Source organism: Pseudolactococcus reticulitermitis, assembly GCF_002260845.1.
In the GTDB taxonomy this organism is placed as follows: domain Bacteria; phylum Bacillota; class Bacilli; order Lactobacillales; family Streptococcaceae; genus Pseudolactococcus; species Pseudolactococcus reticulitermitis.
Genome location: NZ_BEDT01000006.1, coordinates 1 through 56,242 on the forward strand (window position 1 = coordinate 1; position 56,242 = coordinate 56,242).

Sequence of the window (56,242 nt, forward strand, 5' to 3'; positions counted from 1 at the left end):
AGACCTAATGGGAGTTGAGGGGTTCGAACCCCCGACCCTCTGCTTGTAAGGCAGATGCTCTCCCAGCTGAGCTAAACTCCCAAGGGATAGGAGTTCAGCCCAACTGCCCTGTTTCTACGGTTGCGATGCAATCCTCGAAACAAATGCTGACGCATTAGCTGAGCTAAACTCCCAATAAAAGCGGCTTTGCAGTCGCTTCTCTTCGCTTGGCACCGACCATATCTCACAGGGGGCAACCCCCAACTACTTCCGGCGTAATGAGACTTAACTACTGTGTTCGACATGGGAACAGGTGTATCTCTCATGCAATTAGCACCAAACTGGTTTGAATATCTTATCTTGCGATTAGAACACTCAAAACTGAATAACTTTTCTCTAAAATAACTCCTTAAACCAAAACGCTCTTACTTTAATTTTGAACTTCAGACTAACTTCCTAGGAAAAAAGATAAATTGTCCGCACAAGCTACGCTTGCTTACGGCAATTTCCTATTTTTCTACGAAGTTTGGCTACGCCAACGTCTTCAGTATCACTACTTAGGTAAAGTCCTCGAGCTATTAGTACTAGTCCGCTCCAAACATCACTGTCCTTCCACTTCTAGCCTATCTACCTGATCATCTCTCAGGGCTCTTAATTCATAAAGAATGGGAAATCTCATCTTGAGGTTGGTTTCACACTTAGATGCTTTCAGCGTTTATCCTCTCCCTACATAGCTACCCAGCGATGCCTTTGGCAAGACAACTGGTACACCAGCGGTAAGTCCACCCCGGTCCTCTCGTACTAAGGGCAGATCCTCTCAAATTTCCTACGCCCGCGACGGATAGGGACCGAACTGTCTCACGACGTTCTGAACCCAGCTCGCGTGCCGCTTTAATGGGCGAACAGCCCAACCCTTGGGACCGACTACAGCCCCAGGATGCGACGAGCCGACATCGAGGTGCCAAACCTCCCCGTCGATGTGAACTCTTGGGGGAGATAAGCCTGTTATCCCCAGGGTAGCTTTTATCCGTTGAGCGATGGCCCTTCCATGCGGTACCACCGGATCACTAAGTCCTACTTTCGTACCTGCTCGACTTGTATGTCTCGCAGTCAATCTCCCTTATACCTTTACACTCTACGCATGATTTCCAACCATGCTGAGGGAAACTTTGAGCGCCTCCGTTACGCTTTAGGAGGCGACCGCCCCAGTCAAACTGCCCAGCAGACACTGTCTCCCACGCCGATCAGGCGTGCGGGTTAGAGTAGCCATGACACAAGGGTAGTATCCCAACAACGCCTCACTGAAAACTAGCGTCCTCAGTTCAATGGCTCCTACCTATCCTGTACATGTGCAACAGATACTCAATATCAACTTGCAGTAAAGCTCCATGGGGTCTTTCCGTCCTGTCGCGGGTAACCTGCATCTTCACAGGTACTAAAATTTCACCGAGTCTCTCGTTGAGACAGTGCCCAAATCGTTACGCCTTTCGTGCGGGTCGGAACTTACCCGACAAGGAATTTCGCTACCTTAGGACCGTTATAGTTACGGCCGCCGTTTACTGGGGCTTCAATTCATACCTTCGCTTACGCTAAGCACTCCTCTTAACCTTCCAGCACCGGGCAGGCGTCACCCCCTATACATCATCTTACGATTTAGCAGAGAGCTGTGTTTTTGATAAACAGTCGCTTGGGCCTATTCACTGCGGCTCTACAAATGTAGAGCACCCCTTCTCCCGAAGTTACGGGGTCATTTTGCCGAGTTCCTTAACGAGAGTTCTCTCGCTCACCTGAGGCTACTCGCCTCGACTACCTGTGTCGGTTTGCGGTACGGGTAGGTTATATTTAAACGCTAGAAGATTTTCTTGGCAGTGTGACATCAGATACTTCGCACTCGAAAGTGCTTCCCCATCACAGCTCAATCTTAAAGGTACAAGCATTTAACTCATACCAAACCTCACTGCTTAGACCAGAATCCATTAACTGGCACATCTTAGCCTACTGCGTCCCTCCAATCACTATATAACCTAGTACAGGAATATCAACCTGTTGTCCATCGGATACGCCATTCGGCCTCTCCTTAGGTCCCGACTAACCCAGGGCGGACGAGCCTTCCCCTGGAAACCTTAGTCTTACGGTGGACAGGATTCTCACCTGTCTTGCGCTACTCATACCGGCATTCTCACTTCTTATCGCTCCAGCACTCCTCACGGTATACCTTCATCGCTGATAAGAACGCTCTCCTACCAATTAAATAAATTTAATTCCATAGCTTCGGTAATATGTTTTAGCCCCGGTACATTTTCGGCGCAGGATCACTCGACTAGTGAGCTATTACGCACTCTTTAAATGATAGCTGCTTCTGAGCTAACATCCTAGTTGTCTGTGCAATCCCACATCCTTTTCCACTTAACATATATTTTGGGACCTTAGCTGATGGTCTGGGCTGTTTCCCTTTCGACTATGGATCTTAGCACTCACAGTCTGACTGCCCAACGCATGTCAATGGCATTCGGAGTTTATCTGAGATTGGTAATCCGGGATGGACCCCTCACCCAAACAGTGCTCTACCTCCATGACATTCAAGTTGGACGCTAGCCCTAAAGCTATTTCGGAGAGAACCAGCTATCTCCAAGTTCGTTTGGAATTTCTCCGCTATCCACAAGTCATCCAAACACTTTTCAACGTGTCCTGGTTCGGGCCTCCAGTGCGTCTTACCGCACCTTCACCCTGCTCATGGATAGGTCACATGGTTTCGGGTCTAAATCATGATACTATGGCGCCCTATTAAGACTCGCTTTCGCTACGGCTCCGACTCTTCATCTTAACCTCGCATCATAACTTAACTCGCCGGTTCATTCTACAAAAGGCACGCTCTCACCCATTAACGGGCTCGAACTTGTTGTAGGCACACGGTTTCAGGTGCTATTTCACTCCCCTCCCGGGGTTCTTTTCACCTTTCCCTCACGGTACTTGTTCACTATCGGTCACTAGAGAGTATTTAGGGTTGGGAGATGGTCCTCCCAGATTCCGACGAGATTTCTCGTGTCTCGCCGTACTCAGGATACTGCTAGGTATATATTCTATTTCAACTACGAGGCTATTACTCTCTTTAGCTTACCTTCCCAAGTAATTCGTCTATAAAATATAAGTCCACTGCGCAGTCCTACAACCCCAAGAGATAAATCTCTTGGTTTGCCCTTCTTCCGTTTCGCTCGCCGCTACTAAGGAAATCGCGTTTGCTTTCTCTTCCTGTTGCTACTTAGATGTTTCAGTTCACAACGTCTTGCCCTGTAAGTGCTATGTATTCACACAAACAGTAGTAGCCATTAGCTACTGGGTTCCCCCATTCGGACACCTAGGGATCAATGCTTACTTACAGCTCCACCTAGAATTTCGTAGTTAGTCACGTCCTTCATCGCCTTCTAGTGCCAAGGCATCCACCGTGCGCCCTTATTAACTTAACCTTTAAATCGATACATTTAAGTATCTGGTAATAAGTATTGAGTTTTTCAACTCACGCTTTTTTTGAGGTGACATATCTCTATGCCACTTCTCGGTTTATTTCTTGTTATTTTAGAAATTGTTATTCAGTTTTCAATGATCAAATCACCTATTTTTATGTCTTCGTTGACAATAAGATAACTGAACTTCAGGCTAACTTCCTAGGAAAATAGATGATTTGTCCGCACAAGCTATGCTTGCTTACGGCAAATCCCTAATTTTCTACGGAAGTTTGCGTTTCGCGCACCGCCTTCAGTATCTTAATGGAGCCTAGCGGGATCGAACCGCTGACCTCCTGCGTGCAAAGCAGGCGCTCTCCCAGCTGAGCTAAGGCCCCTATCTTCAATTAGAGAAGATTATTATACAGTTTTAGGTATAAACCTCTCAAAACTAAATAAAACAGAAATTTCTACCAAACACAGTTATCCATGATTTGCCTAAGCAACCATTTTTCCTTAGAAAGGAGGTGATCCAGCCGCACCTTCCGATACGGCTACCTTGTTACGACTTCACCCCAATCATCTATCCTACCTTAGACGGCTGCCTCCTAAAAGGTTAGCTCACCGGCTTTGGGTATTACAAACTCTCGTGGTGTGACGGGCGGTGTGTACAAGGCCCGGGAACGTATTCACCGCGGCGTGCTGATCCGCGATTACTAGCGATTCCGACTTCATGTAGGCGAGTTGCAGCCTACAATCCGAACTGAGATTGGCTTTAAGAGATTAGCTTGCTGTCACCAGCTTGCGACTCGTTGTACCAACCATTGTAGCACGTGTGTAGCCCAGGTCATAAGGGGCATGATGATTTGACGTCATCCCCACCTTCCTCCGGTTTATTACCGGCAGTCTCGCTAGAGTGCCCAACTCAATGATGGCAACTAACAATAAGGGTTGCGCTCGTTGCGGGACTTAACCCAACATCTCACGACACGAGCTGACGACAACCATGCACCACCTGTATCCAGTGTACCGAAGTAACTTCCTATCTCTAGGAATAGCACTGGTATGTCAAGACCTGGTAAGGTTCTTCGCGTTGCTTCGAATTAAACCACATGCTCCACCGCTTGTGCGGGCCCCCGTCAATTCCTTTGAGTTTCAACCTTGCGGTCGTACTCCCCAGGCGGAGTGCTTAATGCGTTTGCTGCGTCACTTAGGGCTGGATAGCCCCAAACAACTAGCACTCATCGTTTACGGCGTGGACTACCAGGGTATCTAATCCTGTTTGCTACCCACGCTTTCGAGCCTCAGTGTCAGTGACAGTCCAGAGAGCCGCTTTCGCCACCGGTGTTCCTCCATATATCTACGCATTTCACCGCTACACATGGAATTCCACTCTCCTCTACTGCACTCAAGTCTAACAGTTTCCAATGCACACAATGGTTGAGCCACTGCCTTTTACATCAGACTTATTAAACCACCTGCGCTCGCTTTACGCCCAATAAATCCGGACAACGCTCGGGACCTACGTATTACCGCGGCTGCTGGCACGTAGTTAGCCGTCCCTTTCTGGTTAGATACCGTCACTTGCATAACTTTCCACTCTATGCAACGTTCTTCTCTAACAACAGAGTTTTACGATCCGAAAACCTTCTTCACTCACGCGGCGTTGCTCGGTCAGACTTCCGTCCATTGCCGAAGATTCCCTACTGCTGCCTCCCGTAGGAGTTTGGGCCGTGTCTCAGTCCCAATGTGGCCGATCACCCTCTCAGGTCGGCTATGTATCATCGCCTTGGTAGTCCATTACACTACCAACTAGCTAATACAACGCGGGTCCATCTCTCAGTGTAACAATTGTTACTTTCAAATAGAAATTATGCAATTCCCATTGTTATGCGGTATTAGCTATCGTTTCCAATAGTTATCCCCCGCTGATAGGTAGGTTACCCACGCGTTACTCACCCGTTCGCTACTCTTGATTTCCGATGAAGCAAGCTTCGGTGGAAATCAAGCGTTCAACTTGCATGTATTAGGCACGCCGCCAGCGTTCGTCCTGAGCCAGGATCAAACTCTCATTTAAATGAGAACATATCAATATGCTCTAGCTTTTGTTTTGTCCGTTCGATTTCTCAAACGATTTATTGTCGAATTGACAGTTTGTTATCTATTGCTAGACAACGTCTGTACTTGGTTTGTTTTCTGTTTTATTCAGTTTTCAAAGGTCTATTTCAGATCTCCCGCTTCTTGCGAGACAACTATTTAATTCTACCAAAACTTCATTGCTTTGTCAACGCTTTTTCGAAAAGTTTTTTTATTTTCTTTTCTATCATTCGTGACCTCGTTTTGAGTACTTTATTATCTTATCAAATCTATACCCCCGTGTCAACTCTTTTTTTGATTTTATTTCACAACAAACACATGAAGCTATTTTTGAAATTCGGGAGTTTAGGGGTATAATAGTCAATAGAGATACAAAAAAACAAGGAGCGTTACATGAAAGCAACGATTCAAGGAAAATGGGGCGAGCTATTAAAGACCGAGCTCCAGAATGACTATATGCGAAAGCTAAGTAAATTCATTGCCCTAGAAAGTCAGACAAAACATATTTTTCCACCAAAGCCGTTAATTTTCAATGCCTTAAATCTGACAGATTACCATGATGTAAAAGTTGTGTTGTTAGGGCAAGATCCTTATCACGGAAAGGGGCAGGCAATGGGATTGAGTTTTTCTGTGCCTGAAAATTTCCCGCTGCCGCCATCCTTACGCAATATTTACAAGGAAATTGGTGAGGAATTTGCGACGCCGATGCAAGCAAATGGTGATTTAACCTCTTGGGCTAAACAGGGCGTGCTACTTTTGAATACGGCGCTCACAGTCGAAGAGAGCAAAGCGAATTCCCACGCTCAAAAAGGATGGGAGATTTTCACAGATAAAATCATTTCTCTCTTAAATGAGCGGGAACAGCCAGTCGTCTTTCTGCTATTAGGTCGGCCTGCGCAATCAAAAACGAAGCTCATTACAAATCAACAGCATAAAATCGTCACGGCACCTCACCCCTCACCGCTTTCTGCCTATCGTGGTTTCTTCGGAAGCAATGTGTTTATCAAGGTCAATCAAGCACTCGAATCATTTGATGAAACGCCGATTGATTGGTTAAGCGTCATACGCTAACCTAAAAAACAAGCCCTCCGCTTTTATTGTATTAAGCGGAGGGCTTTATTTTCAATGCTTCAATTTATTTACGCTCATTCATAGATATTGCCTAGCGCAACCTCAATGCTCCGATTTTCAACATTGATGTCATCAATTTTCAAAATAGACTTATAGTCAGAAATCAGGCGTTCGCCCTTAAATGGCCCTTCTGCAAAGACAGCAACCCCCGCAAGGAGACAGTCGAACTCATGCACCAGAGACTTCATGCCATTTAGCGTACCGCCACCTTTCATGAAATCATCGACGATCAGCACGCGTTGCCCCGGCGCAAGAGAGCGCTTAGACAGGGTCATATTCTCGACCTTAGAGCTTGAACCAGACATATAGTTGACATTGAGGGTTGCCCCTTCCGTAACCTTAGGGTCGCGTCTGACGATGACAAAGGGCACATCTAGGATACTACTGACCGCTTGGGCAATGGGAATGCCCTTTGTGGCAATGGTCATAATCGCATCAATTTGCGTGCCGACATATTCGTGGGCAATGATTTTGCCGATTTTATCCAGGTTTTTAGGGCTGCCCAAGATGTCTGAGAGGTAAATATAGCCCCCAGGCAAAATGCGGTTACTTTCCGTCATGAGGTCAGCAATTTCCGAAGCAATCTCACGAGAATTAGCATCTGAAATCGCTGGCGTGAAGATGACCCCACCAGAAACACCCGCAAAAGTTTCAACTATGCCGACTTCTGTTTCCTCAAAAATGCGCTTGATAATCACTAAATCTTCAGAAATGGATGACTTGGCTGCGTCATATCGCGCGCTAAAAAAAGATAGCGTCGTGAGTTTTCTGGGATGATTTAACAAATAGTTGGTAAAATCCACCAATCGTTCACTTCTTTTCATAGGATAACCTCTTTCACTAGACGTATTATATCGCTTCATCTTCCATTATATCAAAAAAACACGAACAATTAAAATTGTTCGTGTTTTCTGGTTCAGATTAACCTTGATTTTTCTTGATGATTGCTTCTTGAACTGATTTAGGCACATCTTCATAGTGGTCAAATACCATCATGAACGTACCGCGTCCTTGTGTAGATGAACGCAATGTTGTGGCATAACCAAACATTTCAGCAAGTGGGACAAAGGCATGAACGATTTGGCTGTTACCATGCGCTTCCATCCCCTCAACACGCCCACGACGAGCTGTCACGTGACCCATGATATCCCCAAGGTTTTCTTCAGGAACCGTTACGGTTACTTTCATCATTGGTTCAAGGATAACTGGGTTGGCTTTTGGTGCAGCTGCTTTCAAAGCGTATGATGCTGCCACACGGAAGGCCGTTTCATTTGAATCGACATCATGGTATGATCCATCGTAAAGTTTTGCTTTCACATCTACAAGTGGGTAGCCAGCAAGGACACCGTTTTGCATCGCTTCTTCCAAACCTTTTTCAACGGCTGGAATGTATTCACGTGGCACGACACCACCGACGATGGCGTTTTCAAACTCGAAGCCTTTACCTTCTTCGTTTGGTGTGAATTCAACCCAAACGTGACCGTATTGACCTTTACCACCTGATTGACGGACGAATTTACCTTCGGCTTGTGTCACAGGGGCACGGAATGTTTCACGGTATGAGACTTGTGGTGCACCAACATTGGCATCAACGTTGAACTCACGACGCATCCGGTCAACAAGGATATCCAAGTGAAGCTCACCCATACCAGCGATGAGGGTTTCACCCGTTTCGATGTTTGTCTCAACGCGGAATGACGGATCTTCTTCAGCCAATTTTTGAAGGGCAACACCCATTTTATCTTGGTCAGCTTTCGATTTAGGCTCAACCATGACTTGGATAACAGGTTCTGGGAATTCGATAGACTCAAGAATCACTGGGTTCTTTTCGTCTGTCAATGAGTCACCAGTCGTTGTGTCTTTCAAACCAACAGCGGCAGCGATGTCACCTGAGTAAACATCGTTGATTTCGTTACGTGTGTTGGCGTGCATTTGCAGGATCCGTCCGATACGTTCGCGTTTGCCTTTTGAGGCATTCAAAACGTATGAACCCGCTGACAAGACACCTGAGTAAACACGGAAGAATGTCAAACGACCTACGAATGGGTCAGTCATTACTTTAAAGGCAAGGGCTGCAAATGGTGCAGAATCGTCAGCTGGACGTTCTGTTTCTTCACCGTCAGGTGTGACACCTTTGATGGCTGGTACGTCAACTGGGCTTGGCAAGTAGTCAACAACCGCATCAAGCATCATTTGAACACCTTTGTTCTTGAAGGCAGAACCTGCAAGCATTGGGTAGAATTCAACGTTGATTGTTGCTTTACGGATAGCAGCTTTAAGCTCAGCTTCGCCGATTTCTTCACCCTCAAGATATTTCATCATGATGTCTTCATCAGTATCCGCAACGGCTTCAATCAATTTAGCACGCCATTCTTCAGCTTGCTCACGGTATTCTTCTGGAATTTCTTCGTCAAGAATATCTGTACCAAGGTCATTTGTATAAACTTCGGCACGCATTGTAACCAAGTCGATGATCCCTTCGAAGTCTTCTTCAGCTCCGATTGGAATTTGGATTGGGTGAGCGTTTGCGTTCAAACGGTCATGAAGTGTCGACAATGAGTAGAAGAAGTCTGCACCGATTTTATCCATTTTGTTAGCAAATACGATACGTGGAACGCCGTATTCAGTTGCTTGACGCCAAACTGTTTCAGTTTGGGGCTCAACACCTGATTGGGCATCCAATACCGTTACCGCACCGTCGAGTACACGGAGTGAACGTTGCACTTCGATTGTGAAGTCCACGTGACCTGGTGTGTCAATGATGTTGATACGTGTGTCATGCCATGCAGCTGTTGTCGCAGCTGATGTGATGGTAATCCCACGTTCTTGTTCTTGGGCCATCCAGTCCATTTGTGAAGCCCCTTCGTGGGTTTCACCAATTTTGTGGATTTTACCAGTATAGTAAAGTACACGCTCAGTCGTTGTTGTTTTACCAGCGTCGACGTGAGCCATGATACCGATGTTACGAGTGTTTTCGAGTGAAAATTCGCGTGCCATTGTATAGGTCTCCTAATATATATGTTTGAGTGAAAAATACTAGGAAGGCAGGTCGCCCACCTAGTATTTTTCTTGAGTTACTTTGTTTAATTTATCCCGTTTGGGTGCTCACAATGATGTCATGGTTAGATGATGTTATGTGAGCGCATTGATTTTGCTGGTGCGCCTTGGCTGTTCTACGAACAGATCGCTATGCGACGTTTGCTTACGCAAATTCAAGACTTACCGCGGGGCAAATGCTGTGACATTTTCTTACCAACGGAAGTGAGCGAAGGCACGGTTAGCCTCTGCCATTTTGTGTGTGTCTTCACGTTTTTTAACTGCAGCACCCGTGTTGTTAGCTGCGTCCATGATTTCTTTAGCTAAACGGTCTTGCATCGTATGTTCACCACGTTTGCGGGCGATTGTCACCAACCAACGCAAACCAAGGGTGACACGACGTTCTGGACGTACTTCAACTGGGACTTGGTAGTTTGACCCACCAACACGGCGAGCGCGAACTTCAAGAACTGGCATGATGTTTTCCATTGCTTGTTCAAATACTTCGATAGCTTCTGTGCCAGTCGCTTCTTTGATTTGTTCGAAAGCGCCGTAAACGATGCTCGCTGAAGTCCCACGTTTACCATCAAGCATCACGCGGTTGATAAGGCGAGTCACGACGACTGAGTTATAAAGTGGATCTGCCAAAACTTCACGTTTTGGTGCACGATTTTTACGCATTTATCTTATCTCCTTTCAGATTATGCTTTTGGTTTTTTAGTACCGTATTTAGAACGGCCTTGTTTACGATCTGTTACACCTGCAGTATCAAGTGCACCACGAACGATATGGTAACGTACCCCTGGCAGGTCTTTTACACGTCCACCACGTAGTAACACCACGCTGTGTTCTTGTAAGTTATGGCCGATACCTGGGATATAAGCTGTTACTTCGATCAGGTTTGACAAACGCACACGTGCGAATTTACGCAAAGCTGAGTTGGGTTTTTTCGGTGTCATTGTGCCAACACGAGTCGCAACCCCACGTTTTTGTGGTGAGTTTGTTTTCGTTTGCACTTTTTTACGGCTGTTGAAGCCAACGTTCAAGGCTGGTGCTGTTGATTTAACAACTTTTGATTGACGCGGTTTGCGAACCAATTGGTTAATAGTAGGCATTTCTTGCTTGCTTTCAAAGGTTTATTTTGACTGACGTCAACAAGCGATAATAAACTTGAAAGCATTCCTTTCGTTTTTTCGTTTTGGGTGTGTCGGTATATGGTCGCTTATCCCAAGTTCCGACAAGAAGTTTGGATACTACATGAAATTGAGCGCGCTCAACTTCATGCTCCTTTTGTTTGACCAAATGAAAAAGTACCGTCTATCAGTTTAGCATACGTTTGCGAGGATGTCAATGGTTTTGATACAATATCTTCTTTGTCGGGCTGTCGGTATGTCATCCTGTTCGTCAGCATTGAAAAAACACGACTTTTGTCATGTTTTTGCTGTCTTATTTGTAGATGTTTTCAATTGCTTGATGGTCTGCTTCGGTATCTGTCCATAGGAAAGCAATCCGAATTTGACCACCTTGTTGTTGACTACCACCTCGGCCTGTTGTTAGGGCAAAGCCAGCTGGTCTACCAATAATATCTTTCCAGTGGTCCGTCAAGTTTAAGGCATATTTTCCGTTGAGTGACCCAGCAAGCCAAGAGCTACCACCTGAACCACTACCATAATTTCCTCCTGAAGTACCTTTAGCCCCACCAATACCGGATGTTTTTCCGCCACCGCCACCACCACCAGCATGATAATCTGCTGGAAACGCAGTGCCACTCTGACCATTTTTATTTGTCCCATTTCGGTTACCCAGACCATCCGTACCTGCCACCTCACGATCGAGACCCGTATTATCAGAACCCACACCAGCGCCGCCAATCCCACCTTGTCTAGGTGTTTGTGCTGCAGCTACTGCACCATATTGTTGGCCACCACCAGCGCCGCCACCACCGCCGCCGGCAATCATGATATCAGTTCCTGTCGAGCTGCCTAGGCGAACAATGGAAGCGCCGCCACCACCGCCACCTTGGCGAGATGATGCGTTACTTCCTATAAGTCCAGAATCCCCACCTGTACCACCTGCGCTATAGTCAGAGGCACCTGACGTTCGGTTATCCGAATTCGCTTGGTAGTAACCACCTCGGCCACCAAGCGAGTACCAGACTGTCTGGCCTTTTTCTAAGTAATAAACTTCTTCAACAACGCCACCTTTACCACCGGTTCCGCCGTTATTGGTCCCGCCATCACCGCCTTTGAGTTGAATGGCGTAGTATCCCGTCTTTTTTACCGTATATGAACCTTGACTTGCCGTGTTTTTGACATCTGGATTTACACCCTCACGCATGGCAACATCCGCTTCATTCGTCACATCCATCTCAATCGTCGCGTTGCGGACGTATTTAGACTGTGTCAAGCCGCCGAGAGCGAGGAGTGACAACAAGCCTAGAGTTAATGCTACTTTTGTTTTTGTTTTCATAAGTTCCTCCTCTCTATTCCATGACTTGGGTTGCTGTGAAAATGAGATTTTTATCTGCTAACCCATAGGTTGACGAGATGTTAAAGGTATAACTTCCCGTTTCGCCTTGTTTGATAACCGTGAATGGCTCTAGCTCCGTTACTCTGGCGGTTGCACCGCCACTCATCGCTGGTTTGACCCAGACCTTACTGTTATTGGTAAAGGTGACGGTCATTTCTTGCGTTGCTTCAGTATTTTTGATTTCAAATTTAAACCTGCCTGTATTATCACCCGTATCTGTCGCTACATTTTCAGTCATATTTTTATCGCCAGTTGTTTCTAACTTCGCTGTCACATTAAACCCTGCGACTTTTGCTGATTCTCTTGCTGAGCCGACTTGGCTGACGTATTTGGCATAGGTCGCGCCTGTGCCGACGGCTCCCAAGATGGCTAGGTAGACTAGCACTCGGTAAACTTTCTTATGATGTGTCATATTTTCACCTACTTTTTATCTTTTTCCCGTGATGCGGTCAACCATTTGTCGCCCTCCCAGATGGCGATTAAGCCTGCCGCTAAGACCACTAAGCCTAGTGGTTCTTGCAACCAACGCAGGAGGTAGCCGAGTTTAGGAATGGTCAGGACGACTTTGCCGTAAATATCGCTGGTCTTGATTGGCTGGTCGGCACCGTCATTGGCGTCGCCTTTGGTGATGACGGTATCGCCATCTATCGACTGTATCCGATGGGTAACGGGATAGCTGGGCGATTTGTAGGTAACGATGTCGCCTTTTTTGTAAGTTGCCTGTGGCACCTGATGGACGATGACGATGTCGTTCACTTGAATCGCTGGCGCCATGCTCCCACTGACGACGATGGCTTTGCCAACTCCCAAAAACATGGGAAAGGCTGTTTGACCGGTCTTGCGTTGCACGAGTTCATAAACATTGCCGATCAAGATGAGACCTAGCAGGGTCGCTACGACCACACTGATTGTTTTTTTGATCATAGCTCCCCCTTTGCTACGTTTAATCGATTTGCACTGCCTGATAGGCAAGTCTGACAACTAGGCGTAAATCAACACCGCTATCAACCAAATCAGCGAACGCTGTATCCTGTGTATCATTCCCGACGTAAGGCCATTCCCATGTCACGATAACTTTGTCTCTTGCTGGAACAGTCAAGGTTTTAAGCTTTGTCTCAAAGTCCACTAAAGTACCCGTTACTTTCTGGTTTGTACCTTTAACGGTTGCTGTAAAATTGATGGCACTTTTTACGTTTGCTAATTCCGAAGTGAAGCCATTGCCATCTGCGCCGCCATAGGTGCCACTTGTGACATAGTTTGTAATCCCATCTGTTCCCGGGACGATGTCGACAAACTTAATCTGATAGGCAACTTCTGTGTTGCTATCAGGGTCAAGCCCTGAAAAATCAACTACCGTGCTACCTTTAGCACCTGGTGCCAGCAAGTTATCGCTGTCAAAGCCAATAGGATTTGCTGTTACTGCTTGACTTGAGCCTAAATCTCCGCCAGAAGCATCGTCATTCTCCCCTGCCGGCGTATTCGTATAACTACCCGAAAACAAATCTAGGCTACCTGACAAGGCTGTCGGATTGACCGTCCATTTGGCGAGGCGAGCTGTCTGTTCTGATGGAATTTCGCGTCTATATTTGGCGTAGCTGTAACCTATCGAGCCAGCAGATAAGGCAGCGACACCAATGACTAGAAGGACTAGTCGTCTAGTTTTCTTCATCTGCTTTTCTCCTTTTCCATAGTATTAGCCCGATAATCAGGATGACCATGCCACCTAAGGCGCTTGCCAAAACGGGATTTTTTTCGCCAAATTTCCCGAGTGTTGTTGGTAAACTTCCGAGTGTTGTCGGCAAGGTTTGACCGATGGCTTGGGTATTGCCGTTTGAGGTTGTCGGTAGATGGGTTTCTTTTTTCGCATCGTCTTTTTCAAAGTAGAAATTAACCGATGTGACTTTGTCCTTGTCCATCGCTGCTAAGCCGTGTGCGGTGTCTTCTGCATCTGTCAGAGACGCATCGTTCCAATCTAAGTGAAAATGGTAGCTATAGGTTGTACCTGCTGGAATTTTCAAAACGTCACTTTCGATGGTTTCCTCAACCACATTATTTTTCGTTTGATGGTTAAAGAGCACCTCTTGGTCACGACTGACTTTGATGTTCAAGGGCACGCCGGATTGGTCGTCTAAGTCAAATACCATCTTGTAGTCAATTTCATGTGAATTGGTATTTTTGATGGTAAACCAGTAGTCTTCCTTGTAGCCTGGGTAAAAGACTGAATTTGAGAAAATGGGTACTTTGTTATCAGCCGTCCAAGCGATACCATTGTGATCCGACACGGTCACTGTCGCACCCGATGTCGCATCTGCGGCATTTACCTTTTCAACACTCCCAGATAAGCACACCGACAAAGCAAGGAGACCCATGAGTAATATTTTTTTCATTTGCTTGCTCCTATCGCTTTTAATTGGCTTGTGTCAAGACTGCTGCTGCAGAGAGCGTTAAAGTATAACCACCTGTTGGGTCATCTGCATATTGCTCACGTGCCAAAGCCGTCTCAACATCATCTTTACCATTTTCCAAAGCCCATGAAACTGTGACTGGAACTGTGACGACATCGCCGATGGTATGGGCGGGGACGTCTTTGATTTTGGCAAAAGATAAGCCACCATGACTTAAGTCATAGACCGTGCCAGTGTAGACAATCCCTGTAGATGTATCGCCAATGACAACTTTTAAGTCTTCTTGGATGTCGTCTGGTAGATTGGTTTCAACTTTTGTTCTGTTATCAAATCCCAATGTCGCTTTGACTTCAGATGTCACATCAAACGTTAAGGTGCCTGTTGCTTCAAAGTTGGGCGCAATGAGGTTGTCTATAGTCGTTGCAATGTCTGCACCAGCTTCGCCGTCACCATTATCATAAGTGTTGGCAAAGAGGTCTAAGTCGGATGCACCTAGGTAAAACTTAGCGACGCGCGCCGAGTCATCCTTTGTGTCGACTTGCAAAACATATTTTGCAAAGGTGCCACCAAAGACGCCAGCTGTTAGAAAGGCTGCAATCGCTGCTGTGGTGACAACGCGTTTTCTTGTCATCTTCATATCGTGTTCTCCTTCGTATATCTTGACCTTTCATCTCGCGCTATCTTTGGCAAGTGTCTCAGTACTAGCTTGCTTAGTCGATTTGTGTGTTGATACCTACGAATGTGAGAGTCACTTCTTGATTTGCTGTTTTACTAGCTTCTCTTGTATCATCTTCATCGTAAGTGGCATCAGCTCCTTCCTCAAAGACATACGTCCAAGTCACAGGGACTTCGATTGTATTTGTTGCATTTGCCTCCCTTGTCGTCGTATCGCCAATCTGAACCGTCTTATCCGCTTCAAGTGCTGCTTTAATGTCTGCAAGTGTCGCAGGAGTTGAGTCAGCGCTGTCAATCTTAACATTATTAATTTTAATCCGGCTCAACAAGTGCTCTGTCGCAGTAACGCCTGTCAACTGCACAACGGTTTCTGTTTTCACTTCTGAATCTGATACAAATTTGATGCTGGCTTCATTGGTCGTGCCAGGTGCAATCACTTTAGCACCATCACTTGCCAGAACCGTACCGTCATAGCTGTCTGCAAATAAATCTAATTCATTTGTTTTATTAAACGAATATTTTGCCAAACGTGCCGTATTAGGTAGCGTTTCTACTGATTTCGTGTACTTGGCAAATGTGCCTGCCCCGCCTGCTACGACGCCGATGGTGATGAGTGCGATTGCACTAACTACTTTTTTATTTAATTTAATCATGATATGTCTCCTTTTAATGTTGTGACCCTCAGATGCTCTGACGGTTTAAGTTCGATGTGTGCCATGTTGTTTGTTTTAATCAGTAATCGAATTTGTCACCACCCCACTTTCATGTTTAGATGCTTTAGGCTTAAAGGCCTGCATGATGTGATCGCTCCCAAATAAAAGGATGAGTGGTAACACGATAAACAAGAGCATGCCTTTCGGCGATTGCAAGAACATCAGTTTTGAACCGAAGCCCTTGAGATGCGTCTGATACACCCCGACGATTTGCGATGGGTTAATCACACCCTTGTCGCTGGTGTTATTGGCATCGCCTTTCGTCTCATAAACGTGATCCTCGCCATGCGTCACCACGCGGTTAATCCGGTGGGTAACCAAGGCTTTGCTTTCCGAATGGGGATCGACGAAAGTGATGATGGTGCCTTTTTTAAGATTTAACGTTTTTTTCGTTTTGTGAATAATCACTAAATCTCCTGCATTAAAATCATCCGCCTTGTCGCCCGCCATCGAGCCTGTGTTCACAATCAAGGGGCTATACCCCAAAATGCTAGGTGCTTTTGACTGCTGAACGGTTGACTGGAACATCATCCAGAGGTTACCGATTAACACAACCGCAAAGCCGATTGTCAGCACCCACATCACGATATTCCCAACATGTCGTGCCAATTTCTTCATCCACATCCCCCTTACTTTCTATCTTAATCCATAAAACCGAGTGCCATGTTCAATAATCAGTTTTTTACATCTTTTTCATGATTTACTAATTATCTATACTCCGATTCTAACAAAAAGAAAACAAATAAACAAACGATATGTGAACTTTTTATAAGAATTTTATTTTAAAACGCTGCTTTTTCGCTTCTGATAAACTCGACGATGTTATTCCTAATTCTGTTAAATACCAATGGTCTAGACCTATTTCAGCCATTAAAAAACGAGCTAACCAACGCTCGTTCAAACACGTTACCCAGTCAATCAACGCTGTCACCATTCTCTCATCTTGTTATTAACCAATAAAATTTAATCCCTTAGTCGCTACTAACATTTTTTGATCTTGCTTTTCTTTTGGCTACGCGTTATCTCATTTTTGGGCATTTAAATTTTTTATGTCCAGATTTTTTTATCACATCTCCACTAAAATCACAAGATAAGTAGCCGATCATTGTCGACTTGAGTTGAGAATATCTGAAATTTTGATATAATTTGACTTATGATGAATAGAATAAATAGTATGACTAGAATCAAGCAACTAATATTAGGACTGACGCTCGGTTTAGCCTTTCTCTTGCCTGTGGTGCAGGCAAGGCAAGTCTGGGCTGATAGTGCCTATGACGCCCCTGCAAAGGCTGCCATTGCCATTGATCCCGACAGTGGAAAAATTCTTTATGCTAAGAATGCTGATGAGGCGATGGGCATCGCCTCGACGACGAAACTTCTCACAGCCTACATGACCCTAGATGCCATCAAAAAAGGGACATTGCACTGGGAAGACAAGGTCGAGATGAGTGAATACGCCTATGCCCTGACGCAGGATCCGCAGGCGTCCAACATCGCCGTCATGGATCCGAAAGAGGCGTTTACCATCCGCGATTTGTTCAATGCAGCGATGATTCAGTCGGCCAATTCGGCGGCGATTACACTGGCTGAGAAAATCGGCGGTTCTGAACCGAAATTCGTCGACATGATGAAAACACAGCTGGCTTACTGGGGCATCACAGATGCTAAGCTAGTCAACGCTTCTGGTCTGAATAACAGTGTCCTCGGCAATAACATCTATCCCGGTTCATCCGAAACCGACGAAAATATGCTGTCGGCTAAAGACCTCGCGATTATTTCTCAGCATTTAATCCGTGATTTTCCGGAAGTTTTGGACGTGACTAAGCAGACTATCGCGACTTTCGATAAGGGCGGTGCTTCTGAGCAGACCTTAGCGACCTATAACTACATGCTGATGGGACTGCCCGCCGCGCGTGGTGGCGTGGATGGCTTGAAAACTGGTACGACTGAATTTGCCGGCGCTTGTTTTGTCGGCACAACCGTGCAAAATGACTTTCGGATTATCACCGTCGTCCTCAATGCTGATAATGCCGATACTGACGAGTATGCCCGCTTTACAGCAACGGGTAGTCTGATGAATGAAGTCTACGGCAACTGGCAAGCTCAGAAAATTGCGACCAAGGGGATTAAGATGGACAATGCCGAAGCGCCGACCAAGCTAACGGTGGTTGATGGGCAAAAAACCAGTGTCAACGTCCTACCCGCCGATGATTTTTCAACCGTCGTGCCGATGAGTGATACAGATGCAACGACAAGCATCTCTTTTAATAAGAAACAAGCTGCACCCGTCACGGCTGCCATCAAGAAAAATCAGAAACTGGTCAAAGTGAGCTTCCAAATCAAGGACAAGCTCGGCTACTTGCCAGGCTCTGATGGCAATACGTTCTATCTGACAGCGACTCAACCTGTCCCGCGTAGTAATGCGGTTAAGGTCATGTGGAACCATTTTGTTAAGTTCGTGAATGACAAATTATAAAGAAACCCTCCCTAGATATCGCGAAACATCTGGGGAGGGTTTTGAACTGTTGTCTTATCTATTTTGATAGTAATTTTGAACCCATTTCCGCACAACGGCATCATAGAGCTTGCCAATTTTAGGATTTTTGGAAATCACGTCAACTGCCCGCTCTAAATGATTTCTAAATTCTTGGACTGTGTTTGGCACACTGTAATGTTTGTTGATGTAACCTTCAATATCCTCGATATTTTCCTGTGCTTCTAGCGTTAAAATCATTTCTTTCACTCATCCCAACCCTTCTGCTTTTGATAATCAGAAAAGCTCACTGATTTTTCATCGTTTCCTTCTACTTGCTGATGGGCATCATCAAATGCTTTTTTATAAACTGATGCTTTTTTCACGATAATCATTTAACTCATTGACCAGAGATTCTAAAAATTCTAGCTCAACAACAGCATATTTGCCATAGCCATTCTTAGTTAAAATAACGGCAGAGTCACTTGAAACTTTATTAATCACTTTCGTATAATTGGATAATTCTGAAATAGGCACGATTGATTGCTTCATAGGACACCTCTTTTCTATGAATTTATGATATAATTTATCGATAATTGTGTCAAAAAACCAAAAACTTAGGATAATATGAAATCAAGTGACTATTATCCTAAGTTTTTCTTTAAATATCTCGTTTGCGATAAATCAAGCTACTGAACGCCAGTAAAGCCAGAGCTACGACGCCCATGACAATCACGTAGTGCCAGTCCATCAAATCGACTGGCAACCTTGGCACCCAGTAAAAAGGCGTGACTTGGTGCCAGGTTTTGCCGAGTTTCATCAGGCTACCGAGATAATCGATGATAAAGCTGGCTATCAAATAAACCCAGGCGATGTCTAGTAATTTTCGGTTAATGGCGATTAAAACTGTCGCGAGACTGGCAAAAACGAGGAGAGTGGGGAGATAGGCCGAAGCGGCTGTCAACACGGTGGCGAGCGGTATGGGTTTGCTCATCACGGTAGCCGAAGCCAAGTACAGCCCCAAGCCGCCAAGTTCTGCGATGACTGTGCCCACCAGAACCGCAAGTCCCCATGTGCTCAAAAGGAGTTTGGTGCGTGACGTTTTCAGAAATAACAAGTCCAAGCGTCCTAAGCGTTCGTCCTTGGCAAGGCGACCAACCAGACTGATAACTGGCACGACTGATAAAACGACCAGCACCATTAAAATCGTCCCCATGAATTGCTCTGCTAGATTAAACTTAGGATTTTCGACAAACATGGCTTTAATCGTCGCATTGGTCTTGACAAACTTATCAATGTCACCAAAAATCGAGCCGTAGGTCGCGCCCATGATAAACAGGCCGATGCCCCAAATCATCAGCTGGCCTTGCGCATTTTTGGCAACGAAACCGAGGGTGCTGCTGTAAAGCCAGCTGGCGCGGTGGGGCTTTTCTTTCTCGCTGAAAATGCTACCTGAGATGTCACGATGGTGCTGCAAATACAGCGCCATCAGGCTTAGACACCCTGCCAAAAACAGCGGTGCTAGAAGATAGAGACCATGGTTCCCGACGGAGGAGCTGGTTAGATAGACCCAGGCAAGCGGGTTAAGGCGAGAGAACATGAGCGTTGCGCTGGACAAATCGGTGAAAGCACGGGCGATGTAGAGGGCGCCGAGGAGCCCGAAAGTCACGTTTCGAGCGGTGCTTGCGGTATCGAAAAGTTGTGCGATTAGCAAGGCGAGCGCTGAAAATAGGAGACCGGTCATGCCTAAACCAAAGCCGTATAGCAAGTTTGCGGTCAGGCTAAAGCCATCGGATGCGTGGGTTAAGGCGGTCATGCCAGCTGTGATGAGGAGACCGCTCGCCAGATAAAAGCCTGTCAGCTCCAGTAAAACGGCGCCGGCTTGCGTCAATTTGCCGACGGGAAAACTAAGGATAAGTTCGCTCAAGCCTTCCTCTTCCTCCGCGCGTGTGCGAGATAGGACGTGCAAGATGCCCACGATAATGAAAATCAGCGCTGTAAATAAGGTCATTTCCTGAAAATAGAAACTGGCGAGGGTAACGGTTTGCGCTGTCGCCTCGGTCGGGCCGACCAAGGCAATCATAGCTGGATTTTTCAGCGTCTCAAACATGGCTAAAAGGTCAGCCTTGGTGCTGTAAATATCTTTCATCATCGGTGCATAAAAGACGGCAAAATAAACCAAGCCAACCAAGTTAAGGCTTAATTTTTTCCAATCTTTTTTCACTAAATTTCTGAAAATGAGCGCAAAATTTGTCATAAGGCATCACCGCTTTCAGCGTATTTATCCATGAACAATTCGTCAAGTGTCGGTTTTTGCGTGTCAATTTTGAGAATTTCTTGCCCTGCCAGATAGGTCATGACCGCTGATACACCCGCATCATCTAGTAAAAACGTCGCTGTGTTACCTGAGATTTGAAGCTGGCTCACGCTCGGAAAATCACGTAGCTCCGATAAGTCAGACGCCGTTGTCACCGTCATCTTCGACTGGGTAATCGACTTCAACTCCTGCAAACTGCCCCGCTCGATAATTTCGCCATTTTTGATGATGACAATGGTATCAGCGAGTTTTTCAACTTCTGACAAGATGTGCGAGGAGAGCAAAATCGCCTTGCCGGCTTGTTTCAGGCGTTTGACTTCATTTTGAAAGACATTTTCCATCAGCGGATCAAGCCCGCTCGTCGGTTCATCAAAGATATAGAGGTCAGCCTCAGTCGCCAGTGCTGAAATCAGGGCGATTTTCTGCTTATTACCCTTGGAATAGGCTTTGGCTTTTTTGTTGATGTCAAACTCAAAGGCTTTGATCAGTTCAGCCTGCTTGTCGAGGTTGACATTTTGACGCAGTTTGGCAAAGAGTGCCAAAATATCGCCACCGCGCATGTTAGCCCAGACATTGGTTTCCCCGGGAACATAGGCGATTTTTTCGTGAATACTGTCTGCCGCGGCGAAGACGTCCTGTCCAAAAATGGTGACGGTGCCGCCATCTCTTTTCAGCAGACCCAGCAGCGTTCTGATCGTCGTGGACTTGCCTGCACCGTTCGGCCCCAGAAACCCAACGACTTCACCCGCATTGACGGTAAAAGTCACATCTTTCAAGGCTTGAAACTTGCCAAATGACTTTTTTAGATGTTCTATTTTAATCATTTCTTTCATTTTGAACTCTCCTCTGATATATAGTTCATATTTTACACTTTTAATGGCATTTGTCAACTCGTTTTGTACTCATATTGACAAATCAGTTCAAAAGTTTTATCATAAGACTATGAATGGTTATACCAAAAACAAATTAGAGAAGATGGCGAAAATTGAGCGGGTGACGCTTGATTTGCTGAATCAATTTCCGATTAAAACTATTGCAATGACTGATATTGCACAGGCTGCTGGCGTTTCCAAGGTCACGATTTTCAACTATTATGACAGCAAACAAATGTTGATTAAAAAAGTCATTTTTGACCATTTTCAGATGATTTATGATCAGTACGACAGGATTGTTAGCTCAGATTTATCTTTCGAGGCAGCTTACCGTGCCATCACGCAGTTTCAACTGGCGGCGATGCAGCAAAATACTGCCTGTCTCAACCAAAATATCATGACGCTCTACGCCACTGATCCGACTTTTTACGACCAAGCTGCACGTGACCAGTCTCAGCAACTCATGCTCGCCTTGATTGGAAAAGGGCGGACAGACGGTTTCATCAATCCTCGCTATTCTGATGATACGATTTTGAGTCTTTTTCAAATTTACAGCGAGGGCATGAAAATTTTTGGCGAGACGCCCGACAAACTCCTTGCCATGACCGATGATTTGACTGCGATTTTTTTGAATGGTTTGAGATGACTTATCAACTAAAGCTTTAGCCTGTATGCTAAGGCTTTTTGAGTACCAAAAAAGCCAACCGAGGTCGACTTTTCTATTATATCAATTATTCTTTTTCCCAAGATGTATCCGCACCATTACTTGCGATGACTTGCTTGTACCAGTTGAAAGATTTCTTAGGCGTCCGTTTGAGCGTCCCGTTGCCGTCGTTATCACGGTCAACGTAGATGAACCCGTAGCGTTTTTTCATCTCGCCCGTTCCGGCAGACACCAAATCAATACAACCCCAAGACGTATAGCCAAGCATCTCAACGCCATCAAGCTCAACAGCATCACGCATGGCATCCACATGCTGCGCCATATAGTCAATGCGGTAGTCATCTGCCACATAACCGTTTTCGTCAGGCGTATCGACTGCACCTAGACCATTTTCAACTACAAAAAGCGGTTTTTGATAACGGTCATACAGACTATTCAAGGTTGTCCGGAACCCGAGCGGGTCAATCTGCCAGCCCCATTCGCTTGAGGCGAGATAAGGGTTTTTGACAGAGTCGAAAATGTTAGATGGCGTGAACTCAACCTCATCGTTGTCAGCACCGATAGACACGCGCGTTGCGTAGTAGCTAAAGGACACGAAATCAACCGTATTGGCTTTGAGGAAGTCAAGGTCGCCATCTTCAATCGGCAACTGGATACCTTTACGTTCCAAACGTTTCAAGAAGTAGTTCGGATATTCGCCACGCGCCTGCACATCAATCAAATAATACTCGTCACGCGCATCTTCATAGGCTGCCCAAACATCTCCCGGACGGCATGAGTACGGATAGTAGACCGCGCCCGCCATCATACAGCCGACTTGGTTTTCAGGGTCAATCTCATGGGCGATTTTCGTCGCTTTGGCACTGGCTAGTAATTCATGGTGGGCTGCTGTGTATTTGGCTAGGTCTTTGTCTTCGCCATCTTCAAAAGTCAGACCCGCCCCCATAAATGGGGCATGAAGAATCATATTGATTTCATTAAAGGTCAGCCAATATTTGACCAAACCTTTATAGCGTGTGAAAAGCACACGAACCAAGTTTTCGTAGAAGTCCACGAGCTTGCGGTTTTTCCAACCACCATATTCGGTAATCAAATGAATCGGACAATCAAAATGCGTGATGGTCACTAAAGGCTCAATCCCATATTTATGACATGCTTTGAATAACTCTTCATAGAATTTGAGACCTGCTTCATTTGGCTCTTTTTCATCACCTTTGGGGAAAATGCGGGACCAAGCGATGGATAAACGGTAGGTTTTAAAACCCATTTCGCCGAACAATTTGATGTCTTCTTTGAAGTGATGATACATATCAATCGCTTCTTTTGCTGGGTAGAAATGATCATCGTCAAACGACAGATGTTTCATTTCTCCTGTAATGATTGGAAAACGATCCTTGCCGAGTGGCACGACATCGACATTGGCTAGGCCACGACCATCTACATCATAGCCCCCTTCACATTGGTTAGCGGCAGTCGCGCCACCCCATAAAAATCCTTTTGGAAATCCCATTTTTGTCTCCTTATTTTTTATTTAATCCAGTTTATAACGAGCAACACCTTTTCATTTAAAATAATGATGTTTCTTGAAACTTTCAGCGATACCATCATGTGCCACATCTAGCGTGACTTCATCAGCAGCTGCTTTGAGGTCGTCTGTGCCATTGCCCATGGCGATGTTGTAGCCACAAGCACGGAACATGGCGAGGTCATTGTTCGCATCACCAATTGAGATGGCATCTGCTTTTGTCATCTTGAGTTTGTTGAGGACAAGTTCGATTGCGGTTTGCTTATCGTTGCCTTTGACCGCAATTTCACCACTTTCCTTGCCAAAAAATGGCACGGTCATCTGAAACATTTCGAACTGCTGACCGAATTTATCGGCGATGTCTTGATAGGGCATCTCGCGATTGATAAAGGAAATTTTATTGACATCGGCATAGTCAATCTCACATTCAGCAAAGCTGTCAATCAACTCATAGAACCATTGGCTAGCCGTGACAAGCTGGGCAGTTTTAAGCTCATCTCCCTGACAATAGTCACGAATCGTCTCTTGAATTTTGCTTTTGTAATGGCGACTGCCAAACAAGCCACTATTTGACTCCAGATAATAGCCGATGTCCTGCGCATCGAAAAAAGTAATAATTTCCCGAACAGCTGTTGCTGGCATGGTATGATGATGAAGAATTTCATCACCATAGGAAATGTAGCCACCGCCTGCACCGATAATGCCGTCAAAACCAATCGCCATAATCTCTGGCAATATTTCAGGTTTGGAACGACCCGTGCAGATAAAGGCTAGATTGCCGTCTGCTTGAAAGCGATGAACCGCCTCAATCGTTGCCTGTGTCGGGATACCCGCATCACCAACCAGCGTGCCATCCACATCGAAAAAGGCAATTTTAGTCATTGGTTAAGTCCTCACCATTGCTTGCAATCACTTTTTGATACCACTTAAATGATTTTTTCGGCCGACGCTCGCCTGTGCCTTCGATCTGATCATCTAGGTCAACATGGATAAAGCCATAACGTTTGCTCATCTCGCCAGTTGAGGCTGACACTAAGTCAATACAGCCCCAAGGTGTATAGCCTATGAGGTCAACACCATCTTCAATCGCTGCCCCCATGGCTGTGATATGTTTCGCCAAATAATCAATTCGGTAATCATCATTAATCGACCCATCTGGTTCAACCGTATCATAAGCGCCTAGACCATTTTCAACGATGAAAAGTGGCACTTGGTAACGCCCATAAAGATCATTCAAGGCAAGGCGCAGACCGGTTGGATCAATCTGCCAGCCCCAATCACTTGCTTCAAGGAATGGATTTTTAACGCCACCCAAAATGTTCCCCTCGACTGTTTCGCTATCTTCTGCCGTGACATTTTGCACGCCTGACATGTAGTAGCTAAAGCCGATATAGTCCACGGGATAAGCCTTGAGTAGCGCCAAATCGCCCTCATCCATTTCCAGAGGTTGGACGCCGTTTTCCTTGAGCAACCGATCAGTATAGGCTGGATATTCGCCACGAACCTGCACATCCGCGCAGAAATAGTTAAAGGCTTGATTATACTGCAGCGTCGCCAGCTGGTTAATCGGATTGGCATCAAAACTGTAAGTCGTCGCATAGATAATCATGCAGCCAATTTTCAAGTCGGGATTTAAGTCATGCCCGATTTTAACCGCAAGCGAACTGGCCAGAAACTGATGATGCCAAGCTTGGAAAACATTTTGCTTGTCAGTAGCACCTGTTGCCCCAACCATACCCTGTGACAAGGCTGGCATGGCAAAGGCACTATTGATTTCATTGAAGGTCATCCAGTAGGTCACTTTTTGATGAAAATGCGTCAAAACAGCTTTGGCGAAATTTTCATAAAAGCCAACTAATTTGCGATTTTTCCAGCCACCATAAGCCTTAGCCAGATGCAAGGGCATCTCGTAATGGGAAATCGTAATCACTGGTTCAATGCCATATTTCAGACATTCGTCAATCAAGTTATCATAAAATGCCAAACCTGCTTCATTTGGCTCCAGCTCATCGCCTTGCGGAAAAATGCGCGTCCAAGCAATCGAGAAACGGTAACACTTGAAGCCCATTTTCGCAAACAAGGCTATATCTTCCTTAAACCGATGATAATGGTCAATCCCTTTGTGATTGGGATAGACATATTTTGAGGCATCAATCGACCAATCAAAATCTTCCGAGCTTAGCACGCCCCAGCGAATTTTACCACCCGGCATGGCATCTGCGACAGACAGCCCTTTGCCGTCGACATCGTATGCCCCTTCTAATTGATTAGCAGCCGTTGCGCCGCCCCATAAAAATCCTTTTGGAAATGTCATCTTGTCCCCCTTCATTTGCACTTTAAGCTATTTTCTAGCTTAAAGTTTTTCCCCATTCGTCGCAATCACTGCTTTATACCAGTCAAATGATTTTTTCTTATAGCGTTTGAGGCTGCCCGTGCCATCATTGTTCATATCGACATAGATGAACCCATAACGTTTTGCCATTTCGCCGGTGCCTGCTGATACAAGGTCAATCGGTCCCCACATGGTGTAGCCAATCAGATTGACCCCTTTTTCGATGGCTGAATCCATGGCTTTAATATGATCCCGCATATACTCAATTCGGTAATCATCTACTATCGTCCCGTCTGCTTGCAGCTCGTCCGCAAAGCCTAGACCATTTTCCACGACCATCAGGGGCATGTTATAGCGGTCTTGCAGGTCGAGCAAGGTATATTCCAGGCCAATCGGGTCAACCTGCCAGCCCCACTCGCTGGCTTTGAGATAGGGATTGGCTTTGCCGCCCATGAGGTTGCCGCCTGTTTCGTTGGCGTTTTCGTCGGTCGTGATGCAAATCGTCATGTAGTAAGAAAACGTGTACATGTCAACCGTGCCAGCTTTGAGAATTTCGGCATCGCCTGTCTCAAAAACCGGGAAAATGGCCTTATTTTTCAGGTAGGTCGTCATGTAAGGTGGATAGACCCCACGGGTTTGGACATCGCCGACAAACTTGGCAAATAAAAGGTCAAACTCCTTGCGTTTGAGGACATCCTCAGGTTTTGGCGTCAGCGGATAGCTGGTAATATGGCAAATCATGCAGCCGATCATGAAGTCTGGATTAATCTCATGACCCAGTTTGACAACCTTAGCACTTGCGACCATGGCATTGTGCAGGGCTTGGAAACGGACTTTTTCATTGGTTTTGGCACCGTTTGGATAGAGCGTTTCATCGTTTGGATTCATGCCTAAGACGGTTAGCTCACCATGATCCATCGCGCCGAAGTTCATTTCATTAAAGGTAATCCAGTATTTGACCTTAGATTTGTAGCGCGTCATCACGGTTTCAGCATAGCGGACAAACAAATCAATCACACGCCTATCTGAAAAACCATTATAGTTTTCCACAATGCCCATTGGCAACTCAAAATGCGATAGGGTAATCAGTGGCGTCATCCCATTTTTAATCAGTTCATCAATAACATCATCGTAAAATGCCAGACCTGCTTCATTTGGCTCTAACTCGTCACCATTTGGAAAAATCCGTGACCAAGAAATACTCATGCGGAAAATATTGAAATTCATCTCACCGAAAAGTTTAATGTCTTCTTTGTAGTGATGGTAAAAATCAATCGCCTTGTGGCTTGGATAATAAACCCCTGCTTCAACCGTTGGTGTAAAACGCCGTGCAAGTTTGACCCCGCCGACCGTTTTCAAATCAGGAACGGCAAGACCTTTTCCCCTTTGGTCGTAGCCACCCTCAAATTGATTGGCAGCTGTTGCGCCACCCCATAAAAAATCTTTTGGAAATGTCATGTTTCTCCTATCTTGTGTTTAATTTAATAGATTATTTACACTTACTTGTGCAAATAGTACGCCTAGGCGTACTATTTGATTTGACAGTTTGATCCCCGTTATTCACATGTACAGTCTGACTTAAACAGGCATGAGCAACATATCTTGGTCGCTAACCATTTCCTGATCTGTGACTGTGATTTGCTCATAACTTGGTGTATTCGTCACGATGACTGGTGTTTGCGTACTGTACCCAGCTGCTTCGATGGCGTCAATATCAAAGGTTAATAATTTCTGACCTTTTTTCACGACATCGCCTTGTTTGACAAAGGCCTCAAAATACTGTCCGTCAAGCTGTACCGTATCAATCCCGACATGGATTAAAACTTCCGCACCCCCATCTGTCAGTAAGCCGATGGCGTGTTTCGTTGGGAATAAGGTCATCACGATACCGTCAGCTGGTGCGACGACTTCGCCTTTACTTGGCAAGACAACAACACCCTGTCCCATAATGCCTTCCGCAAAGGCAGCATCTCCTGCTTCGCTAAGTGGTAAAACTTGACCTACTACAGGCGTCGCCAAAATTTCTTTTTCAGGTTGAACCTTTTTTTGACCTGTCGCTGCTTTTTTAGCTTCTTCTTTGGTAAGTGCCACAGTCTCTGCATCATCGTCAAATCCTAAGGCATATGCTAAAGCAAAGCCTGCCACTAAAGCAACGACATCCAAGATGACACTATAAATCACAAATTTCATTGAGCCATCTGGCGCAATCAGTGTTGTATATCTGAAAATACCTAAACCACCATTATTATAAGCTTCAACGCCTAAGCCCATCGCAATGGCACCTGTGACAGCACCAACAATACATGATGCCCAGAATGGTTTTTTCTTAGGTAAGGTAATCCCGTAAATCGCTGGTTCCGTCACCCCAAAGATACCTGAGATAAAGGCTGGGATAGACAATTCTTTTAATTTCATGTTTTTGGTTTTCAGCAAGACGGCAAGCACCGCACCTGTTTGGGCAAACGAAACGCTACCGCTACCCACCAAAAGAGAAGTGGGTTGATGTGCTGCAAGGGCAATGAGCACAAACGGAATCAGCGCCCAGTGCATGCCAAACATGACCAAAATCTGCCAACCGAAACCGATAATCGCACCAAAAATAATTGGGTTAAAGTTTTGAACGGCAAGTAAACCATTCCCTAATAAATCCGCTGCTAAGTTCATCACAGGACCGATGACTAGGAAAGTCAATGGGACAACGATTAAAGCTGTGAAAAATGGCACGAGGAAAAGTTTAACAACATCTGGAATAACTTTCCGAAGTGTTTTTTCTAGAAAAGCTGCGAAAGCAGTTGACCCGATAATCGGCATCACGGTTGAGCCATAACCTGCTTGTGGAATTGAGAATGGAATACCGAAGAAATGCATGCCACCCGTTTCAGCGAAGGTTTTTACTGCCGCTCCATCAATAAAGCCTTTATAGACTAAGGCTGATGCAATCATCATCCCTAAGAAAGGTGACCCGCCAAATTTTTTCATAGCCGTGTAACCAAGAAAGATTGGCAAGAACATGAAGAGACCATCGCCCATGGCATTAAAGACCGCATAAGTCGATTCTTTTGCAAAGCTTGGCCCCATGGCAAAACTCAAAATCGCCGCCATACCCTTTAACATACCTGCTGCTGCTAGTGTTGGCAAAATCGGTTGAAAGATACCCGAAACCATGTCGACAAATCGGTCAAATAGGTTACCTTTTGGCCCATCATCAGCGACGGGTTCTAAGACGCCCAATACCGCATCAACATCTTGACGTACGTCAGGTACGTGGTTGCCGATGACGACCTGATATTGACCGCCCGCCTGCATGACGGTAACAACGCCATCCATGTTTTTCAGCGCTTCTGTATTGGCTTTCGACTCGTCTTTCAATTTAAAACGCAGTCTTGTGATACAGTTGGTTAACGAGTTGACATTTTCCTTGCCACCCACTTCTTTGACGATTTTTTTCGCCAGTTCTTCATATTTACCCATGATTTTCCTCCAAAAATAATTAAATTTTACTGGAGGTTTCGCCAACTTAATGTAACGATCCAAGCGATTTGTGTCTTTCCACGGACACGACAATTTCAGCTCCTTTTGATAATGATATTTTCAAGGGCAAGACGCCCGAATGAACATAGTTAAGTAGTTTGTGGCACAATCCGCGCCAGATGAATCGTGAGATAGGTCTGTTCATCTTTTGAAACCTGATAGCCACGCGTTTTATTTAAGAAACCAACGATTTTAAGCGTTGTTTCATAACTCTCAGGAAATCTTTCAACAATCATCTCAAAGAGACTGTCATCGCTATTAGGCAAGGTCGTCCCATCATCAAGCAAGACGCGTTCGCTGAAAAATTTGAGATGGGTCACAAACCGCTGGAAGAAAATATCTTCTTCATTAATCGCAACTTTTAAGCTATATTTGACAATCGTCAGCATTTCTTCCATCAGTTTCGTCAGTTCTGACGCGCTAGAGTTGCCTCGACCAAGCTCACTATTGACGATATGCATGGCAATGAAACCCGCCTCATCATCCGTATCAAGCAAGTGTGGCAGGTCAAACTTCTTTGCGATGTCAGCGACTGCTTTTTTCCCGATGCTAAATTCCGTCGGAAAGAAACGTTTGATATCCCAAAGCAAGAAATTCTTGATGACAAAACCATCTGACGCACGGAGTTGTGTGGCGTTAATGTGATCCGCTAGGGACAGAAAAAGGGAATCATTGATTTTGCCAGGAATTTTTTCCTTGGCCAAAGTAATGACTTTATCGGTAATCACAAAAATCTCATCAGGAATACCAGCGAGTAGCTCATCAATACGACTACTCTCATCACCTTGCAGTGTATAACATTTTTCAATCTTATCCACCGCGATATCATCACCAATCTTCTTACCAAATGCTAGACCACGCCCCATAGCAACGACTTCTGCTTGATCTTTTTCGGTAATAACAACATTGTTATTCAGAATTTTACTGATTTGCATAACTTAACCCCATCTTTTTAAACAGATAAAAAATAGACCAAAAACGATAGGCATTCCTATCTGTCCTTGGTCTAGCTTAACTTAATAATAACTACCCTCGTTCTGCTTAAATCCATCTTATCACTTTTATGTAAGCGTTGTCAATAGCTAAATAACAAAAAATCTCCTAATTCCCGAAGGACTAGAAGATGTTTAGGCTTAATGCACAGAATAGTTGGGTGCTTCTTTGGTAATTTGAACATCATGCGGATGGCTTTCTTTCAAACCAGCGCCTGACATTTCAATGAACTGCGCATTGTCATGCAAGGCTTCAATGTCGGCAGCACCTGTATAACCCATACCGGCTTTCAGACCACCAATCATTTGGAAAACGATGTCGGTCGCTGAGCCTTTGTAAGCGACGCGCCCTTCAATGCCTTCCGGTACCAGTTTATTGGCTTCATTGACACCGCCTTGGAAATAGCGGTCTGATGAGCCTTTTTTCATCGCTGACAAGCTACCCATGCCACGGTAAGTTTTATATTTACGACCTTGGTAGATTTCAAATTCACCTGGTGATTCGTCGGTTCCGGCCAACATTGAGCCTAGCATGACGGCATCCCCACCGGCTGCGAGGGCTTTGACAATGTCGCCTGAATATTTAATCCCGCCATCAGCGATAATCGTTTTGCCATATTCACGCGCAACAGCCGCCGCATCATAAATGGCTGTAATTTGTGGCACACCAACACCCGCCACGACACGCGTCGTACAGATAGAACCTGGGCCAATCCCAACCTTAACCACGTCAACACCTGCTTCATAAAGGGCACGCGCACCCTCAGCAGTGGCAATGTTACCCGCAATCAAAGTCCGGTCAGGGAAATGGTCGCGAATTTCAGCGATTTTGCGCAGAACGCCCGCTGAATGACCATGGGCTGTGTCAATTACAATCGCATCAGCACCCGCTTCGAACAAGGCCTCTGCCCGTTCAAATGTATCAGAGGTCACACCGACAGCACCCGCGACAATCAAACGACCATGAGCATCTTTCGCCGCATTTGGAAACTCAATCACACGCTCGATGTCTTTAATCGTAATCAAGCCTGACAAGCGACCTTCACCATCGACAAGCGGTAATTTTTCAATTTTATGTTGTTGAAGAAGTGATTCCGCTTCTTTCAAGGTTGTACCAACTTGAGCCGTTACCAAATCTTCGGACGTCATCACATTTTTGATTTCTTGATCGTAATTCTCAACAAAACGCAAATCACGGTTCGTCAAAATCCCGACCAATTTACGGTTGTCAAGCGTTTCAACGATTGGCACACCAGAAATACGGTAGGTTGACATCAAATCTTCTGCTTCCTGAATGGTATGTGTTGGTGTCAGGAAAAATGGATCCGTGATCACACCAGACTCTGAACGTTTGACTTTACGCACTTCGTCAGCCTGCTCAGTCACGCTCATATTTTTGTGAATCACGCCCATCCCACCTTGGCGTGCCATCGAGATGGCCATCGCACTATCTGTGACTGTATCCATGGCCGCTGAAATCACGGGAATATTCAAAATCAAGTTGGGTGCCAGCTGCGTTCTCATGTTGACCTCGTTTGGTAGCACATGACTTTCAGCCGGAATGAGCAATACGTCATCGAATGTGTAGCCTTTTTTCAGAAATTTAGTGTCCCAATTTGACATTGAAATAGTTCCTTCTTTCTTAATTTTGATTAAGCAAATACTTGCTTGTGTTTAGATATTGTTACTATTTTATCACGCTATCTGACTTTGTCAATACATTTGCTTTAACTGATGTTTGAAACATGATGGAACGTTCAAAAATAAGCCTAGCCCCCAATGCACCCTGCTTATTTTCCTATTCAAAACTATCCACTTTTTCCAAATACAGCACCAAATTAAAGCCGAAGATAACAGGCAACAAGGCATAAAGGGCATTTTCATCAAACTGATGGGCTAAAACCGTCGAGATGAAGACACCCAGACAGAAACCTGCGATAATCAGAAAAGTATAACCACCACGCTTTAAAATCTCAGGCTTTCGCTCAACCAATCCCTGCACGATGAAAACCGACATATTTTTCAGATTACCTGTCATCATCGTATTGGTATAAGGCACTCCCCGCATGCGTTTGAAAGATTCCAGCTGAACCGCAGCGATGAAAGAAAGCGACAGCACCGTCCATTCTGAGGCAACAAATTTTGCCATGATAGCAGTGATCAGCACCCCCATAAAAATAATTAACCCAGCTAAGGCATGCCAACGCAAATGTCTGTTTTGCACAGCAAATTGCCGCGCAAAATAAGTAAACACAGCGCCTAACATAAAGGCAAAAATCGGCAGTAAATAATTGCCCGCTACCTTAAAATCGCCCTCTGCCAGACTTTTCATTAAATAAATGAAATTCCCCGTTTGTAAGCCAGCAAACCGTTTCCCCTGCGTCACAAAGGTATAGGCGTCCAGAAAACCACTCATAAAAGTAATCAGAACTGCCACACGCACCCGTTCAAAAATCCGATAGTTTTTAGTCGTCAAGATGCTTACTTCCCTCTCGTATAGCTAATTTTGCCATGTTGGCTTGATTGTCGCTAATAAACGCACGCACCCAATCTGGTGCAACTTTCGAATATTCACGCAAACTCCAACCAATCGCCTTGTTAATGAAAAATTCGTCTGACCCAACATTATTTTTGATGATTGCCGCTAATAAATCAGCATCTGTTTCAAGCTTAAAGCCTAGCTGATGGTCAATCGCAAGTCTGCGAATCCAAAAATTATCGTCTTGTGACCAGTCTAGCATGATTGCCTTGGCTTGTGGAAAACGCTGCACAATACTGCCCACGTCTTCATCCAGAAAATCAATCGAATCCCACCACGATTTTTGGATGGCTAGTGCATAAAGTCTATCCAAATCAGCCAAGGTCAGCCATTTCTGAACTTTTTTCAGATAATCACCAGCCAGATACTGAAATTCACGATAGTCTAAAGCCCATAACTTCTCCACAAGCGCCCAATCAACACACCCTGCTTTGGCTTTTTCCCGCAGAAAATCTTTGGACAACGCCCTACGTTCGGGTGTTTTAATCCCCAGAAATTCAAAGTGATTTTTCATGTAGCGCTTCATGCCTGACGCATTGTCCGAATTTTGATGCGCTAAAAAAGTCTCAATGATGGTCATTTTTCACCTGCTTAAACTGTTTTTCCCTCGAGTTAAATTCATACTGATAGGTTTTATTAGCCCCACCGTTTGTAGTGATAAGCGCATGATCATCGCTTGACCAAATTATCGAGAGCTGAGCCACACCGTCGTTATTATAGGTCGTCCCAATCTTGATTTTAGCCCTAGTCCTTGCTTCTTTTAAGGTAACACTAGAATAGACATCACCACCCCAATACGTCATGTCGCCATAGCGAACCGCCGTCACCCGATAAGTACCATTGGGCGACTTATCAACCCGCAGGACATGCTTTTCAACAAACAACTTATAAACAGGATACCCCACAAATAATGTCAGCAAACTCGCAGCAAGCGCTAAAAAGATGATAAAAGTTAGACCACAGCCCTTAGCACGTTCAGCGGCAACATCCGCTTCAAGTAAGTCTGTCATTTATGGTAAGGGCTCCCTTCGCGAATCATAAACGCACGATAGATTTGTTCGACTAGCACGAGCCGCATCAATTGATGTGGTAAGGTAATCCGACCAAAACTAATCAGGGCATTGGCCCGTTTTTTAACCCGAGGATCCAATCCCAAACTGCCACCAATGATAAAGACAAGTGTTGAAGATTGTTGCATGGCTTGCTCCAGACTGGTAGATAAGTCCTCTGATGAGATGAGCTTCCCCTCAATCGCCAGCGAATAGACAAAATCACGATCTGTGAGTTTTGCCAGAATGCGATCGCCTTCTTTAGCCAAAATCTGGGCATTTTCTTTAGCCGACGCCTTATCAGGCGTTTTTTCATCCGCCAGTTCAACGATTTCGACCTGACCAAAACGCGACAGCCGCTTGACATATTCTGCAATCCCCGCTGTCAGGTACTTTTCTTTCAATTTGCCAACACTAATAATCTTTATTCTCATGAGTTTATTATACCAAAAAACCAAGCGCATTTTTATCCACAGCATAAAAGAAATGTAAGGCTGTGAAAACTTGATTTATCCACATTTTCACAAAAGTTTCCACATATTTGTGGAAAAGTCATGGATTTTTACACACTTGTTCACAAAACAAAGACTTTCTCCACAAAAATGTGCATAACTTTCTAACTATGAGGCAAATCACTTCACTAAATACTTAACAAATGCTTAATTTTAAGGTATGATTAAGTGGTATAAGATAAACTTAACCTATCAACAATAAAAAACAAAGGAAGTGACACATGAAAAATAGTAAAAAAACTGCTGCAAAATTAATCGCTGCTGGCATTATCGGTGGTGCCGTTTCACTAGGTGGTAATATCGCCTACGACCATTTTACAGGTAAGGTGCCAGCACCGAGCAACCAAACTAGTACCAACAAGGTGTCCAATGTCTCCTATAAGGTATCAAGTGGTACAACCAAAGCAATCGCTAAGGTCTCTGACGCAGTTGTCTCAGTGATTAATTATCAAAAAACAACAGCAAGTAGCAGTTCATTAGACGAGCTTTTCGGCAATGATTCATCATCTGCTAGTAAAGATGGTGCTAAAGAGCAACCCGCAGGTGAAGGGTCTGGTGTCATCTACAAAAAGGATGGCGACGACGCCTATGTCGTGACCAACAACCATGTCGTAGACGGCGCAAGTTCGCTCGAAATCTTGCTCTCAAATGGCAATAAGGTCAAAGGTACCCTCGTCGGAAAAGATGTTTACAGCGATTTAGCAGTCATCAAAATCCCAGCAAAAGAAGTCACAAAAGTCGCTGAATTTGGCGATTCTGCTAAACTCACGGTCGGCGAACCTGCGATTGCCATCGGCTCTCCTCTTGGCAGTGAATATGCCAACTCAGCTACTGAGGGCATCATCTCTAGCTTGTCACGCAAGGTCATCATGCAAAACGAAAGCAAGGAAACCGTCAATGTCAATGCCATCCAAACAGATGCGGCGATTAACCCCGGCAACTCAGGCGGTGCCTTGCTCAATGTTGAAGGCCAAGTCATCGGCATCAACTCAAGCAAAATCTCTGCGACCGGCTCATCTTCACAAGATGTCTCTGTTGAAGGCATGGGCTTTGCCATTCCGTCCAATGACGTTGTTGCCATCATCGACAAGCTCGAAAAAGACGGCGAAATCAAACGACCAGCCCTCGGGGTGCAAATGGTTGATCTGACAGGACTCAACTCACGCTATACCGAAGAGCTCAAACTTCCTGACGATGTCACAGCAGGTGTCGTCATCGCCAAAGTTCAAAAAGGCCTCCCAGCCGATACTGCTGGTCTTAAAAAATACGATGTGATCACGAAAATCGGTGATACTAAAGTAGCAACAAGTACAGAACTTCAAAGCGCCCTTTACAAATACAGTATTGGCGACGAGATGAAAGTGACTTACTATCGTGAGGGCAAAGAAAAAACAGCAACTGTGAAACTCGCTGCTTCCTCTGATAAGTTAGATTTTAAAGATACTGAGTCAGCCAAAGCTGAACAAGATAAATAAATCAAAAATCACGCCGTTGCAAGCGTGATTTTTTTGGTTACACTCTCATCTGAAAAAAGTACAAAAAAACTTCCGTCTAGTCTGACGAAAGTTTGGGATAGTCCGTACGGGATTCGAACCCGTGATACCGCCGTGAAAAGGCGGTGTCTTAACCCCTTGACCAACGGACCGAGGTGTTGATTTGTTGCCGTTCTTCCTCAGCAACATAAATCATTATATCGTAAAATTAAAAACAGGTCAAGCCTTTTTTGAAAAAAAAATGATATTTTTTCATGAATATCTGCTTTTCTTGAATTTACGCCATTAGTCTGATGTTTCCTATTGATTTTCTGCTATAATAGACATAAGTTATGAAAATTTTACTCTATTTAGAAGCCGAAAAATTCTTACGTAAATCTGGCATTGGCCGTGCCATCCACCATCAAAAGCGAGCATTAGACATTGCTGGCGTTGACTATACGACAAATCCTCACGAGGATTTTGATATTGCGCATATTAACACTTACGGCATCAAAAGCGTCATGCTGCTTTTTCGTGCGAAGCGCATGGGTAAAAAAGTCATCTACCACGGTCATTCGACAAAAGAAGATTTCAGAAATTCATTTATCGGTTCCAATTTATTCGCACCGATTGTCAAGAAATACCTGACCTTTTTATACCGCCATGCTGATTTGGTGATCACGCCAACTGACTACTCAAAACAGCTCATCACCTCCTATGGAGTGAACGTTCCTGTCGTTGCCATTTCAAACGGCATTGACTTGAATAAATATCGCCACTCTCCTGAAAAAGAGCAGGCTTTTAAAGATCACTTCCACGTCTTGCCCGACCAAAAGATCGTCATGTGTGCAGGGCTGTATTTTAAACGCAAGGGCATCGATGATTTCGTCAAGGTCGCGGAAATGATGCCAGATGTTCGGTTTATCTGGTTTGGCGAGACCAACCTTTGGACGATTCCTGGTTGGGTGCGGCGCTTGGTCAAGAAAAATCACCCCGCAAATGTCGAGTTTCCGGGTTATATCAAGGGCGATATTTATGAGGGCGCGATGACCGCTAGCGACGTTTTCTTCTTCCCATCTCGTGAGGAGACTGAGGGGATTGTCGTTCTAGAGGCGCTCGCGTCTGATCAAAATGTTGTCGCCCGCGATATTCCGGTCTATGGTGGCTGGCTTGACCATCACGCAGCTACCCTTGTTTCAACGAATGATGACTTTGTCTCTGCCCTCAGGGGTGTGCTAGATGGCGAGATAGACAAACGGGAAGCCGGTCGTCGTGTCGCTGAGAGCCGATCGATTGAGAGTATCTCAAGTCAACTCGTCGCAGCTTACCGACAGGTTTTAGACAATTAATTTAAGACAGCTGTTAACGACCCAAGTCGTTTTCAATCTCTAAAGGAGTTTTTATGAGAATTGGTCTTTTTACTGACTCTTACTTACCACAGGTTTCAGGTGTCGCCACGTCAATTGAAACCTTAGCCAACCAGCTCACCCAAATGGGCCATCAGGTCTTTATTTTTACGACAACAGATCCCCACGCTGACCCAAATGATGATCAAGACAACGTCATTCGTTTGCGTAGTATTCCTTTGATTTCCCTAGCTGAGCGTCGGATTGTCCTCAAAGGTGTGGTCGCTGCTTATCAAGTTGCCAAAAGGTATCATCTCGATATTATTCATACCCAAACCGAGTTTGGGGTTGGCATATTAGGAAAACTGGTAGCGAGACAGCTTAAAATTCCTGTGATTCATACCTTGCACACGAAATACGAAGATTATGTCCATTATATTGCCAAGGGCAAAATTCTGCGACCTGGCATGGTCAAATATGTGATCAAAAGCTATCTCTTTGGTGTAGACGGGATTATTGTCCCTAGTGCAATCGTTCTTGACATTGTCAATGGGTATGGTGTCAATCTTGAAAAACGGGTCATTCCGACTGGTATTGAGCTGGATAAGTTTGTCCGTCCTGAAATTACAGCAGACGCTTGTGCTGATTTGCGTTCAAGCCTTGGCATCCAACCTGATGAAACGATGTTATTATCATTATCCCGCATTGCCGAAGAAAAAAATATCCAATCTGTCGTTAAAAGTTTAGTAACCGTTCGCGAGCAAGCCAAGGTTAAACTTGTGATTGTCGGGAGTGGTCCTTATGCCGATAAGCTGAAAAAACTGGTTAAGTCGTTAGACTTAGATGACATCGTGATTTTCACAGGTCTTGTCGATAATGATCAGACGGCTTATTACTATAAGGCGGCGGATTTCTTCATCTCTGCTTCGACGAGTGAGACACAGGGGCTGACTTATATCGAGGCGCTCGCCTCTGGCACACCTGTTTTAGCTACGGACAATGCCTACCTCCAAACTTTGATTACCGAACCTATCTTTGGTCGCCTCTTTGCGACTGATGATGCCATTGCAGCAACGATTTTAGCTGCCATCACAGAAACCCCTGACTTTGACCAAGCCCGCTATGATCAAAAACTTTACGAGATTTCGGCGGAAAACTTCGCCCTGCGTGTCTACGAGTTCTATCTGGATAAAATCATCTCAAATGATCAATATCTGGCGCAAAAAGGCGAGTCTATCCCGCGGCGAACAGCTCGACTGGTGCGTCAAGCACCAGTTAAAACGGCGAGAACCGTTGTTCGAACGCCAAAAAAAGTCGCCTATTTTGCGAAAAAAGCGATCAAACACGCCAAAATTCTCGATAAGTATGGTAAAATAAAGTTAAAATAATAAAACTTAAAACGATTAATAGGTTGTTTTAACATCTTACATAAAGGAATCTGTATAAAATGAAATCTCATCTCTCTGCTATCCTCAACCGATTGGAAAAACTTGTCGCATCAGGCGATCCAAAAGACACTTTCAATTTTGAAAAAGATGAACAAGTTCAAATCACTGTCAGCTTTGACGGCGAAAACCAAGTTTTCATCGTCAAATATCCAAAAATCAAAGAAACATCTGATTTTGATAGCATCGACCTTGTGGCGATGGAAATCTTTGACTTGATTTATTAATAGACGAAAACCAGCCAAATCGTTGTGACTTGGCTGGTTTTTTTGTTTATCTGGATGCGGAGGAAAAATGATTTTATTTAGAAGATAGTATTTCTTTTATTATCTTTTGATATTGTTCAGCTTGAAGTACGACTGTTCTTATTTCATCATTTGTACCTACATAGCCTTTCATCATTTTATCTAAACTTTCAAAGAAAACATTTGAGTTATGCCCGCCACTAATACCATTTCTACCAACTCCCTCCACATTCTTCAAATGATTTCCCGCATTTTCTCCTACTGGAATATTATTAATCTGTTTAGTCCCACTAGCAGTCGTAATCTTATAACTCGCATAAGTAAAGCCCAACATCTGAATAGCTTGACCAACTTCGGTTTCGTTCAACCACGTCGCAACATCTTCTACATGCTGAGATGTTGATATAATGGTACCAAGTGCGCCATTATACTATTGAAGATTATTCAAAAAAGACAAAGCGCAATGACTTCTTACACCTTGCCAATATTACGAACAAATAATTTTATGATTATCTGACTTTATTTTACAAACCTAAAGCTGTTTTCACTTCTGATAAAAGTTGTTCATATTCTACTTTATCGCTAGGGGTTTCGGCAATTCTTTCATTGACGACTTCTACCAAATAGTCATAAAATTCATCAAAATTTAGATAAACATTTTGTAATCATTTTTATCCTTCTTCATGACAAAAAGTAAAAATTAATACTTCTTTCATTATAAATTTTTTATCTCTATACTCACTTGCTCTTTTAAACCTTCATCAATCGCCTTATTTAGTCTATCAATTAAATTATTACCATCACTTGTTATAAAATATTCTGCTAAATTTGTTATATCTGAACTTATATTTCTCCCCCCCATGGTAGTGTTTTTCCTAAATCCTCAGCATCCCAGACAATTTTATCAGGAGAAAGTTTACTAAACTCTTGTTTTATCTCTTCCAATTCATTTTTAGCATCTTTTAGTTTATCTAAAGACAAACTTCCTGAATATAATTCATTCATTATTATCGGAAATTTACTTCCCCACTCTCCCTCTTCTAAATCAATACATATTGTTGAGAAAAATGAATGAAAGAAATCATCCGTTCCAACAGAAAACTATAAAAAATCTACTTTTATACCAACTACCATTTTTCTCACCTCTTAAATATGATCTCTACATCAACTTTAGTTTTTTCTAAAATTCTTTGCCTAATTTCTTTTAAAACATCATTCGTAACATTTTGACCTCTAATATCTACCAAAATAGTTTGATTAGTTCCTAAAGGCAAATTATCAACTCTATTCTTTATTTGCCCACTAACATTATTGACTAAGTTATTCCTTCCAGAGTTAGTCTGAACATCATAGTTTTTAACTTCTATGCTATGTCCATCTTTGTATAATTCTGGACGTGTGCTTCCTTTTGTTCCATAAGGCACTTTCCCCGTCGCTTTTATAGCCTTAGCTGTCGTTACTCCCGCAACAACACCTGCAATGGCACTCTCTGCTGGTCTGAAATAATACTCAAATCTCGCAATTCTGCCCTCAACACCATTCATACTATCCACAGTCATCTTCTCTGCCTGATTATATGAAACAGTCTTGTACTGGTCTTTTTTGAGCTTAACACCCTTCACATTTTAAACAAATTATTCTTTAGGGTGATTTTTATAATAAACATTTATGCTACTAATATTACTACGAGAATCATATTCTGACTCAATCATTCCCCAACTGCATTTTTCTCCTGAAACAATTTGGTAAGATGATAAAATTTTATCATGAATTTTTTTTCGTTCATTTTCTGTTTCTACTGTAAAATCAAAATCAACATTTAAAAGAGATAAATAATAAATTATTCCATCTCTAAAGAATAAACTTACAATGTATTTTTTAGCATCAATTATTTGTGGCTCTGCTAGATAAATAATTTTATCAGGATCTTGATTATTATAAAAAGAAGTTTTCTTAAAATCTAAAAATGTCAGATTAGAGTTAATTTTTAAATCTGGGTAAATCATCATATTGCCTGTTTGTAAATCTATCATATTACTAAAACTCCTTTATTCTAAAGTTATACTTGAAGTTGGTTTTAAACTTCCTGATTTTATCAAGTCGTCAATATCTGGTATAAACAGTTGCGTACTTCCACCATTTCCAAACTGTTTATTAGCTATAGTTCTACTAATTCCTCCCCTTATATCACTAGTTATTTCATATCCTTGCATAGTATTTCTATAGCCAAATATAGGGTGTTTTTCAACTTGTAAACCATTAAATAGATTATCAGCAAAACCACTTGCTTCCTCTATCGCACTCGTAGTTGTAAAATATTCAGTACCATTTGGCTCTCCTCTATAAACTATACTCCCTTTTTTAATGACAACATCTTGGTAGTTATCAATCCCTGGGTATTTTCCTTTCCCTTGCCATTTTTTTGCAGTTACACTTGGGCTAGTTTCTGCTGAAAAATGAGTACCACTAAATTCCAATTCTTTGGATTGCAATCCATTATCCCCATAAGGTACTTTCCCCGTCGCTTTTATAGCCTTAGCAGTCGTTACTCCCGCAACAACACCCGCAAGCGCACTCTCTGCTGGTCTGAAATAATACTCAAATCTCGCAATTCTGCCCTCAATGCCATCCATACTATCCACAGTCATTTTCTCTGCTTGATTATATGAAACGGTCTTGTACTGGTCTTTTTTGAGCTTGTCGCCTTTTTTCTGTAGATATTTGTACAAGTCCTTAAATTCTGGATGTTCTGCAAGATTAATCACAACGCCGTCTTTGACAATGTACCAAATCACCACATCCGCATCCTCAAAAGAGACATCTGATGCAAACTCATTCTGACTAGCCAACTTAGCTTTCGCCCTATCCTTATAGACCATGAGCTGACCGCCGTCTTTAAGGAACCTCTCTATTTCATCACTAAATTTTCGTTCATTTGCGACTTTACTAGCTTTTTCTATTGTCGCTACCCACGACAAATCTTGTGGCACCATAAAAGTACCACTAGACGCATTCCAAGAACTTTTGACTTGTGCCAAACCTTGTTTAATCGAAGATTCTAAAGCATCAATTTCTGAAAAGATTTCAGGAGATGACGCATTAAATTCTCGAAGTCTATCCAACTTTTCAGAAAAAACATTATGCATATCTTGATATAACTGAATTTGTTCTTCATTGGCATAGAGTAATGTTGTCTTAATCAGGTCTGGCATTGGATAATACTCAATATTTGAACGAATATCATAAAGGGTTCTGATTTGTTGGTCGATTTGCGTAAGATTTTCTATCAGCTCCGATTCTTTCCAATCACACGTGTCAACCCTAGCCGTATATTCTTCTGGAAACCTTTTGACCGCCTCTTTCGTTGCCTCTGAAAGCAATGCGCCACCTTGCGCTAAAGGATATAAAACGCTCATGAAATATTCTTTTGCCGAATCGTAAGTTTTTCCGCTCAATCCCTGACTATTGAAATAAAAATCACTAATTGCTTTTTGTAAATTTTCATACCCTTTTACTCGACTATCACACCGTGTCGCAACACTATCAGCCTGCGTTCTGGCTTCAGATACATACATATCAATGCCCATTATCTTCCCTCACTTTCTTCAAAAGCCAGTTTTTGTCTGTCATAACCAAGTTCTTCAAGGTCATAAATGATTTGTCGTCTATTGCCCTGTAATTCTTCTGAGGCTTGGTCTAAATCGGACAATATTCGCTTTGTTTTAAAGTCAAGTTCTCCCATTTTTTGATTCAAAAAACTGGTTAATTCGCTTTCAGTATGATAAAATTTTTCACTCAAATCATAGAAAAAACGTTGTTCTTGTTGTGAAAAATTTCGATAATACTCAGTCACTGATTCAACTTGCTGAGTTTCAGCCATGATTCTGTCTTCTTGCTCTTGTAGTTCTCGTTCTCTAAAGTTCAATTCTTCCCAAGTAGCCATTAGCGTAAGTCCCCCAATAAATCAAAATTTGGTTTAAAAAGTGTTTGACCGAGTTTTTTATCCAGTGCTTCAAATTCTACTGCGACAGACTGTAAATTTTTTGACGCACTTTTGACAGCTAAGGCAATTTCTTTACCTAGACTATCTTCTTTTTCAATAACTTCATGCGCTTTGACATTACCTTGAACAGTTGTTTGAGTGTCTTTCGTAACAGACTGAAATGCCAACACATTAGAAACAGCAGTTTGTAAAGCCGTCGCTTTAGCGTGAGCAAGATTGACATCATTTTTTATGACAGTATTTACCATTATACTCTCCTATACATTTAATAGTTCAATTATATCAAAATATTTTCCTTATTAATCCGAAAAATATTATATGTTTTAATTTATCATAGATGCGTCACCTGACCATCTATAATCACGATGCCTTTTTCACGGAGAAAGGCATCTTTTTTAGGACGTGTTCTCAAGGTTTTCTTGAACCAATATTCCCGTTTTAAAGCTTGTGATTTATCCGAAAAAGTTTCAGAATAGACCAGCTCGACTGGTCGTCTGACTTTGGTGTATTTAGCGCCTTGCCCCAAGCTATGAGCTTTGATGCGTTTTTCTAAATCATTGGTATAGCCTGCATAGAGGGATTGATCCGCGCACAGGAGGACATAAAAATAATAGTTAGCCATAATAAATCTGATATACCTCGTCTGTGTAGCTGCCATCTGGTTTGTGTAAAATCAAGGGCGGCAGGAATTTCTCGCCACCCGGCTTACCATCTTTAATCGCATCTATCAGTAAAATATTGGCATCACGGTCTGATTTGGGATAGACAAACTGAATACGCTTAGGGACTAAATTGTATTGGGTCATGGTTTGGATAATCTCAAAAAAGCGGTCTGGTCGGTGTACCATGGCAATATGACCGTTTGTTTTCAGCAGTTGTTGACTGATACGACAGATGGCATCGAGATTGGTTGCGAGTTCATGACGCGCTAACAGGTAATGCTCGCTTTCGTTGATTCGTGACTGCTCATCTAGTTTAAAATAAGGCGGATTGCAGAAAATCAGGTCTGTACTGGACGGCTTGAGATGATTCAGCGTATTAGCCAAATCATCATTAATCACGCGCACTTGCTGCTCTAGCTTGTTCAACTGCACACTTCGATTTGCCATATCTGCCAAGCGTTCTTGGATTTCAATTGCAACGATGCTGGCGGTTGTGCTGTTGCTGGCAAACAGGCCGACTGCACCATTTCCCGCGCACAAATCGACGATTTGCCCGCGTTTGGGAATGTTGGGGAAACGGCTGAGGAGGACGGCATCGACTGAATAGGAAAAAACATCGCGAGACTGGATGATTTTCACGTCATTCGTCGCCAGCTGGTCAATTCTTTCCTTGGGTTTGAGTAAAGATTGTGAGGTCATCTTTTTATTATAACAAAATAGTAAAAGTTTATGATAAGATTTAGTTATCAAAAGCTTAAAGGACATTAGACATGACGGAAAAAAATTACATTGCAGAGATGCGGGCGCTGGTGGGACATCAGGGAATGATTTTCGTGACGGCTTTTGGTGTGCTGTGGAATGCTGACCGCACGGAGATTTTATTGGAGCGTCGGGCAGATTCGCCTGATAGCGGCTGGGGCTTTCCGGGTGGTTTCTTGGACTACGGCGAATCACCCATGCAGGCGGTCGTCCGTGAATTCAAGGAAGAAACGGGTCTTGATGTCGAAGTGGTCCGAGTTCTAGGCCTTTCCACCCATATCACGGATAAAAATACTTGGGGCGATGCCCAAGAAAATATCGCCGTTGGCTTTGAAGTTCAGCTCGTCGGAGGTCACGTTCAGGCTGATGGCGATGAGACGCTCGAAGTCAAGTGGTTACCCGTTTCGCCAGAGCCTCGGATGTTTGTACCTCAAGCGCAACGCACCATGCACAAGGTTTTAACCGAAAATGAAACCAGCAATAAGGCTTGGTTTCGAGAAAATGGCGAGTGATGTGCTGATGAAAAAACTGACACAAGCCATTCTCGAACAGACGATTACCAAGCGCGCTAACGCCACACACAAGGGTGATTATGGGCGCATTCTAATTATCGGCGGCACGGAGCAATACGGCGGCGCCGTCATCATGAACGCCCTCGCTGCGGTTCATAGCGGTGCTGGGCTCGTCACCGTCGCGACCCACCCCAGTAATTTCACAGCCCTCCATAGCCATTTGCCTGAGGCAATGGTCACAGACTATACGCAAGATTTGACATCTTTTATCAGGTCAGCTGACGTTATCCTCATCGGATCAGGTCTGGGGGAGCAGTTGACTATTTTGACTACAACTTTAAGCAGCGTCACCCCTGAACAGATTTTGATTTTGGACGGCTCAGCCTTGACTTTACTGGCTGAACATCAGCTAAATCTGCCAGATGCGCGAGTTGTTTTGACCCCACATCAAATGGAATGGCAACGTTTGAGTCGGCTTGAAATTGCTGAACAGACGCCAGAGAATAATCTGACTGCACTTGCGACATTTCCAGCGCAAACAATCCTTGTCCTTAAAAAATGTCATACTCAGATTTATACTGAAAACGATAGCTTTGAATTGACTATCGGCGGGCCTTACCAAGCAACAGGTGGCATGGGGGACACACTTGCTGGGATGATTGCAGGCTTTGTCGGTCAATTCCATGTTTCTCTTGAAAATGCTGTACTCGCTGCCGTTTATGCCCATTCAGCGATTGCTGACGACTTGGCACGCGAGCGCTATGTTGTCCTACCGACACAGATTTCTGCTGAACTTCCGAAATTGATGCACCGGTATGCCGAGAAAAAAACTGACAAGCTTTAAAAGGCTTGTCAGTTTTTTAAATTAGTTTGATAAGACTAACTCATAACATGCCCAGGTCTCACCATAGGAAAAGCAGTCACCAACCTGTTTAAAGCCAAGTTTTTGATACAAGGCTAAGGCAGACCAATTATCAGGAGAAACGAGTAACCGTAGGCCTGCACTATCTATTCCCTTTAAGTCATCAATGATAGCAGAAATCAACTTTTGGGCAAGCCCTCGTCCTTGAACGGATTGGCGCACAGCAACTCTTGATAGACTGCGCCAATTGGTCACTTGCTGATGCCAGCACTCAAAAGCATCTAAATCTGCTTCCTCTACTGCGGTTGCAACCGCTAAAATCTTCCCAGACGCATTTTCATCTTCGATAAGGTAGAGTGAATTGCCCCTTATATCTGCTTGGGCATTTTCGAGTGTTGGATAATCTTCATGCCAGGTGCAGCCTGGTACGCCTATCAAAGACTGATAAAGTGCAACGATTGCTTGGGCGTCCGCTAACTTGCCTTGTCTTATTTTCATTCTCTCTTATCTCCTGTTATGTTTGGGCCTGACATCAGCTCTGACTAAAGGCATTTTTTGCTGTCTCCTTAGTTTACCATAAACTTTTTCTAGCACGCAATTTTCAGGACAATGTGCTAAGATAAAGACAAAGCCTATCAAGCGTCTCACGATTCAGCTAAATAAAAAAACAAAGGAGCAGTCATGCTATCTGAACATATCGTGCTAACTTTTTTGACCTATTTCCCAGCCTATGCCTTTCTTGGCTGGTGTCTCGAGGTCGTTTATGCCTCGGTCAATACTGGTAAATTTGTCAATCGCGGTTTTCTAAATGGTTCTGTTTGCCCCATTTATGGGTTCGGGGCGGTGCTCTTTATCCTATTTTTAAACCCGATTGCAGATAATCTCCCCCTCCTTTTCTTGGCATCGGTCATCATCGCAAGCTTGCTTGAATTAGTCGGTGGCTATATTTTGGAAAAATTGTTCCATATGAGGTGGTGGGATTATTCCCAAGAACCGTTTAATATCGGTGGCTACATTTGCCTGAAATTTTCCTTGATGTGGGGGCTGGCGGGTGTCTTTCTGATTAAAATCATTCAGCCGATGATCGCTAAGATTTTGGAACACCTGCCGACCCTGCCGGTCACCATTATCATCAGCATTTTTTACCTCATTTTACTCACAGATGTCCTCATCACAGTGATCGCCATCGCGCACCTCAACCGCGATTTACAGCAGGTGCACGAACTCTCACGCATGATTCGGCGGGGTAGTGATACCTTAGCCGAAAATCTCGGCAATTTCGCTGTGGACGCCTCTGAGAAATTTGACAGCCATAAAGATGAGCTGACGGAAACGCTGTCGACAGAGATTGAGACTCTTATGGCGCATCAAAAAAGGATACGGGCACGGATACTCAAGGCCTTTCCAAATGCGAAACACCAGACTGAAAAGAAAGCCTTGGAAAATTTACGCAAACGCTATGAAACTTACAAAACCTTCAAAAAGAAATGACCGAAAGTCTTTCTTTTTTCTATGTCATGGTATAATGAAACATGAAAACACTTACAAAAAAATGATAAGATGAAAAGGAAAATGACGATGAAAACAATTCATTGGGCAATGATTGGCACGGGTGATGTAACGGAAAAGAAAAGTGGACCGGGGTTTTACAAGGCGAAAAATTCTGTTTTATATGGCGTGACCAATCGGACGCTGGCTAAGGCAGAAGATTACGCCAAACGCCACCATGTCGAAAAAGTCTTTACTTCCGTTGACGACTTGCTCGCCGATCCTAAGGTTGATGCGGTCTATATCGCTACGCCACCTAGTTCACACAAGGACTATGCGCTACGTTGTGCGGCAGCTGGTAAGATCTGCTATATTGAAAAGCCGATTGCCCTGACTTATAACGAGGCCTTGGCAATTTCAGAGGCATTTAAAAAAGCACACGTTAAAGCCTTTGTCGCCTATTATCGCCGAACTTTACCACGGTTTGTTAAAGTGAAAGAACTGCTGGATGCGGGCACGATTGGCGATGTGCGGTTTGTCAATGTTGCCTACTATCGACCAGCTGCAAAAGACGAAATCACCGGCACGCATTGGCACGTCCAACCTGAGATTTCGGGCGGTGGCATTTTTATGGATATGGCGGTGCACACACTCGATATTCTGGACTTTTTCTTTGGCGCGATTGAAAAAGTCGCAGCCTTTAGCGCCAATCAGGCGGGCTATTATGCGCCAGAGGATAATGTCGCACTGGCTTTTGCCTTTGACAATCACATCACAGGGACTGGAAATTGGTGCTTTACGACCGATACGACTGCGGATAATATCCAAATCGTAGGCTCAAAAGGTGAGCTTAATTTCGGCTGCTTTAGCAACGATCCCATTCAGCTTAAGACTGCTGAACAGGAAACAGCCATTCCAGTTGGGACGATTGAACACGTCCACCAAAATTTGATTCAGACGATTGTTGATGAGTTAAATGGGCAAGGTAGCTGTCCGTCTACGATTGACTCTGCCTTACGCACTGCTTGGGTTTGTGAGCAGGTTTATCAGCAACAAAACTAACAAACGAAAGACCTTAACATGACTATTTTTCTTAGAAGACTTTTTAGTGACAGTTTACTGACGATTTTGGCAAATCTTATCATCCTTTCAAACCTGTTTGATTTGCCACTTTTGATACATATCGTTATCACGCTATTGCTCATCTTCTTTTTTAGCTACTTCAATATTCGACCTCAGCTAAAGAAGAAAGGACAGCAGAGAAGACGGCTTGACATTTTAGAGGGTGGCTATGAATTAATACTTGCGAGCAGTATGTGTTTTGTGGCAACGCTTATTTTAAATGGAGTTGTTAGTCGATTGTCATCTGCTGAGCTAACGGCACTCACTTACATACTAAACGGCTTGTTAGCAACCATTTGCCTTGGCATTTTATTACTCAATGGTTTGGTTCGAATTTTCACGACATCAACGCAGACAGGGATTACGCTTCGGCTCCTGCTCATCTTGCTGTGGTGGGTCCCGCTTATCAACCTCTTTTTACTGAGAAAACTTTGCGGAATTGCTGCCAAAGAGTATGCTTACGAGACGACCAAACATCAGCGAAATGCCAATCGGGCAGCGGAAAAAATTTGCCAGACCCAATATCCGATTTTACTCGTGCATGGCATCTTTTTCCGAGATTGGAAAGCGTTCAACTACTGGGGGCGTATTCCCAAAGAGCTTATCGCCAATGGCGCGACCATTTTCTATGGTAAGCAACAATCCACGGCAGCTGTACCTATTTCTGCAGCTGAAATTCGCGATAGTATTTTGCAGGTCATTGAGGAAACAGGTGCTGAGAAAGTCAATATTATCGCCCACTCTAAGGGCGGTATCGACTCCCGTTATGCCATCAGCAAGCTCGGCATGGCTAACTATGTCGCCTCACTCACGACGATTAACACGCCCCACTTCGGCTGTAATTACGCGCGCAAACTGATGGCTAAACTACCTGATAAAGCAATCCAATCCGTCGGTGGGCAATACGAAAAATTATTTACAAAATTAGGCGATACAGAACCTGATTTTATGAGTGGTCTGGTCGATTTAACCGACCACGCCTGCGCTGAATTAAATAAAATAGCACCTGATGTTACCGGCGTGCTCTACCAAAGTGTCGGGTCTCGCATGACATCAGCGACTTCCGCAGCTTTTCCGCTCAATCTGGGCTATCTGATTATCAAGCCCATGGCAGGTGAAAATGATGGCTTAGTCTCAACAAGCGCCATGGTCTGGGGAAATTATCTCGGCTTGTTGACTTCCAAGGGTAAGCAAGGTATTTCTCATGGTGATATGATTGACCTCACGCGCAAAAACATCGACGGCTTTGATGTGTGCGAATTCTATGTTGATTTGGTTGCCCAACTCAAAAATAAGGGCTATTAAAACAAAAATTGACCGACTGTTTTGCGACTGTCGGTCAATTTTTTGGCGATTAATTTGCATCTGTTCTGGAGAATTGAAAGCCATTTTGACAATTGTATCTTGTTCAAACATTGTCGAAAAGCCTGGCACTCTTGCCAAGCGGTAATAATACTGGTAGGTGTAGTTGTAAAATGTCTCGGGTGCGGTCTCCAAAATATAGGCAGATTTTTTCCCACAGATGATGCCCTCTCCTTGATAATCTGCTACTAAAATCGCTAACGCTTTCTCAAAGACATAGTGTGGCATCTCAACTACAAATAATACTTTGCCTTGACTCTTCAAATAAGCACCATTTTCACTCGCAAAAGTCAGCTCCTCTGCAATATCTGAGAAAATGATGTTAATTGATATAATTGATTGCCACTGGCAACAACACATTTGATGTCACGTTTTTTTAACTCCGCATATAAGTCAGCAAAATGTGCACGATTGTAGCCTTTTTGGCTGTTTAAAAAGTTGCCATCCATATCTGTGGCGATTAATTTGATTGACATTTTTCGCATTTGAGTTTTCAACCGCAGCATTCCCCCAGCGTTCACGTGCCTCTTGTTCATAAGGATTTACCTTTGTAAAATCAAAGCCCTAAATTTTTCTGCTTGTGTCATCGTTAAATTTCCTTTCATGTCTTGCATCGAGCGCTCTAAGGTGTCTAAAAGCGTTGTGATACGTTCTTTTTCGTGCAATAAATAGCTTTGCTGCAACTCAAATACCTGATGTCTATCAAACAGTTGAGCTTCCAAGTAGATGCTGGATTTCGGTCAAAGGAAAGCCACAAGCCTTGAAGAAACAAATTTGCTGGAGTTTATCCAAATCATCGTCTGAATAATCGCGGTAGTCATTCCACGCATTCCGAGTCGGTACCAGTAGGCCAATTTTATCATAATGATGTAAAGTACGGACACTGATGCCCGCTAGTTTAGCGACTTCTTTGACGTTCATGTGTTCCTCCTGACTATAGCTCTATTATAAACCTTAACCTTGCGTTAGGGTCAAGGGGTAAAAAAACTATTTTTGAAAAATCATGCTTTTCAAAAATAGTTTTCCTGTTTCATTTATTAAAGTGGAACATTTCCTAGCCATTAAAGATGCTGCTACTATTATTTGGTTGGCTTGATATAAGGGATAGTCTCTGCACTTGCACCGGCTGAGGCAGCTCGTATCCAAGATTTGCCTTCTAACTGTTTAAAGTTTTCACTTCTGCCAGTCAAGACAATGCCATTGAGCGACATATCTTTTTTATTTTTCAAGTGATTATTTTTCAAAATGTCGTCTAATATTTTTCGTTCGTCCTTGTCCATTTCACTTGAGTAATCTGTTTTCAGCATCTCAAAAGCAGTCTTGAGACCGTTGTCTCCTTCCCAATAGTTACCTAAACGTAGGTCCCCAAATTTAATATCACCATTTTCTGAATAACCAAAGGTCACTGTTCGTGCAAAAACATCCTCATCTGTCTCATTCACATAGATATTTTTTTGGGCCTTATTACTCGCTTGCTCGCCTTCGCTCACCCAATACCAAGCTTGTACTAGATTTTCGGGCATCATCTTTTGGACTTCTTCATAGGTGTAGGGTTTGTCAAAAGAAATCCCAACTTCAACCACACGATTTTCTGTTTTAACAATGTTTGCGATATCATTTGGATATTTGACTTCTTCATACAGATCATCTGGAAATACTAACCACGATGAACCATTCTTTCCTGTTTTTCTAATATAATTCCCTTCTTCTTTGGCTTTCTCTGTGATATCAGCCGTCATAAATTTGTAAGTGATATTCGGATTGAAAAAGTTCATTCTGCGACCTTCAGGATAGGATTTGCCACCCACACTATAGCTGTCTACCTTTCCTAACTTACTGAAAATATTAAAAGTCCCTGATATATTTCCCCACTCTAGTGGATAACCATCGACATCTTTTTGGACTTCTACTGTATTTTTACCGTTAAATAATCCAATATCTGATTGAGGTAAGTGACGTGTCTGCACGTTTGGTGTCATGAACCGAGTCCTAACTTCAAGATACTTCGCATTTTCAAAGAAACGTCGGTCATTAATAGAGAAAATACCGAGTAATATCGCAAAAACAAGGATAATTGATAAAACAACAGAAATCACCACCATCAAAATACTTTTCTTCCGATTTTTCTGCTTACTTTTTTTCACCACTTCTTCAAATTTATTCGCATCAAATTTCGTCATTTTCTTTTACCTCCAAATAGATTTTCTTAAACGCTTTTCTGGCACGGTATAGTGTCGTATTGACCGTGTCTAATTTCATCTCCAAAAGGAAACCAATCTCCTCATGACTCAATGTCTTATCATATCGTAAAAGTAACAGTTCCGTATAGCTTGGTTTGAGTAAATGCAAGGCTCGACTCACGTAAGCATCTTCCAGATTTTCCATCTCAAATGCTGTCACATGTGCATCAAAGGTCGCAAACTGTACTTCTAGAATCTCAGTATAGCGTTGTTTTCGCCGATATAAATCTCGAAACTGATTAATCGCCACCTTATAAAGCCAAGCCCTGATTGTATCCGGTGGCAACACATGACTCGTCTCAAAAATTTTAACCAAAGCATCCTGCGCAATATCTTCCGCATCTTCATAACTGGCGCCATTTTTGCGCAGATAGTAGGAAACTTCGCGCGCAAGTTCTACTAACATCTGCTCAAATCCATCTAATTTCAAGTGCTACCACCTCCTTACCAGTTTTTCATCGGCTTCATAAATATAACGAATAGGATTACCAAATCTATACAGTGTTTTTAAAAATATTTTGACCCTATCTTTTATGGTAATAAAATTTTCCGGAAATTTAATAAAAAAACATCTCGCAAAATGCGAGATGTCCAAATTGTAAATATCGATAGATATTAACGTTTAGAGAATTGACTTGCTTTACGGGCTTTTTTAAGACCTGCTTTTTTACGTTCAACCATACGAGCATCACGTGTCAACAAGCCAGCGCGTTTCAATGACGCACGGAAGTCAGGATCAACGTTCAAAAGCGCACGTGAGATACCGTGACGGATTGCGCCAGCTTGACCAGCGTAACCCCCACCATTAACGTTAACAAGAACGTCGTAAGCACCAACTGTTTCAGTTGCGCCAAATGGTTGGTTGATGACCAAACGCAAGTCTGCGTGTGGGATGTATTCTTCAACATCTTTGTTGTTGACTGTGATTTTACCAGTGCCGGGTACCAAACGTACACGAGCTACTGAATTTTTACGGCGTCCAGTGCCGAGGTATTGTACTTGTGCCAATGTCTAGTCCTCCTTAGATTAATCCTGTAATGTCAAGCACTTCTGGGTTTTGAGCTTGATGTGTGTGCTCAGCGCCAACAAATACTTTAAGTTTCATGCCTTGTGCACGACCAAGCGTGTTATGTGGCAACATCCCTTTTACAGAAGTTTCGATAAGACGAACTGCATTTTTCTCACGCAATTCACCAGCAGTGATTGATTTCAATCCGCCTGGATACATTGAGTGTTTGTAGTAAATCTTGTCAGATGCTTTTTTACCCGTCAATTTCACTTTTTCAGCGTTGACAACAATCACGAAATCGCCAGTGTCAGTGTGTTGTGTGAATTGTGGTTTGTTTTTACCGCGAAGGATGCTTGCAACAACTGCTGACAAACGTCCCAAAGGAATATCTGTCGCATCAACAACGTGCCATTTACGTTCAACTTCGCCTGGTTTAGCGAAATATGTAGTTTTGTTCATGATTTCTCCAATTTTTTATCTGTAGTTTACATAGGTGTAGCTGAATCGTTCCTTATCCATCTACGGTATTTTCAAGTTTCCGGGACCTAAAAATGGGGTAAACAATACCGTTTAATATAATATCACATTTTTACAGGTTTTGTCAAGTTTTTTTGCTATAATAGTTCTTATGAACATTGTTTTGAAAATGTCTGCAGCTGACATTGCCCGCCTGGTTGACACCTTTCAACCGTGGGCACAAGCCTCAGCCAATCCATATATCCAGTTTTTAGCGAAACCGACAGGCTGTGTGGTGACGGTCTATACCTCGGGCAAGGTCATGTTTCAAGGTGAGCAAGCCGAGACCTACGCCGCAAAATTTGGCTACCAAGCAACGACAGCCACACCTGTCCAACAAACCAATATCATTGGTACTGATGAAGTGGGCAACGGCTCGTATTTCGGTGGCTTAGCCGTCGTCGCCACTTATCTGAGTGAAGCTGATTTACCGCTCATCAAGAAATTAGGTGTTGATGATTCTAAAAAATTAACCGATGTCAAAATTCGCCAGATTGCACCGATTCTGAAAGAAAAAATTCAACATCAGGCATTGTTGCTCTCTCCGAAAAAATATAATGAAGTCATCAGCTCTGGTTACAATGCTGTTTCTGTCAAAGTCGCCCTCCATAATCAAGCGATTTTCCTATTAGAGCAGGCTTTGTCTACTACACCTGATCATATCATCATCGATGCCTTCACGACTGAGAAAAATTATACCAAGTATCTTAAAAAAGAAAAGAACCAAATCAAAGGTCAGATTACATTGCGCCAAAAGGCGGAAAGTCAGTTCTATGCAGTCGCTGTGTCGTCTGTCATCGCACGACAAATGTTCTTAAACAATCTAGAAGACCTCTCTCAAGATGTTCAGCTCGCGCTCCCAAGCGGGGCGGGACACAAATCTGACGTGGTCGCAGCACAACTCATCCAGAAGTACGGTGAAACGGCATTAAGTCAAGTCGCCAAACTGCACTTCGCCAATACAGAAAAAGCAAGGAAATTAATCAAATGAAACTATTAAAAGAATGGGGACCTTTTGCCCTCCTAATCATCGCTATGCTCCTTTTACGCGCCTATGTGTGGAGTCCTGTGCTTGTCGAGGGGCATTCTATGGATCCGACGCTAGCCGATAAGGAGCGCTTAATCATCATTAAAACAGCATCTATCAAGCGTCAGGATATTGTCGTCGCAAAGGAATACAACAAAGAAACTCAAACAACTAAAAATATCGTCAAACGTGTGATTGGCATGCCCGGAGATACCATTACCTTTAAAAATGATGTGCTGACGGTCAATGGTAAAGTGGTGAAAGAACCTTATCTGGCCAACTATCGAAAACAGCTCAGCATAAACCAACTCCAACAAACCTACCAGTACAATAGCTTTTTCCAAACCCTAGCCAAGAACGCTAAGGCCTTTACAATCTCAGCGACAGGTCAGACAGACTTCACCGTTAAAGTCCCTGAAGGACAATACTTCCTCATGGGCGATAACCGTTTGGTCTCACAAGATTCCCGCCAAGTCGGCACTTTCCCTAAAAAAGATATCGTTGGTGAAGCGAAACTGCGTATCTGGCCGTTGAAAAAGATTGGCTTTATGAAATAAAGAGGCTAACATGAAAATTTTCAAAACGCGTTGGCAAATGTTCTTCGTGTCTAGCCTTGTAACTATCATTATTATTTTTATCGCTCTCTTTCTTTCACGACCTTACATCTGGCAATCTGTTGTTGTTGACGGACATGCGATGGATCCAAACTTTGTTGCTGGTCAACGCTTGATTATCATTAAGACATCAAAAATCGAGCGTTTTGATATTGTCGTTGCTAAAGAACAAGGTACTAAACATATTTTGAAACGTGTTATTGGCTTGCCTGGTGATACCATCTCCTATGACAAGGACGCACTGACTATCAACGGTCAAGTCGTAGCCGAACCTTATCTCAAAAATTATCAAAACAAATTTGCGACGGATAAACTTCAAAGCACCTACCACTATAATGGCTTTTTCAAAGCCTAGCTGAGCATGCGCAAGCCTTTACCCTTTCCGCAACTGGTGAGACAACCTTTACCATTCAGGTGCCTAAGGGACAGTACTTTTTACTTGGCGATAATCGTCTAGTCTCACAAGATTCCCGTCAAATCGGAACCTTTAGTCAAAAAGAATTAATCGGTAAAGTCAAATTTAGAGCCCCTAGCTACTTTAGCCCTTGGAAAAGTATTGATTAAAAAATATCTAAACGCAGTTATTGAACTGATTGTTCAGATGTTTTTTTGCTATCAATATGCCTCAATCTCAGGCCGATCATGGACATTGGACTGCTTACCATTGCGCTCGTCTAAAACTGCCTGAACATCAGCAGGTGTCACACCAGTTTCGGCTAACATGACTGCGATATGATAGAAAAT

Annotated in this window: 59 protein-coding genes, 3 tRNA genes, 3 rRNA genes and 1 pseudogene (1 of these 66 cut by a window edge); 15 read left to right on the forward strand and 51 right to left on the reverse strand. The window is 43.7% G+C overall.

From position 1 onward, the window contains the following. Positions 1-8: 8 nt before the first annotated feature. The 5 genes from RsY01_RS09730 to RsY01_RS09750 all read right to left on the reverse strand — a co-directional run bounded on the left by RsY01_RS09730 (position 9) and on the right by RsY01_RS09750 (position 5,496). Positions 9-81: transfer RNA gene (locus tag RsY01_RS09730), tRNA-Val, on the reverse strand. A gap of 123 nt (positions 82-204) precedes the next feature. Next, positions 205-320, reverse strand: a 5S ribosomal RNA gene (gene rrf, locus RsY01_RS09735). A 217-nt stretch (positions 321-537) separates the two neighbouring features. After that, positions 538-3,443 (reverse strand): 23S ribosomal RNA (locus RsY01_RS09740). Between the two features lie 301 nt (positions 3,444-3,744). Beyond that, positions 3,745-3,817 (reverse strand) — tRNA-Ala (locus RsY01_RS09745). Positions 3,818-3,939: 122 nt separating this feature from the next. Continuing rightward, positions 3,940-5,496, reverse strand: a 16S ribosomal RNA gene (locus RsY01_RS09750). Together the 16S, 23S and 5S rRNA genes with 2 tRNA genes alongside form the textbook arrangement of a ribosomal RNA operon. 413 nt (positions 5,497-5,909) lie before the next feature. On the opposite strand from RsY01_RS09750, the gene ung reads away from it, so the two are divergent. Further along, complete coding sequence (gene ung / locus RsY01_RS09755) at positions 5,910-6,587, forward strand: uracil-DNA glycosylase (protein ID WP_094785355.1); 678 nt, start codon at positions 5,910-5,912, stop codon at positions 6,585-6,587. Positions 6,588-6,661: 74 nt separating this feature from the next. Here ung and purR read toward each other — a convergent pair whose 3' ends face one another. The 12 genes from purR to RsY01_RS09815 form a co-directional block, all read right to left on the reverse strand. After that, the gene (gene purR / locus RsY01_RS09760; RefSeq protein WP_094785356.1) at positions 6,662-7,471 is read right to left on the reverse strand and encodes a pur operon repressor; all 810 of its coding nucleotides are present in this window, start codon (positions 7,469-7,471) and stop codon (positions 6,662-6,664) included. A gap of 97 nt (positions 7,472-7,568) precedes the next feature. Further along, a complete protein-coding gene (fusA, locus tag RsY01_RS09765; protein ID WP_094785357.1) occupies positions 7,569-9,644 on the reverse strand; it encodes an elongation factor G in 2,076 nt (691 codons plus the stop codon). Positions 9,645-9,896: 252 nt separating this feature from the next. Beyond that, on the reverse strand, positions 9,897-10,364 hold the full coding sequence (gene rpsG, locus RsY01_RS09770; RefSeq protein ID WP_003140269.1) for a 30S ribosomal protein S7: 468 nt from the start codon (positions 10,362-10,364) through the stop codon (positions 9,897-9,899). Positions 10,365-10,384: 20 nt separating this feature from the next. Further along, on the reverse strand, positions 10,385-10,798 hold the full coding sequence (gene rpsL, locus RsY01_RS09775) for a 30S ribosomal protein S12 (RefSeq protein WP_094785358.1): 414 nt from the start codon (positions 10,796-10,798) through the stop codon (positions 10,385-10,387). Between the two features lie 331 nt (positions 10,799-11,129). Further along, positions 11,130-12,152 carry a glycine-rich protein gene (locus tag RsY01_RS09780; RefSeq protein ID WP_094785359.1) on the reverse strand — a complete coding sequence of 341 codons (1,023 nt, stop codon included), beginning with the start codon at positions 12,150-12,152 and terminating at the stop codon, positions 11,130-11,132. 13 nt (positions 12,153-12,165) lie between these two features. Continuing rightward, positions 12,166-12,624 carry a hypothetical protein gene (locus RsY01_RS09785; protein ID WP_094785360.1) on the reverse strand — a complete coding sequence of 153 codons (459 nt, stop codon included), beginning with the start codon at positions 12,622-12,624 and terminating at the stop codon, positions 12,166-12,168. Positions 12,625-12,632: 8 nt separating this feature from the next. Further along, positions 12,633-13,136, reverse strand: a complete 504-nt coding sequence (locus RsY01_RS09790) for a signal peptidase I (protein ID WP_094785361.1) — start codon at positions 13,134-13,136, stop codon at positions 12,633-12,635. 19 nt (positions 13,137-13,155) lie between these two features. Further along, on the reverse strand, positions 13,156-13,881 hold the full coding sequence (locus tag RsY01_RS09795) for a hypothetical protein (RefSeq protein ID WP_094785362.1): 726 nt from the start codon (positions 13,879-13,881) through the stop codon (positions 13,156-13,158). Further along, positions 13,868-14,599, reverse strand: a complete 732-nt coding sequence (locus RsY01_RS09800; RefSeq protein ID WP_094785363.1) for an LPXTG cell wall anchor domain-containing protein — start codon at positions 14,597-14,599, stop codon at positions 13,868-13,870. Before RsY01_RS09800 ends, RsY01_RS09795 begins: the two co-directional genes overlap by 14 nt. A gap of 19 nt (positions 14,600-14,618) precedes the next feature. Then, on the reverse strand, positions 14,619-15,254 hold the full coding sequence (locus RsY01_RS09805; protein ID WP_094785364.1) for a hypothetical protein: 636 nt from the start codon (positions 15,252-15,254) through the stop codon (positions 14,619-14,621). A 73-nt stretch (positions 15,255-15,327) separates the two neighbouring features. Beyond that, positions 15,328-15,945: a hypothetical protein gene (locus RsY01_RS09810; protein WP_094785365.1), complete on the reverse strand. Its 618-nt coding sequence runs from the start codon at positions 15,943-15,945 to the stop codon at positions 15,328-15,330. 75 nt (positions 15,946-16,020) lie between these two features. Next, positions 16,021-16,623 (reverse strand): signal peptidase I, encoded by a 603-nt coding sequence (locus RsY01_RS09815; RefSeq protein WP_157905820.1) that lies wholly within the window; start codon positions 16,621-16,623, stop codon positions 16,021-16,023. 556 nt (positions 16,624-17,179) lie between these two features. Here RsY01_RS09815 and RsY01_RS09820 point away from each other — a divergent pair. Then, positions 17,180-18,481 carry a serine hydrolase gene (locus tag RsY01_RS09820; protein ID WP_094785367.1) on the forward strand — a complete coding sequence of 434 codons (1,302 nt, stop codon included), beginning with the start codon at positions 17,180-17,182 and terminating at the stop codon, positions 18,479-18,481. Between the two features lie 54 nt (positions 18,482-18,535). Here the strand turns inward: RsY01_RS09820 and RsY01_RS09825 are convergent, their stop codons facing one another. The 4 genes from RsY01_RS09825 to RsY01_RS09840 form a co-directional block, all read right to left on the reverse strand. Then, complete coding sequence (locus RsY01_RS09825; RefSeq protein WP_094785368.1) at positions 18,536-18,748, reverse strand: type II toxin-antitoxin system RelE/ParE family toxin; 213 nt, start codon at positions 18,746-18,748, stop codon at positions 18,536-18,538. Positions 18,749-18,841: 93 nt separating this feature from the next. Continuing rightward, positions 18,842-19,030 (reverse strand): hypothetical protein, encoded by a 189-nt coding sequence (locus RsY01_RS09830; RefSeq protein WP_094785369.1) that lies wholly within the window; start codon positions 19,028-19,030, stop codon positions 18,842-18,844. Between the two features lie 109 nt (positions 19,031-19,139). Continuing rightward, positions 19,140-20,735: an ABC transporter permease gene (locus tag RsY01_RS09835; RefSeq protein ID WP_094785370.1), complete on the reverse strand. Its 1,596-nt coding sequence runs from the start codon at positions 20,733-20,735 to the stop codon at positions 19,140-19,142. After that, positions 20,732-21,628, reverse strand: coding sequence for an ABC transporter ATP-binding protein (locus tag RsY01_RS09840; protein WP_094785371.1), 897 nt, complete (start codon positions 21,626-21,628; stop codon positions 20,732-20,734). Before RsY01_RS09840 ends, RsY01_RS09835 begins: the two co-directional genes overlap by 4 nt. A gap of 142 nt (positions 21,629-21,770) precedes the next feature. On the opposite strand from RsY01_RS09840, the gene RsY01_RS09845 reads away from it, so the two are divergent. Then, complete coding sequence (locus RsY01_RS09845; RefSeq protein WP_157905821.1) at positions 21,771-22,313, forward strand: TetR/AcrR family transcriptional regulator; 543 nt, start codon at positions 21,771-21,773, stop codon at positions 22,311-22,313. 85 nt (positions 22,314-22,398) lie between these two features. Here the strand turns inward: RsY01_RS09845 and RsY01_RS09850 are convergent, their stop codons facing one another. From RsY01_RS09850 to rlmH, 11 genes are all read right to left on the reverse strand, one after another. Further along, positions 22,399-23,841, reverse strand: a complete 1,443-nt coding sequence (locus RsY01_RS09850; RefSeq protein WP_094785373.1) for a 6-phospho-beta-glucosidase — start codon at positions 23,839-23,841, stop codon at positions 22,399-22,401. Between the two features lie 51 nt (positions 23,842-23,892). Beyond that, positions 23,893-24,738: a Cof-type HAD-IIB family hydrolase gene (locus tag RsY01_RS09855; protein ID WP_094785374.1), complete on the reverse strand. Its 846-nt coding sequence runs from the start codon at positions 24,736-24,738 to the stop codon at positions 23,893-23,895. Then, the gene (locus RsY01_RS09860) at positions 24,731-26,170 is read right to left on the reverse strand and encodes a glycoside hydrolase family 1 protein (RefSeq protein WP_094785375.1); all 1,440 of its coding nucleotides are present in this window, start codon (positions 26,168-26,170) and stop codon (positions 24,731-24,733) included. The genes RsY01_RS09855 and RsY01_RS09860 overlap by 8 nt, the downstream gene beginning before the upstream one ends. A 39-nt stretch (positions 26,171-26,209) precedes the next feature. Beyond that, entirely contained in the window at positions 26,210-27,646 is a 1,437-nt protein-coding gene (locus RsY01_RS09865; protein ID WP_094785376.1) for a glycoside hydrolase family 1 protein, read from the reverse strand. Positions 27,647-27,766: 120 nt separating this feature from the next. Beyond that, positions 27,767-29,659 (reverse strand): beta-glucoside-specific PTS transporter subunit IIABC, encoded by a 1,893-nt coding sequence (locus RsY01_RS09870; protein ID WP_094785377.1) that lies wholly within the window; start codon positions 29,657-29,659, stop codon positions 27,767-27,769. A gap of 149 nt (positions 29,660-29,808) precedes the next feature. Continuing rightward, a complete protein-coding gene (locus RsY01_RS09875) occupies positions 29,809-30,654 on the reverse strand; it encodes a PRD domain-containing protein (protein ID WP_094785378.1) in 846 nt (281 codons plus the stop codon). 198 nt (positions 30,655-30,852) lie between these two features. Then, positions 30,853-32,334 (reverse strand): IMP dehydrogenase, encoded by a 1,482-nt coding sequence (gene guaB, locus RsY01_RS09880; RefSeq protein ID WP_094785379.1) that lies wholly within the window; start codon positions 32,332-32,334, stop codon positions 30,853-30,855. Between the two features lie 175 nt (positions 32,335-32,509). Then, positions 32,510-33,187: a YoaK family protein gene (locus tag RsY01_RS09885; RefSeq protein ID WP_094785380.1), complete on the reverse strand. Its 678-nt coding sequence runs from the start codon at positions 33,185-33,187 to the stop codon at positions 32,510-32,512. After that, positions 33,177-33,830, reverse strand: a complete 654-nt coding sequence (locus RsY01_RS09890) for a DNA alkylation repair protein (RefSeq protein WP_094785381.1) — start codon at positions 33,828-33,830, stop codon at positions 33,177-33,179. The genes RsY01_RS09885 and RsY01_RS09890 overlap by 11 nt, the downstream gene beginning before the upstream one ends. After that, positions 33,817-34,260, reverse strand: coding sequence for a hypothetical protein (locus tag RsY01_RS09895; protein WP_094785382.1), 444 nt, complete (start codon positions 34,258-34,260; stop codon positions 33,817-33,819). The genes RsY01_RS09890 and RsY01_RS09895 overlap by 14 nt, the downstream gene beginning before the upstream one ends. Beyond that, on the reverse strand, positions 34,257-34,733 hold the full coding sequence (gene rlmH, locus RsY01_RS09900) for a 23S rRNA (pseudouridine(1915)-N(3))-methyltransferase RlmH (protein WP_094785415.1): 477 nt from the start codon (positions 34,731-34,733) through the stop codon (positions 34,257-34,259). The genes RsY01_RS09895 and rlmH overlap by 4 nt, the downstream gene beginning before the upstream one ends. A 299-nt stretch (positions 34,734-35,032) precedes the next feature. Between rlmH and RsY01_RS09905 the strand changes: the two genes are divergently transcribed. Then, on the forward strand, positions 35,033-36,286 hold the full coding sequence (locus RsY01_RS09905) for a S1C family serine protease (RefSeq protein ID WP_094785383.1): 1,254 nt from the start codon (positions 35,033-35,035) through the stop codon (positions 36,284-36,286). A 98-nt stretch (positions 36,287-36,384) separates the two neighbouring features. Here the strand turns inward: RsY01_RS09905 and RsY01_RS09910 are convergent. Further along, positions 36,385-36,456 (reverse strand) — tRNA-Glu (locus tag RsY01_RS09910). A 180-nt stretch (positions 36,457-36,636) separates the two neighbouring features. On the opposite strand from RsY01_RS09910, the gene RsY01_RS09915 reads away from it, so the two are divergent. The 3 genes from RsY01_RS09915 to RsY01_RS09925 are packed head-to-tail and all read left to right on the forward strand — an operon-like array spanning position 36,637 to position 39,304. After that, positions 36,637-37,635 carry an LTA glycolipid anchor biosynthesis glycosyltransferase, IagA/BgsA family gene (locus RsY01_RS09915; RefSeq protein ID WP_094785384.1) on the forward strand — a complete coding sequence of 333 codons (999 nt, stop codon included), beginning with the start codon at positions 36,637-36,639 and terminating at the stop codon, positions 37,633-37,635. Between the two features lie 53 nt (positions 37,636-37,688). Beyond that, positions 37,689-39,020 carry a glycosyltransferase family 4 protein gene (locus RsY01_RS09920; RefSeq protein ID WP_094785385.1) on the forward strand — a complete coding sequence of 444 codons (1,332 nt, stop codon included), beginning with the start codon at positions 37,689-37,691 and terminating at the stop codon, positions 39,018-39,020. Between the two features lie 59 nt (positions 39,021-39,079). After that, positions 39,080-39,304, forward strand: a complete 225-nt coding sequence (locus RsY01_RS09925; RefSeq protein WP_094785386.1) for a DUF1797 family protein — start codon at positions 39,080-39,082, stop codon at positions 39,302-39,304. Positions 39,305-39,377: 73 nt separating this feature from the next. Here the strand turns inward: RsY01_RS09925 and RsY01_RS09930 are convergent, their stop codons facing one another. The 10 genes from RsY01_RS09930 to RsY01_RS09970 all read right to left on the reverse strand — a co-directional run bounded on the left by RsY01_RS09930 (position 39,378) and on the right by RsY01_RS09970 (position 44,686). After that, entirely contained in the window at positions 39,378-39,689 is a 312-nt protein-coding gene (locus tag RsY01_RS09930; protein WP_094785387.1) for a hypothetical protein, read from the reverse strand. A gap of 348 nt (positions 39,690-40,037) precedes the next feature. Next, complete coding sequence (locus RsY01_RS11060) at positions 40,038-40,184, reverse strand: Imm70 family immunity protein (RefSeq protein WP_202971661.1); 147 nt, start codon at positions 40,182-40,184, stop codon at positions 40,038-40,040. Continuing rightward, positions 40,166-40,378, reverse strand: a complete 213-nt coding sequence (locus RsY01_RS11065; protein WP_202971662.1) for an Imm70 family immunity protein — start codon at positions 40,376-40,378, stop codon at positions 40,166-40,168. Before RsY01_RS11065 ends, RsY01_RS11060 begins: the two co-directional genes overlap by 19 nt. A gap of 83 nt (positions 40,379-40,461) precedes the next feature. After that, entirely contained in the window at positions 40,462-40,875 is a 414-nt protein-coding gene (locus RsY01_RS09940) for a hypothetical protein (protein ID WP_174655199.1), read from the reverse strand. 81 nt (positions 40,876-40,956) lie between these two features. Then, complete coding sequence (locus RsY01_RS09945) at positions 40,957-41,355, reverse strand: hypothetical protein (protein WP_094785388.1); 399 nt, start codon at positions 41,353-41,355, stop codon at positions 40,957-40,959. A gap of 15 nt (positions 41,356-41,370) precedes the next feature. Continuing rightward, entirely contained in the window at positions 41,371-42,909 is a 1,539-nt protein-coding gene (locus RsY01_RS09950; protein ID WP_094785389.1) for a hypothetical protein, read from the reverse strand. Then, entirely contained in the window at positions 42,909-43,265 is a 357-nt protein-coding gene (locus tag RsY01_RS09955) for a DUF3958 family protein (protein WP_094785390.1), read from the reverse strand. The genes RsY01_RS09950 and RsY01_RS09955 overlap by 1 nt, the downstream gene beginning before the upstream one ends. After that, positions 43,265-43,573 (reverse strand): TIGR04197 family type VII secretion effector, encoded by a 309-nt coding sequence (locus RsY01_RS09960; RefSeq protein ID WP_094785391.1) that lies wholly within the window; start codon positions 43,571-43,573, stop codon positions 43,265-43,267. Before RsY01_RS09960 ends, RsY01_RS09955 begins: the two co-directional genes overlap by 1 nt. An 83-nt stretch (positions 43,574-43,656) precedes the next feature. Further along, on the reverse strand, positions 43,657-43,947 hold the full coding sequence (locus RsY01_RS09965; RefSeq protein ID WP_094785392.1) for a GIY-YIG nuclease family protein: 291 nt from the start codon (positions 43,945-43,947) through the stop codon (positions 43,657-43,659). Further along, positions 43,940-44,686 (reverse strand): tRNA1(Val) (adenine(37)-N6)-methyltransferase, encoded by a 747-nt coding sequence (locus tag RsY01_RS09970; RefSeq protein WP_094785393.1) that lies wholly within the window; start codon positions 44,684-44,686, stop codon positions 43,940-43,942. The genes RsY01_RS09965 and RsY01_RS09970 overlap by 8 nt, the downstream gene beginning before the upstream one ends. Positions 44,687-44,757: 71 nt before the next feature. Here RsY01_RS09970 and RsY01_RS09975 point away from each other — a divergent pair, with 71 nt between their 5' ends. Both RsY01_RS09975 and RsY01_RS09980 read left to right on the forward strand, forming a co-directional pair. Continuing rightward, entirely contained in the window at positions 44,758-45,258 is a 501-nt protein-coding gene (locus RsY01_RS09975) for an NUDIX domain-containing protein (RefSeq protein ID WP_094785394.1), read from the forward strand. A 7-nt stretch (positions 45,259-45,265) separates the two neighbouring features. Further along, positions 45,266-46,102, forward strand: coding sequence for an NAD(P)H-hydrate dehydratase (locus RsY01_RS09980; protein ID WP_094785416.1), 837 nt, complete (start codon positions 45,266-45,268; stop codon positions 46,100-46,102). A 21-nt stretch (positions 46,103-46,123) separates the two neighbouring features. Here the strand turns inward: RsY01_RS09980 and RsY01_RS09985 are convergent, their stop codons facing one another. Continuing rightward, positions 46,124-46,618, reverse strand: coding sequence for a GNAT family N-acetyltransferase (locus RsY01_RS09985; RefSeq protein WP_094785395.1), 495 nt, complete (start codon positions 46,616-46,618; stop codon positions 46,124-46,126). Positions 46,619-46,801: 183 nt separating this feature from the next. Here RsY01_RS09985 and RsY01_RS09990 point away from each other — a divergent pair, with 183 nt between their 5' ends. From RsY01_RS09990 to RsY01_RS10000, 3 genes are all read left to right on the forward strand, one after another. Then, positions 46,802-47,611 carry a putative ABC transporter permease gene (locus tag RsY01_RS09990; protein ID WP_094785396.1) on the forward strand — a complete coding sequence of 270 codons (810 nt, stop codon included), beginning with the start codon at positions 46,802-46,804 and terminating at the stop codon, positions 47,609-47,611. An 87-nt stretch (positions 47,612-47,698) separates the two neighbouring features. Next, positions 47,699-48,670 carry a Gfo/Idh/MocA family protein gene (locus RsY01_RS09995; RefSeq protein WP_094785397.1) on the forward strand — a complete coding sequence of 324 codons (972 nt, stop codon included), beginning with the start codon at positions 47,699-47,701 and terminating at the stop codon, positions 48,668-48,670. 18 nt (positions 48,671-48,688) lie between these two features. Further along, entirely contained in the window at positions 48,689-50,035 is a 1,347-nt protein-coding gene (locus RsY01_RS10000; protein WP_107490459.1) for an esterase/lipase family protein, read from the forward strand. A 347-nt stretch (positions 50,036-50,382) separates the two neighbouring features. Here the strand turns inward: RsY01_RS10000 and RsY01_RS10860 are convergent, their stop codons facing one another. From RsY01_RS10860 to rplM, 6 genes are all read right to left on the reverse strand, one after another. Then, the gene (locus tag RsY01_RS10860; RefSeq protein ID WP_167373260.1) at positions 50,383-50,589 is read right to left on the reverse strand and encodes an HAD hydrolase family protein; all 207 of its coding nucleotides are present in this window, start codon (positions 50,587-50,589) and stop codon (positions 50,383-50,385) included. A gap of 205 nt (positions 50,590-50,794) precedes the next feature. Next, a complete protein-coding gene (locus RsY01_RS10010) occupies positions 50,795-51,013 on the reverse strand; it encodes a MerR family transcriptional regulator (protein ID WP_094785399.1) in 219 nt (72 codons plus the stop codon). Positions 51,014-51,171: 158 nt separating this feature from the next. Next, positions 51,172-52,272: an anti sigma factor C-terminal domain-containing protein gene (locus tag RsY01_RS10015; RefSeq protein WP_094785400.1), complete on the reverse strand. Its 1,101-nt coding sequence runs from the start codon at positions 52,270-52,272 to the stop codon at positions 51,172-51,174. Beyond that, positions 52,259-52,762, reverse strand: coding sequence for an RNA polymerase sigma factor (locus RsY01_RS10020; protein ID WP_094785401.1), 504 nt, complete (start codon positions 52,760-52,762; stop codon positions 52,259-52,261). Before RsY01_RS10020 ends, RsY01_RS10015 begins: the two co-directional genes overlap by 14 nt. 185 nt (positions 52,763-52,947) lie before the next feature. Further along, on the reverse strand, positions 52,948-53,340 hold the full coding sequence (gene rpsI / locus RsY01_RS10025; RefSeq protein WP_003137384.1) for a 30S ribosomal protein S9: 393 nt from the start codon (positions 53,338-53,340) through the stop codon (positions 52,948-52,950). A gap of 13 nt (positions 53,341-53,353) precedes the next feature. Beyond that, on the reverse strand, positions 53,354-53,800 hold the full coding sequence (gene rplM / locus RsY01_RS10030; protein WP_061775242.1) for a 50S ribosomal protein L13: 447 nt from the start codon (positions 53,798-53,800) through the stop codon (positions 53,354-53,356). A gap of 169 nt (positions 53,801-53,969) precedes the next feature. Here rplM and rnhC point away from each other — a divergent pair, with 169 nt between their 5' ends. From rnhC to lepB (RsY01_RS10045), 3 genes and pseudogenes are all read left to right on the forward strand, one after another. Next, the gene (gene rnhC, locus RsY01_RS10035; protein ID WP_094785402.1) at positions 53,970-54,848 is read left to right on the forward strand and encodes a ribonuclease HIII; all 879 of its coding nucleotides are present in this window, start codon (positions 53,970-53,972) and stop codon (positions 54,846-54,848) included. Continuing rightward, a complete protein-coding gene (gene lepB / locus RsY01_RS10040) occupies positions 54,845-55,441 on the forward strand; it encodes a signal peptidase I (RefSeq protein WP_094785403.1) in 597 nt (198 codons plus the stop codon). Before rnhC ends, lepB (RsY01_RS10040) begins: the two co-directional genes overlap by 4 nt. Positions 55,442-55,451: 10 nt before the next feature. Continuing rightward, a pseudogene (gene lepB / locus RsY01_RS10045) lies at positions 55,452-56,062 on the forward strand (signal peptidase I). A 51-nt stretch (positions 56,063-56,113) separates the two neighbouring features. On the opposite strand, the gene hisE reads toward lepB (RsY01_RS10045), so the two are convergent. Beyond that, positions 56,114-56,242, reverse strand: the 3' portion of a protein-coding gene (hisE, locus tag RsY01_RS10050) for a phosphoribosyl-ATP diphosphatase (RefSeq protein WP_003137394.1). 186 nt of this gene lie beyond the right edge of the window; the window shows 129 of its 315 coding nt (coding positions 187-315); its start codon lies off the right edge, out of view; its stop codon occupies positions 56,114-56,116.

What these genes read in the sequence shown, in the direction of transcription:
- rplM (WP_061775242.1), bottom strand. Translation starts at nt 53,800, where the DNA reads ATGAACAAAACTACATATTTCGCTAAACCAGGCGAAGTTGAACGTAAA.
- RsY01_RS09985 (WP_094785395.1), bottom strand. Translation starts at nt 46,618, where the DNA reads ATGAAAATAAGACAAGGCAAGTTAGCGGACGCCCAAGCAATCGTTGCA.
- RsY01_RS09955 (WP_094785390.1), bottom strand. Translation starts at nt 43,265, where the DNA reads ATGGCTACTTGGGAAGAATTGAACTTTAGAGAACGAGAACTACAAGAG.
- RsY01_RS09780 (WP_094785359.1), bottom strand. Translation starts at nt 12,152, where the DNA reads ATGAAAACAAAAACAAAAGTAGCATTAACTCTAGGCTTGTTGTCACTC.
- RsY01_RS09875 (WP_094785378.1), bottom strand. Translation starts at nt 30,654, where the DNA reads ATGCAAATCAGTAAAATTCTGAATAACAATGTTGTTATTACCGAAAAA.
- RsY01_RS09865 (WP_094785376.1), bottom strand. Translation starts at nt 27,646, where the DNA reads ATGACATTTCCAAAAGATTTTTTATGGGGTGGCGCAACAGCTGCCAAT.
- RsY01_RS09855 (WP_094785374.1), bottom strand. Translation starts at nt 24,738, where the DNA reads ATGACTAAAATTGCCTTTTTCGATGTGGATGGCACGCTGGTTGGTGAT.
- RsY01_RS09845 (WP_157905821.1), top strand. Translation starts at nt 21,771, where the DNA reads ATGGCGAAAATTGAGCGGGTGACGCTTGATTTGCTGAATCAATTTCCG.
- RsY01_RS09870 (WP_094785377.1), bottom strand. Translation starts at nt 29,659, where the DNA reads ATGGGTAAATATGAAGAACTGGCGAAAAAAATCGTCAAAGAAGTGGGT.
- RsY01_RS09860 (WP_094785375.1), bottom strand. Translation starts at nt 26,170, where the DNA reads ATGACATTTCCAAAAGGATTTTTATGGGGCGGCGCAACGGCTGCTAAT.
- RsY01_RS09795 (WP_094785362.1), bottom strand. Translation starts at nt 13,881, where the DNA reads ATGAAGAAAACTAGACGACTAGTCCTTCTAGTCATTGGTGTCGCTGCC.
- RsY01_RS09995 (WP_094785397.1), top strand. Translation starts at nt 47,699, where the DNA reads ATGAAAACAATTCATTGGGCAATGATTGGCACGGGTGATGTAACGGAA.
- rlmH (WP_094785415.1), bottom strand. Translation starts at nt 34,733, where the DNA reads ATGAGAATAAAGATTATTAGTGTTGGCAAATTGAAAGAAAAGTACCTG.
- RsY01_RS09800 (WP_094785363.1), bottom strand. Translation starts at nt 14,599, where the DNA reads ATGAAAAAAATATTACTCATGGGTCTCCTTGCTTTGTCGGTGTGCTTA.
- RsY01_RS09905 (WP_094785383.1), top strand. Translation starts at nt 35,033, where the DNA reads ATGAAAAATAGTAAAAAAACTGCTGCAAAATTAATCGCTGCTGGCATT.
- rnhC (WP_094785402.1), top strand. Translation starts at nt 53,970, where the DNA reads ATGAACATTGTTTTGAAAATGTCTGCAGCTGACATTGCCCGCCTGGTT.
- RsY01_RS09920 (WP_094785385.1), top strand. Translation starts at nt 37,689, where the DNA reads ATGAGAATTGGTCTTTTTACTGACTCTTACTTACCACAGGTTTCAGGT.
- purR (WP_094785356.1), bottom strand. Translation starts at nt 7,471, where the DNA reads ATGAAAAGAAGTGAACGATTGGTGGATTTTACCAACTATTTGTTAAAT.
- RsY01_RS09815 (WP_157905820.1), bottom strand. Translation starts at nt 16,623, where the DNA reads ATGAAGAAATTGGCACGACATGTTGGGAATATCGTGATGTGGGTGCTG.
- RsY01_RS09950 (WP_094785389.1), bottom strand. Translation starts at nt 42,909, where the DNA reads ATGGGCATTGATATGTATGTATCTGAAGCCAGAACGCAGGCTGATAGT.
- RsY01_RS11060 (WP_202971661.1), bottom strand. Translation starts at nt 40,184, where the DNA reads ATGGGGGGGAGAAATATAAGTTCAGATATAACAAATTTAGCAGAATAT.
- RsY01_RS09965 (WP_094785392.1), bottom strand. Translation starts at nt 43,947, where the DNA reads ATGGCTAACTATTATTTTTATGTCCTCCTGTGCGCGGATCAATCCCTC.
- guaB (WP_094785379.1), bottom strand. Translation starts at nt 32,334, where the DNA reads ATGTCAAATTGGGACACTAAATTTCTGAAAAAAGGCTACACATTCGAT.
- RsY01_RS10015 (WP_094785400.1), bottom strand. Translation starts at nt 52,272, where the DNA reads ATGACGAAATTTGATGCGAATAAATTTGAAGAAGTGGTGAAAAAAAGT.
- lepB (WP_094785403.1), top strand. Translation starts at nt 54,845, where the DNA reads ATGAAACTATTAAAAGAATGGGGACCTTTTGCCCTCCTAATCATCGCT.
- RsY01_RS09975 (WP_094785394.1), top strand. Translation starts at nt 44,758, where the DNA reads ATGACGGAAAAAAATTACATTGCAGAGATGCGGGCGCTGGTGGGACAT.
- RsY01_RS09840 (WP_094785371.1), bottom strand. Translation starts at nt 21,628, where the DNA reads ATGAAAGAAATGATTAAAATAGAACATCTAAAAAAGTCATTTGGCAAG.
- ung (WP_094785355.1), top strand. Translation starts at nt 5,910, where the DNA reads ATGAAAGCAACGATTCAAGGAAAATGGGGCGAGCTATTAAAGACCGAG.
- rpsL (WP_094785358.1), bottom strand. Translation starts at nt 10,798, where the DNA reads ATGCCTACTATTAACCAATTGGTTCGCAAACCGCGTCAATCAAAAGTT.
- RsY01_RS09980 (WP_094785416.1), top strand. Translation starts at nt 45,266, where the DNA reads ATGAAAAAACTGACACAAGCCATTCTCGAACAGACGATTACCAAGCGC.
- RsY01_RS09945 (WP_094785388.1), bottom strand. Translation starts at nt 41,355, where the DNA reads ATGATAGATTTACAAACAGGCAATATGATGATTTACCCAGATTTAAAA.
- RsY01_RS09895 (WP_094785382.1), bottom strand. Translation starts at nt 34,260, where the DNA reads ATGACAGACTTACTTGAAGCGGATGTTGCCGCTGAACGTGCTAAGGGC.
- RsY01_RS09810 (WP_094785365.1), bottom strand. Translation starts at nt 15,945, where the DNA reads ATGATTAAATTAAATAAAAAAGTAGTTAGTGCAATCGCACTCATCACC.
- rpsG (WP_003140269.1), bottom strand. Translation starts at nt 10,364, where the DNA reads ATGCGTAAAAATCGTGCACCAAAACGTGAAGTTTTGGCAGATCCACTT.
- RsY01_RS09830 (WP_094785369.1), bottom strand. Translation starts at nt 19,030, where the DNA reads ATGAAGCAATCAATCGTGCCTATTTCAGAATTATCCAATTATACGAAA.
- RsY01_RS09820 (WP_094785367.1), top strand. Translation starts at nt 17,180, where the DNA reads ATGACTAGAATCAAGCAACTAATATTAGGACTGACGCTCGGTTTAGCC.
- RsY01_RS09925 (WP_094785386.1), top strand. Translation starts at nt 39,080, where the DNA reads ATGAAATCTCATCTCTCTGCTATCCTCAACCGATTGGAAAAACTTGTC.
- RsY01_RS09835 (WP_094785370.1), bottom strand. Translation starts at nt 20,735, where the DNA reads ATGACAAATTTTGCGCTCATTTTCAGAAATTTAGTGAAAAAAGATTGG.
- RsY01_RS09805 (WP_094785364.1), bottom strand. Translation starts at nt 15,254, where the DNA reads ATGAAGATGACAAGAAAACGCGTTGTCACCACAGCAGCGATTGCAGCC.
- RsY01_RS10000 (WP_107490459.1), top strand. Translation starts at nt 48,689, where the DNA reads ATGACTATTTTTCTTAGAAGACTTTTTAGTGACAGTTTACTGACGATT.
- fusA (WP_094785357.1), bottom strand. Translation starts at nt 9,644, where the DNA reads ATGGCACGCGAATTTTCACTCGAAAACACTCGTAACATCGGTATCATG.
- RsY01_RS09915 (WP_094785384.1), top strand. Translation starts at nt 36,637, where the DNA reads ATGAAAATTTTACTCTATTTAGAAGCCGAAAAATTCTTACGTAAATCT.
- RsY01_RS09790 (WP_094785361.1), bottom strand. Translation starts at nt 13,136, where the DNA reads ATGATCAAAAAAACAATCAGTGTGGTCGTAGCGACCCTGCTAGGTCTC.
- RsY01_RS09970 (WP_094785393.1), bottom strand. Translation starts at nt 44,686, where the DNA reads ATGACCTCACAATCTTTACTCAAACCCAAGGAAAGAATTGACCAGCTG.
- RsY01_RS09785 (WP_094785360.1), bottom strand. Translation starts at nt 12,624, where the DNA reads ATGACACATCATAAGAAAGTTTACCGAGTGCTAGTCTACCTAGCCATC.
- RsY01_RS09850 (WP_094785373.1), bottom strand. Translation starts at nt 23,841, where the DNA reads ATGGGATTTCCAAAAGGATTTTTATGGGGTGGCGCGACTGCCGCTAAC.
- RsY01_RS10010 (WP_094785399.1), bottom strand. Translation starts at nt 51,013, where the DNA reads ATGAACGTCAAAGAAGTCGCTAAACTAGCGGGCATCAGTGTCCGTACT.
- RsY01_RS09990 (WP_094785396.1), top strand. Translation starts at nt 46,802, where the DNA reads ATGCTATCTGAACATATCGTGCTAACTTTTTTGACCTATTTCCCAGCC.
- RsY01_RS09960 (WP_094785391.1), bottom strand. Translation starts at nt 43,573, where the DNA reads ATGGTAAATACTGTCATAAAAAATGATGTCAATCTTGCTCACGCTAAA.
- RsY01_RS09890 (WP_094785381.1), bottom strand. Translation starts at nt 33,830, where the DNA reads ATGACCATCATTGAGACTTTTTTAGCGCATCAAAATTCGGACAATGCG.